This is a genomic window from Streptomyces sp. NBC_00663 (assembly GCF_036226885.1).
In the GTDB taxonomy this organism is placed as follows: domain Bacteria; phylum Actinomycetota; class Actinomycetes; order Streptomycetales; family Streptomycetaceae; genus Streptomyces.
Genome location: NZ_CP109027.1, coordinates 9,580,770 through 9,638,440 on the forward strand (window position 1 = coordinate 9,580,770; position 57,671 = coordinate 9,638,440).

At 69.6% G+C, this 57,671-nt stretch carries 39 protein-coding genes and 2 pseudogenes (2 of these 41 cut by a window edge); 32 read left to right on the forward strand and 9 right to left on the reverse strand.

Features of this window, described 5'->3' with window-relative positions; all coding sequences use genetic code 11:
- A protein-coding gene (locus tag OG866_RS43355; RefSeq protein ID WP_329344566.1) for a permease crosses the window boundary here: on the forward strand, nt 1–273 show its end. It extends 618 nt beyond the left edge of the window; only the last 273 of its 891 coding nucleotides appear in the window; its start codon lies beyond the left edge, outside the window; it ends in the stop codon at nt 271–273.
- On the forward strand, nt 270–998 hold the full coding sequence (locus OG866_RS43360) for a TIGR03943 family putative permease subunit (RefSeq protein WP_329343469.1): 729 nt from the start codon (nt 270–272) through the stop codon (nt 996–998). The genes OG866_RS43355 and OG866_RS43360 overlap by 4 nt, the downstream gene beginning before the upstream one ends.
- 100 nt (nt 999–1,098) lie before the next feature.
- Here OG866_RS43360 and OG866_RS43365 read toward each other — a convergent pair whose 3' ends face one another.
- Nucleotides 1,099–2,037, reverse strand: coding sequence for a L,D-transpeptidase (locus OG866_RS43365; protein ID WP_329344568.1), 939 nt, complete (start codon nt 2,035–2,037; stop codon nt 1,099–1,101).
- Nucleotides 2,038–2,490: 453 nt separating this feature from the next.
- Between OG866_RS43365 and OG866_RS43370 the strand changes: the two genes are divergently transcribed.
- The 12 genes and pseudogenes from OG866_RS43370 to OG866_RS43430 all read left to right on the forward strand — a co-directional run bounded on the left by OG866_RS43370 (nt 2,491) and on the right by OG866_RS43430 (nt 23,870).
- On the forward strand, nt 2,491–2,670 hold the full coding sequence (locus tag OG866_RS43370; protein WP_329343471.1) for a hypothetical protein: 180 nt from the start codon (nt 2,491–2,493) through the stop codon (nt 2,668–2,670).
- Between the two features lie 1,358 nt (nt 2,671–4,028).
- Nucleotides 4,029–5,618, forward strand: coding sequence for an arabinofuranosidase catalytic domain-containing protein (locus OG866_RS43380; protein ID WP_329343473.1), 1,590 nt, complete (start codon nt 4,029–4,031; stop codon nt 5,616–5,618).
- Nucleotides 5,619–5,791: 173 nt separating this feature from the next.
- Nucleotides 5,792–8,224, forward strand: a complete 2,433-nt coding sequence (locus OG866_RS43385) for an RICIN domain-containing protein (RefSeq protein WP_329343475.1) — start codon at nt 5,792–5,794, stop codon at nt 8,222–8,224.
- An 83-nt stretch (nt 8,225–8,307) separates the two neighbouring features.
- Nucleotides 8,308–9,441 carry a ricin-type beta-trefoil lectin domain protein gene (locus tag OG866_RS43390; protein ID WP_329343477.1) on the forward strand — a complete coding sequence of 378 codons (1,134 nt, stop codon included), beginning with the start codon at nt 8,308–8,310 and terminating at the stop codon, nt 9,439–9,441.
- A gap of 84 nt (nt 9,442–9,525) precedes the next feature.
- Nucleotides 9,526–10,998, forward strand: a pseudogene (locus OG866_RS43395) (endo-1,4-beta-xylanase); the annotation flags it as partial.
- Nucleotides 10,999–11,412: 414 nt separating this feature from the next.
- Entirely contained in the window at nt 11,413–12,855 is a 1,443-nt protein-coding gene (locus OG866_RS43400) for an arabinofuranosidase catalytic domain-containing protein (protein ID WP_329344569.1), read from the forward strand.
- A gap of 59 nt (nt 12,856–12,914) precedes the next feature.
- Nucleotides 12,915–14,552 carry a glycoside hydrolase family 27 protein gene (locus OG866_RS43405; protein WP_329343479.1) on the forward strand — a complete coding sequence of 546 codons (1,638 nt, stop codon included), beginning with the start codon at nt 12,915–12,917 and terminating at the stop codon, nt 14,550–14,552.
- 30 nt (nt 14,553–14,582) lie between these two features.
- The gene (locus tag OG866_RS43410) at nt 14,583–16,112 is read left to right on the forward strand and encodes an arabinofuranosidase catalytic domain-containing protein (protein ID WP_329343481.1); all 1,530 of its coding nucleotides are present in this window, start codon (nt 14,583–14,585) and stop codon (nt 16,110–16,112) included.
- Between the two features lie 28 nt (nt 16,113–16,140).
- The gene (locus tag OG866_RS43415; RefSeq protein WP_329343483.1) at nt 16,141–17,973 is read left to right on the forward strand and encodes an RICIN domain-containing protein; all 1,833 of its coding nucleotides are present in this window, start codon (nt 16,141–16,143) and stop codon (nt 17,971–17,973) included.
- A gap of 56 nt (nt 17,974–18,029) precedes the next feature.
- Nucleotides 18,030–20,438: a ricin-type beta-trefoil lectin domain protein gene (locus OG866_RS43420; protein WP_329343486.1), complete on the forward strand. Its 2,409-nt coding sequence runs from the start codon at nt 18,030–18,032 to the stop codon at nt 20,436–20,438.
- Nucleotides 20,439–20,495: 57 nt separating this feature from the next.
- Complete coding sequence (locus tag OG866_RS43425; protein WP_329343488.1) at nt 20,496–22,478, forward strand: alpha-L-fucosidase; 1,983 nt, start codon at nt 20,496–20,498, stop codon at nt 22,476–22,478.
- A 78-nt stretch (nt 22,479–22,556) separates the two neighbouring features.
- A complete protein-coding gene (locus OG866_RS43430; RefSeq protein ID WP_329344570.1) occupies nt 22,557–23,870 on the forward strand; it encodes an RICIN domain-containing protein in 1,314 nt (437 codons plus the stop codon).
- Nucleotides 23,871–24,756: 886 nt separating this feature from the next.
- On the opposite strand, the gene OG866_RS43435 is transcribed toward OG866_RS43430, so the two are convergent.
- Nucleotides 24,757–26,442 carry a PucR family transcriptional regulator gene (locus tag OG866_RS43435; RefSeq protein WP_443063625.1) on the reverse strand — a complete coding sequence of 562 codons (1,686 nt, stop codon included), beginning with the start codon at nt 26,440–26,442 and terminating at the stop codon, nt 24,757–24,759.
- A 225-nt stretch (nt 26,443–26,667) separates the two neighbouring features.
- On the opposite strand from OG866_RS43435, the gene OG866_RS43440 reads away from it, so the two are divergent.
- The 4 genes and pseudogenes from OG866_RS43440 to OG866_RS43455 all read left to right on the forward strand — a co-directional run.
- Nucleotides 26,668–27,936 carry an aspartate aminotransferase family protein gene (locus OG866_RS43440; protein WP_329343490.1) on the forward strand — a complete coding sequence of 423 codons (1,269 nt, stop codon included), beginning with the start codon at nt 26,668–26,670 and terminating at the stop codon, nt 27,934–27,936.
- On the forward strand, nt 27,933–30,809 hold the full coding sequence (locus OG866_RS43445; protein ID WP_329343492.1) for an FAD-binding and (Fe-S)-binding domain-containing protein: 2,877 nt from the start codon (nt 27,933–27,935) through the stop codon (nt 30,807–30,809). The genes OG866_RS43440 and OG866_RS43445 overlap by 4 nt, the downstream gene beginning before the upstream one ends.
- Nucleotides 30,806–32,245, forward strand: coding sequence for an NAD-dependent succinate-semialdehyde dehydrogenase (locus OG866_RS43450; protein ID WP_329343494.1), 1,440 nt, complete (start codon nt 30,806–30,808; stop codon nt 32,243–32,245). The genes OG866_RS43445 and OG866_RS43450 overlap by 4 nt, the downstream gene beginning before the upstream one ends.
- Before the next feature lie 140 nt (nt 32,246–32,385).
- Nucleotides 32,386–32,466, forward strand: a pseudogene (locus tag OG866_RS43455) (ABC transporter ATP-binding protein); the annotation flags it as partial.
- 97 nt (nt 32,467–32,563) lie between these two features.
- Here the strand turns inward: OG866_RS43455 and OG866_RS43460 are convergent.
- Both OG866_RS43460 and OG866_RS43465 read right to left on the reverse strand, forming a co-directional pair.
- Complete coding sequence (locus tag OG866_RS43460) at nt 32,564–33,307, reverse strand: IclR family transcriptional regulator (protein ID WP_329344574.1); 744 nt, start codon at nt 33,305–33,307, stop codon at nt 32,564–32,566.
- A gap of 256 nt (nt 33,308–33,563) precedes the next feature.
- Nucleotides 33,564–34,310, reverse strand: coding sequence for an IclR family transcriptional regulator (locus OG866_RS43465; protein ID WP_329344576.1), 747 nt, complete (start codon nt 34,308–34,310; stop codon nt 33,564–33,566).
- Between the two features lie 112 nt (nt 34,311–34,422).
- Here OG866_RS43465 and solA point away from each other — a divergent pair, with 112 nt between their 5' ends.
- From solA to OG866_RS43525, 12 genes are all read left to right on the forward strand, one after another.
- Nucleotides 34,423–35,730 (forward strand): N-methyl-L-tryptophan oxidase, encoded by a 1,308-nt coding sequence (gene solA / locus OG866_RS43470; protein WP_443063626.1) that lies wholly within the window; start codon nt 34,423–34,425, stop codon nt 35,728–35,730.
- Nucleotides 35,731–35,735: 5 nt separating this feature from the next.
- A complete protein-coding gene (locus OG866_RS43475) occupies nt 35,736–36,734 on the forward strand; it encodes a succinylglutamate desuccinylase/aspartoacylase family protein (RefSeq protein ID WP_329343498.1) in 999 nt (332 codons plus the stop codon).
- Nucleotides 36,735–36,840: 106 nt separating this feature from the next.
- Nucleotides 36,841–37,944, forward strand: coding sequence for an ABC transporter substrate-binding protein (locus OG866_RS43480; protein WP_329343500.1), 1,104 nt, complete (start codon nt 36,841–36,843; stop codon nt 37,942–37,944).
- Nucleotides 37,937–39,070 carry an ABC transporter ATP-binding protein gene (locus OG866_RS43485; RefSeq protein WP_329343502.1) on the forward strand — a complete coding sequence of 378 codons (1,134 nt, stop codon included), beginning with the start codon at nt 37,937–37,939 and terminating at the stop codon, nt 39,068–39,070. Before OG866_RS43480 ends, OG866_RS43485 begins: the two co-directional genes overlap by 8 nt.
- A 5-nt stretch (nt 39,071–39,075) precedes the next feature.
- Nucleotides 39,076–39,999 carry an ABC transporter permease gene (locus tag OG866_RS43490; protein ID WP_329343504.1) on the forward strand — a complete coding sequence of 308 codons (924 nt, stop codon included), beginning with the start codon at nt 39,076–39,078 and terminating at the stop codon, nt 39,997–39,999.
- Nucleotides 39,996–40,865, forward strand: coding sequence for an ABC transporter permease (locus OG866_RS43495; protein ID WP_329343506.1), 870 nt, complete (start codon nt 39,996–39,998; stop codon nt 40,863–40,865). The genes OG866_RS43490 and OG866_RS43495 overlap by 4 nt, the downstream gene beginning before the upstream one ends.
- Nucleotides 40,862–42,250 (forward strand): aminotransferase class III-fold pyridoxal phosphate-dependent enzyme, encoded by a 1,389-nt coding sequence (locus OG866_RS43500; protein ID WP_329343508.1) that lies wholly within the window; start codon nt 40,862–40,864, stop codon nt 42,248–42,250. The genes OG866_RS43495 and OG866_RS43500 overlap by 4 nt, the downstream gene beginning before the upstream one ends.
- 38 nt (nt 42,251–42,288) lie before the next feature.
- Nucleotides 42,289–43,242, forward strand: coding sequence for a succinylglutamate desuccinylase/aspartoacylase family protein (locus OG866_RS43505; protein ID WP_329343510.1), 954 nt, complete (start codon nt 42,289–42,291; stop codon nt 43,240–43,242).
- Nucleotides 43,239–44,693, forward strand: coding sequence for an aldehyde dehydrogenase family protein (locus OG866_RS43510; RefSeq protein ID WP_329343512.1), 1,455 nt, complete (start codon nt 43,239–43,241; stop codon nt 44,691–44,693). The genes OG866_RS43505 and OG866_RS43510 overlap by 4 nt, the downstream gene beginning before the upstream one ends.
- Nucleotides 44,690–45,628, forward strand: coding sequence for an aldo/keto reductase (locus tag OG866_RS43515; protein ID WP_329343514.1), 939 nt, complete (start codon nt 44,690–44,692; stop codon nt 45,626–45,628). Before OG866_RS43510 ends, OG866_RS43515 begins: the two co-directional genes overlap by 4 nt.
- A gap of 45 nt (nt 45,629–45,673) precedes the next feature.
- A complete protein-coding gene (locus OG866_RS43520; RefSeq protein ID WP_329343516.1) occupies nt 45,674–46,339 on the forward strand; it encodes a haloacid dehalogenase type II in 666 nt (221 codons plus the stop codon).
- Between the two features lie 49 nt (nt 46,340–46,388).
- Nucleotides 46,389–47,681 carry an NAD(P)/FAD-dependent oxidoreductase gene (locus OG866_RS43525; protein WP_329343518.1) on the forward strand — a complete coding sequence of 431 codons (1,293 nt, stop codon included), beginning with the start codon at nt 46,389–46,391 and terminating at the stop codon, nt 47,679–47,681.
- Between the two features lie 273 nt (nt 47,682–47,954).
- On the opposite strand, the gene OG866_RS43530 is transcribed toward OG866_RS43525, so the two are convergent.
- Nucleotides 47,955–49,415: a cellulase family glycosylhydrolase gene (locus OG866_RS43530; RefSeq protein WP_443063679.1), complete on the reverse strand. Its 1,461-nt coding sequence runs from the start codon at nt 49,413–49,415 to the stop codon at nt 47,955–47,957.
- Nucleotides 49,416–49,612: 197 nt separating this feature from the next.
- Here OG866_RS43530 and OG866_RS43535 point away from each other — a divergent pair, with 197 nt between their 5' ends.
- Entirely contained in the window at nt 49,613–50,866 is a 1,254-nt protein-coding gene (locus tag OG866_RS43535; RefSeq protein WP_329343522.1) for an ROK family transcriptional regulator, read from the forward strand.
- A gap of 147 nt (nt 50,867–51,013) precedes the next feature.
- Here the strand turns inward: OG866_RS43535 and OG866_RS43540 are convergent, their stop codons facing one another.
- Genes OG866_RS43540 through OG866_RS43555 form a run of 4 tightly spaced genes read right to left on the reverse strand, consistent with a single transcriptional unit; the run spans nt 51,014 to nt 55,083 of the window.
- The gene (locus OG866_RS43540) at nt 51,014–51,862 is read right to left on the reverse strand and encodes an ABC transporter ATP-binding protein (RefSeq protein ID WP_329343524.1); all 849 of its coding nucleotides are present in this window, start codon (nt 51,860–51,862) and stop codon (nt 51,014–51,016) included.
- Nucleotides 51,859–53,622, reverse strand: a complete 1,764-nt coding sequence (locus tag OG866_RS43545) for a dipeptide/oligopeptide/nickel ABC transporter permease/ATP-binding protein (protein ID WP_329343526.1) — start codon at nt 53,620–53,622, stop codon at nt 51,859–51,861. The genes OG866_RS43540 and OG866_RS43545 overlap by 4 nt, the downstream gene beginning before the upstream one ends.
- A gap of 12 nt (nt 53,623–53,634) precedes the next feature.
- On the reverse strand, nt 53,635–54,624 hold the full coding sequence (locus OG866_RS43550; protein WP_329343528.1) for an ABC transporter permease: 990 nt from the start codon (nt 54,622–54,624) through the stop codon (nt 53,635–53,637).
- A gap of 9 nt (nt 54,625–54,633) precedes the next feature.
- Entirely contained in the window at nt 54,634–55,083 is a 450-nt protein-coding gene (locus tag OG866_RS43555) for an ABC transporter substrate-binding protein (protein ID WP_329343530.1), read from the reverse strand.
- A gap of 227 nt (nt 55,084–55,310) precedes the next feature.
- Here OG866_RS43555 and OG866_RS43560 point away from each other — a divergent pair, with 227 nt between their 5' ends.
- Nucleotides 55,311–57,671 carry the 5' portion of a glycoside hydrolase family 2 protein gene (locus tag OG866_RS43560; protein WP_329343532.1) on the forward strand. It continues 90 nt past the right edge of the window, so only the first 2,361 of its 2,451 coding nucleotides appear in the window; it begins with the start codon at nt 55,311–55,313; its stop codon lies off the right edge, out of view.

Sequence of the window (57,671 nt, forward strand, 5' to 3'; positions counted from 1 at the left end):
TCCGGCTCGCCCTGGCTGTCAGTGCTCTTCCTCGCCGGGCTGGCCGTCGTCCTGGCGGTGTGCTCGGAGGCGGACGCTTTCGTCGCGGCCTCCCTCACCGGCTTCTCACCGACCGCCCGACTCGCGTTCATGGTGGTCGGCCCGATGGTCGACCTGAAACTGATCGCTCTTCAGGCGGGCACGTTCGGACGGGGGTTCGCCTGGCGCTTCTCCACCGCGACCACCGTTGTGGCGGTCGCCGTGAGCGTCCTGATCGGAGGCGCACTGCTGTGAGACGCCCTGTACAGGCAGTGCTGCTGTCCCTGACCGGGATCGGACTGCTGCACGCCGCCCTCTTCACGGACCTCTACCTGCGTTACGTCAAGGAGGGACTGCGCCCGCTGCTGATCGTCTCCGGGGTCACGCTGCTGCTTCTCGGCCTGGCGGGGGCGGTTCTGGGCCGGGGACATGCCTCCCTCACCGGTCATGCGCACGGACACGACCACGCAGGGGCGCCACGCATCGCCTGGCTGCTCTTCCTCCCCGCCCTGAGCCTGCTCCTCTACGCCCCGCCCGCCCTCGGCGCGTATACGGCAGCCCGCTCCAACAACAAGGCCGTCAAGGAACAGAAGGGATTCGACCCCCTGCCCGCGACTTCACCCCTGCCCATGACGCTCACGGACTTCACCACCCGCGTCCAGCAGGACCACGAGCTGGCCGTCAAAGGCCGCACCGTCCAGATGACCGGCTTCGTCACCCCGGCCGGTCAGGGCGGCGGTTGGTATCTGACCCGGATCATCTTCACGTGCTGCGCGGCCGACTCACAGTCCGTCAAGGTGCGCATGTACGGCACGGAAGTCCCGCCCGCCAACGCCTGGCTCGCGGTGACCGGTACGTGGCACCCCAAGGGCACGCTCGGCACGAAGACGGCCGAGGCCGCCCTCGACGTCCGCAGCAGCAAGCCCGTCGCCCCGCCGGTCAACGCCTATACGGACGACCTGCCCCTCACGCCTTCCTAGCCGGCATCGTCACCAGATGGCGTGCCCCCGGCGACGGCCAATCCAGGCGTGGCGCAGAGGCCGAGGACGCGCAGGACGCTCCCTCGCAGCTTGATCACGCTCAAAGGGTGGTGGTCGTCTGCTCGCCGGTTGCGCTGCCGGCGAGCCACTGGTCCCATCCCAGGTTGAAATCGGCGTAGCCGTTGTCGGCCGGGGCTTTGCCGCGGGGTGAGCCGGTGATGGTGATGGGGTCGCCCTGTTTGACCTGATCGTAGAACCACTTGGCGTCCGACAGGGACAGGTGCACGCAGCCGTGCGAGCCGCGGGCGCTGCCGCTGCCCGGGTTGGGGTCGCCGGTCGAGTAGTGGACGTAGGTGCCGGACTGGGTGAGGTGGATGTCCCAGGGCAGTGTCAGGTCGTAGTAGTTCGGGCTGCCCTTGTCACAGCTGATTCCGACGCTGCACGAGGTCATGTGGACCTTTTCCTGCTTGTCGATGACGGCCATCGTGCCGTCCCACGTCGGGTACTCGGCGCTGCCCGCGTTGATGGACAGGGTACGCACCGGGGCGCCGTTGCGGCTGACCTTCATGGTGTGGCCGGTCACCGAGACGTCCGCGCGCACGTCGTCACCCACCTTGAACGTGTGCGTGTAACTGTGTACGCCGTAGCGTCCGTTGCCGTTGCTGACGCCTGTCATGTCGGCGTCGATCTTCACCGTCGTGCCGGAGGGCCAGTACGTCTTCGGGCGCCAGTCGGCGCGTTTGTCGCCCATCCAGTGCCAGGCGCCGGCCACCGTCTGTGAGGCGCTCACCTTCATGTGCTTCTCCACGGCGGCTCGCGCCTTGGCCGCCACAGGGTTCGTGAAGATCACCGAGATGGGCATGGCCACGCCGACCGTCGTTCCCGTCTGGGGGGTGATGGTCTCCAGCAGCATCGGCGGGCCCGCAGGCTTCGTGGGCGACGGGGAGGTGCTCGCACTCGGCTTTCTCGACGCCTTTGCGTCGTCGCCGCTCGCCTTGTCACTGCCGCCCCCACCGCAGGCGCTCGCGCCCACCAGCATCACACCCGTGACGAATGCGACCCATATGCTGCCCTTGCGCCGTCCCACGAACCGCCCCGTCTTCTCGCTCTTCGGCCCTGACGGGCCCGTCTTCCTGTCAGACAGAGAGGGCGCGGGTTGCAGTTGCATGTGTCGCGTAAAACATGTCCCAAGACTCACCGGCCCCGTGGGGTGGGGGCGGTGGCGTGGCCTTCCACGCCGGGCTCGGTGACTTCGGCGGCTCGACCCACGCCGTCGCGGAGGCCCGGACACCGTCGCCGCCCCGGCTCCGTACCCGTCCGGTCAGCGCCCGGCGCGGACGGCGCCAGGCCGTGTACCGGTGCGCTCGTCGGCTGGGTCACCCGGCACGCGCGGCTGCGACCGTCGTGTCCGGTGGCCCCCGCGCGGCGTTGGCCCGCGGGTCATGGGAAGGCGCCTGGGGGGGGCGGGCGTGGTCGCCGGACCGACGGACCCATGGCCGCGGACGGTCCCGAGCGAACCGGTCGGCTCAGCCTGACGATCGGCCATGTCGGCAGCTACCTGGGTACCGACGGAGGGGGCAAGCGCCGCTTCTCCTCCATCCGCAAGGCGGTCAACGGCCCCACCACGTCCCACCTCGGCGGGGCTTCCGTGCTCGACGGCTTGGGGACGTAGGCCAGGACACCGCGCACCGTGCGACGTATCTGAACCAGGTGAGCAGCAGACGGCCACGGGGAACTGCTGGGCGTGAATCCCGGAGCAGGCGTAGTTGCCCTGGCCCGCACGTCCGAGGCGCGGCGAGGGGCGGATGGCTGAGCACTCCGCGGCGGCGCGGACGACGTCACCGCCAAGTCCTCCGGCCCGGCGGGCCACCGTGCCCAACTCGCCGGGGCCCGGACGGCGCTGGCCCGGACCTGCCCGTCCTGCTCCTGGCGCACCAGCTTGAGTTCACCGACCGGGCGGCGATCGTCCCGGCCCGGCAGCCCGCGTGGAAGAGAGCGTGCCGACCGTGCTGCCCGCGCTGGAGCCGCGGGCATCGACCTCCACCTCTCCGGCCACGCCCACGACGGCCGGATCTGGCCATTGTGCTGTGCCACCGCGTCCGCCTCGATCAGCCCGCCCTTGCCGACCTCAGCACTACGGACCCCGCGCCCTCCTCCGCGCCACGGCCGACGTGTCCGCTGGGAGCGGTCCACAGGTCGAAGGACCGCGCCATGAGACGAAGCCCAGGCTGATCCGTCTCGCACAGGGCGTGGTCCGGACGCCCTGACTCAGGCAGCTGGTACCGGCCGGCAACGAGCAGGCAGGACCGTCCGCTCCGGGTGTGGGCTCAGGGGCAGATGCGTGCTTCCTTGCGTCCCGGCACCGAAGTGCCGTACTGCCGCACTGAAGTGACGCAGAACCAGCACGGCCCGAGCACCAGGAGTACGCGGGAGCGGCGTCGGGCTGCCGGGCCCGTCACGCGTTCCGCGAGTCTCACGTTGCGGGAAGGCGGGAATCGAATCGGTTCCGCGCAAGCGCTTCGACGAGATGGTACGGCCGGCGAGGGGCGGGGGCAATCGCGTGCCGCACGCCGAAGAGGGCGCCCAGGTGCGGGTTGGGGACCGTCTCACCGGCCGGTGCGGTGCGCACCGTCCCCTCGTCAACCGCTGTTCGGCGGCTGCGTCCCAGGTCAGTGGCGTTGCAGGGAGTGTCCGAGCGATTGCTGCCCGGCCGCCGGTCCGACCCGCGCGACTCGCCGAGCAGAGTCGACAAGAGGGCCTGGCGCGCTGCTCGTCCACGGTCACGCCGGACCTGCTCGAGCGGGTCGGTCGGCGGGGATCCGGAGAGATCGGCGGTCGAACCGATTCGCTATTCAGGCCGGACGGGGGAGTCGGGGCCCTTGACAGCACTGCGGAATCGAGAGCACCGTCTCCCCCCGAAACCTCTCTGCAATCCCACTGAAAGATCGGCACCTCCAGGCGCTTTCGCATTCGTCAGCGCCACCAGCACAGAACGCGACTGGGTTCCGCCGGCACGGTAGGGGAGATCGGATGGGAACGACAGGTACGAGGCGCCACGTGCTCTTCTGGCGCGGTGGCGTCCAGGGGCTGCTTGCTGCGGTTCGGCGCCGCGGAAGGCCGGGAAATGAGTTGGGCCAGGCATCTGTGCGAGCGTGGGAGCGCTCCCGCAGCTCCCGGCCGAAAACAATCGCCCGGGCGGGGGCCGCGGCCGTGCTAGCCGTCGGCGCACTGGTCGGCACCACGACCGGGACGGCCCGGGCCGCCACGTCCGGACCATGCGATCTCTACGCGTCAGGAGGGACGCCCTGTGTGGCGGCCCACAGCACGACGCGGGCGTTGTACGCCTCGTACAACGGGCCGCTCTACCAGGTCCGGCGTGCCTCGGACAACGCCACCCGCGACGTCGGCGTCCTGAGTGCGGGCGGCTACGCCGACGCCGCCGCGCAGGACTCGTTCTGCGCGGGGACGACCTGCCTGATCTCGATCATCTACGACCAGTCAGGTCGCGCCAACCACCTCACCCAGGCGCCCGGCGGCGGTGCCGCGGGTGGTCCCGACAACCTCGCGAACGCGACGGCCGCGCCCACCATGGTGGGCGGTCACAAGGCCTACGGCGTCTTCGTGGCACCCGGAACGGGATACCGCAACAACCACACCAACGGCATCGCGACCGGGGACAACCCCGAGGGCATGTACGCGATCTTCGACGGTACGCACTACAACGGCGGCTGCTGCTTCGACTACGGCAATGCCGAGACGGACAGCAACGACGACGGCAACGGCACCATGGAGGCCATCTACTTCGGCAACATCAAGGTCTGGGGCTACGGCTCGGGCAACGGCCCCTGGATCATGGCCGACCTGGAGAACGGCCTGTTCTCCGGGGTGAACCAGCACTACAACGCGAACGACCCGACCATCAACCACCGGTACACGACCGCCATCGTCAAAGGCGGCCCGAACCACTGGGCGATCCGTGGCGCCAACGCGCAGTCGGGCGGCCTGTCCACGTTCTACGACGGCGTGCGCCCCAACGTCGCGGGCTACAACCCGATGCGGAAGCAGGGGGCCATCATCCTGGGCATCGGCGGTGACAACAGCAAGGGCGCCCAAGGCACCTTCTACGAGGGCGTGATGACCTCCGGCTACCCGTCGGACGCCACCGAGAACGCGGTCCAGGCCAACATCACAGCGGCCGGCTACAGCACTGCGACCGGCGGGACGGGCACCGGCGCGCTGCACGCGGTGGGCGCGGGCAAGTGCCTGGACGTGCCGAACTCGTCCACCACGGCCGGCACGCAGTTGCAGATCTGGGACTGTAGCGGCGGCGCCAACCAGAGCTGGACCCGCACCTCCTCCGACCAGTTGACCGTATACAGCGGCAGCAGCCAGCTGTGTCTGGACGCGTACAACAACCAGACGACCGCGGGCACCAAGGTGGTGACCTGGCCGTGCAACGGCGGCGCCAACCAGCGGTGGCGGCTGAACTCCGACGGCACGATCACCGGCATCCAGTCCGGACTCTGCCTCGACGTCACCGGCGCCTCCACGGCCAACGGCGCCCTGGCCGAACTGTGGACCTGCAACGGCGGTTCCAATCAGCGATGGAACCTCGGCTGAGGGAAGTGGCTCCAGCCCGTGGCCGGTCTCACCACGGCCACGGGCCGAGCAGGACCCGGAGCCGGGGCTTCGCCGCTGTGGTGCCCGATGTCCTGCGCACTTCCCGTGACCTTCCTACCGTCCGACCGGAACGCCACTGGGCGTCCTGCCACCGCCCCCACTGGAGGATGACGATGTCCCGAGCCAGAGTGCTCCGTGGCCTCCGGGCCGCCCCCCTGGCTCTGCTCGCCTTACTGGCCGGGAGCCTGCCGACGGCCGGGGCCGCGTTCGCCGTACCGGCCGAGCGCCAGGCGGCGGCCGCCGACCTGTACGTGGCCCCGGATGCGGCTCCCGGCGGGAACGGCACCGCCGAGCAGCCGTTCGCGACGATCGACCAGGCGCGGCAGCCCGCGCACCGGCTCTCGGCCGATACGGACGTCGTGGTCCACCTGGCCGGTGGCACCTACCGGCAGTCCAAGCCGCTGACCTTCGGCTCCGGCGACGGCGGCCAGAACGGCCACACGATCACCTACCAGGCCATGCCCGGGCAGCAGCCGGTCGTGAGTGGCGCCCAGCAGATATCTGGTTGGCAGGTGCATGATCAGAGCAGCAACGTCTGGTCGGTCCACGTCGGCACCGGCGTGAACACGCGTCAGTTGTACGTGAACGGCAGGCAGGCCCCACGCGCGGCGATCCAGGTGCCCCGCTCCGGCCTCACCTTCACCCGGACCGGCCTGACCGTCACCGACTCCTCCCTCGACTACCTGGCCGGTCTCTCGGACCAGAGCCACATGGAGGTCGAGAGCCTCAACTCCTTCACCGACCGCTACGCGCCGGTCCAGTCGATCAGCGGCAGGACCCTCACCATGCAGCAGCCCGCCTGGAACAACAACTCCTGGGGCTACGACACGATCAACGCGCCGTTCGCCGGCGGGACCCTGTACCTGGAGAACAACTACGCGTTCCTCAAGCAGGCCGGGCAGTGGTACCTCGACTCGTCCACCGGCGACCTGTACTACCGCGCCCAGGCGGGCCAGAACCCGAACAGTCTCGACGTCGAACTGCCCCGGTTGCAGAGCCTGTTGGGTATCAGCGGCAGCTACGGCTCACCCGCGACCGGCCTGGAATTTTCCGGCATACGGTTCACCGGGACCTCCTGGCTGGGCCCGAGCGGACCCGACGGCTACGCGGACCAGCAGAGCGGCGCGCACATCACCGGCGCCTACGCGATGCCCGCCAACTGGCCGAGCACCTGCAAGTCGGGGTGCACACAGTTCGAGGCCACCCGGAACCACTGGGTGCAGATGCCCGCGGCGGTCCAGGTCTCCGCCGCCTCCGGCATCACGTTCTCGGGTGACACGTTCTCCGAACTCGGGCAGGCCGCACTGGGCGTGGGCAACGACGGCGTCGCCACGGCCTCCGGCGCCGGACTCGGCGCGAACGGTGTCACCATCACCGGCAACACCTTCACCGACCTCGCCGGCAGCGGCATCCAGGTCGGCGGCATCCAGCCGGACGCGCACCATCCGAGCAACCCGCAGATGACCAACCAGAACATCACCATCAGCAACAACAAGGTCAGCGGGGTTGGCACCGACTACAAGGAGACCGCGGGAATCCTGTCCACCTACGTCACCAACGCGACGATCACCCACAACCAGTGCGACCACCTGCCCTACGACGGGATCGACATCGGCTGGGGCTGGGGGATGAACGACCCGGGCGGCAGCCAGGACTACGTCAACCGGGGCACGTACAACTACCAGCCGGTCTACAGCACTCCCACGACGCTGAAGAACAACACCGTCTCCCACAACCTGGTCTTCGACACCAAGAACGCGATGTTCGACGGCGGCAGCATCTACAGCCTGTCCGCGGCCCCCGGCTCGGTGATCTCCGACAACTACATCTACGACAACAACCGCACCACCGCGCTGTACCTCGACGAGGGCTCCCGGTATCTGAAGGTGTCGGCCAACGTGGTGCAGGACGCGGGCAACTGGGCGCTCACCAACGCCAACGCCAACAACCACACCGACGACAGCACGTTCTCCGGCAACTGGTACAACGGCGGCAACACATACGTGGCCACCGGCCCTCCGCACAACAACGTCCTGGTCAGCGGCACCAACTGGCCTCAGGGCGCCCGAGACGTCATCCAGCAGGCGGGCGTCCAGTCCTCGGGCGGCGGCGACTTCCCCACGGGCCACCACCAGTTGGTGATCGGCAGCAACAGCCTGTGCCTGGACGTGTACGGCAACTCCAGCAGCGCGGGCGCCGCGATCGACCAGTGGACCTGCAACGGGCAGGGCAACCAGCAGTTCGAGTTCGTGCCGGTCTCGGGCGGCTACGGGCAACTGCGCGCGCAGCACTCCGGACAGGTCGTGGCGGTGGCGGGCGGCTCCACGACCGCCGGTACGCCGAACATCGTGCAGCAGACCGCGGGCGGAGAGTCCAGCGCTCTGTGGCTGCCGGTACAGCAGTCCGACGGCTCGTATTCCTTCAAGAACCAGAACAGCGGTCTGTGCCTGGACGTCTACGGCGGCGGCAGCAACCTGGGCCAGCAACTGGACCAGTGGCCGTGCAAGAACGCACCCGGCACCAACCAGGACTTCACCCCCCGCTGACCTGCTCGCGCCTCCAAAGCGCCTGCACGGACCGGCGGTTCGTTCACCCCCACCCACTGTCCCGCACCCAGTGAGGAACATCGATGAAGAAGTACTGGGCACCTTTGGTCGCGGCGCTGGCGGCCACCCTCGGAATGGGCGCCGCATGGCCCGCCGCGGCCGCCGCTGCCGAGGCGCCGCCCTCCGCGACCCGGGCCGCCGCGCCCACGCCCCTGCGGCTGATGCCGTTGGGCGACTCGATCACCTGGGGCGTCGGCAGCCCGTCCGGGAACAGCTACCGGAGCTTTCTGGCGAACAAGCTGACGGCCGAGGGGCACACCCTGGACTTCGTCGGCTCGGGGCGCAACGGCACCATGTCCGACCCGGACAACGAAGGCCACTCCGGCTGGCGGATCGACCAGATCGCCGGCATCGCGGACTCCGTGCTGGCGCGCTACCGGCCGAACGTGGTCACCCTGGAGATCGGCACCAACGACCTGAACGGCAACTACCAGATCCCGACCGCGGCCGACCGGCTCCACGCGCTCATCGACCAGATCACCAGGGCCGCACCCGACGCGACCGTGCTCGTCGGCACCGTGATCATCTCCACCAGCGGTACCGAGGAGGCCAACCGGCCCGCCTTCAACGCCAAGTTGCCCGGGATCGTCCAGGCCGAGCAGGCTGCCGGCAAGCACGTACGCCTGGTGGACATGAGCGCCCTGACCGCCGCGGACCTGTCCGACGCCCTGCACCCCAACGACAGCGGCTTCGGCAAGATGGCGGACGCCTTCAACGCGGGGATCCAGGCCGCGGACGCGGCAGGCTGGATCAAGCCTCCGGATTCCGCGTCCGGGCAGGTGCGCTCCGGGATCGCGGGGAAGTGTCTGGGGGTCAACGGCGGCAACAGCGCCAACGGGACCGCCGCGGAGATCCGAACCTGTGACGGCTCGGCCGCGCAAACATGGTCCGCGCGCTCCGACGGCACCCTGCGGGCGCTCGGGAAGTGCCTTGACGTCACCGGCCGCGGTACTGCCAACGGCACCAAGATCGAGATCTGGGACTGCAACGGCGGCACCAACCAGCAATGGCAGACGTACAACGGCGGCTACCGCAACCCGGTCTCCGGCCGTTGCCTCGACGACCCCAACGCGTCCACCACCGACGGTACGCAACTGGTCCTGTGGGACTGCAACGGCGGAGCCCATCAGCAGTGGACCGCTCTGCCCGTGTCCTGAACTCGTGACCCCACTCCACCGCGGCATCGGCCCCTGGACGGTGTCCGCCCCTCTCACGCACCCGCACAAGGAGGTTGATCCTTCATGTCCTGGCTCAACGACGAGCCTCTGCTCCGCAGGGCCCTGGTCTCGGCCACCGGCCTGTTGGCCGGCACGGCACTGGCCCTGACCGGACCGGCGAGCCTCACCGCGCACGCGGCTTCCGGCACGCTGGGCGCGGCGGCGGCCGACAGCGGCCGCTATTTCGGTACGGCCGTGGCTGCCGGAAAACTCGGCAACTCGACGTACTCCACGATCCTCGACCGGGAATTCAACATGATCACCCCGGAGAACGAGATGAAGTGGGACACCACCGAACCGTCCCGCGGCAACTTCAACTTCGGCCCGGCCGACCAGATCGTCAGCCATGCCACCGCGCACGGGCAGCGGATGCGCGGCCACACCCTGGTGTGGCACTCGCAGTTGCCCGGCTGGGTCAGCTCCATCGGTGACGCCAACACCCTGCGCAGCGTGATGAACAACCACATCACCACCGAGATGAACCACTTCAAGGGCAAGATCTACGCCTGGGACGTGGTCAACGAGGCGTTCGCCGACGGCGGCAGCGGTCAGCACCGCAGCTCGGTCTTCCAGAACGTGCTCGGCAACGGCTTCATCGAGGAGGCCTTCCGCACCGCCCGGGCCGCCGATCCCTCGGCCAAGCTCTGCTACAACGACTACAACATCGAGAACTGGACCGACGCCAAGACGCAGGGCGTCTACAACATGGTCAGGGACTTCAAGGCGCGCGGTGTGCCCATCGACTGCGTCGGCCTCCAGAGCCACTTCGGCGCAGGCGGCCCGCCGTCGAGCTTCCAGACCACCCTGTCCAACTTCGCCGCCCTCGGCGTCGACGTCCAGATCACCGAACTCGACATCGCCCAGGCCTCGGCGACCGCGTACGGCAACACGGTCCAGGCCTGCATGAGCGTCGCGCGCTGCACCGGCATCACGGTGTGGGGGATCAGGGACAGCGACTCGTGGCGGACGGGGGAGAACCCGCTGCTGTTCGACAACAACGGCAACAAGAAGCCTGCCTACGACGCGGCCCTCTCCGCGCTCGGCGGAGGTACGGGGAATCCGGGCGGAGGCATCGTCTCGGGCCAGGTGTACTCGCTGACCGACGTGGCCGCGGGCCGGGTGCTGGACGTGCCGTCCGGACAGACGGCGAACGGCACGCCCGTGCAGGTCTGGGACGCCAACGGCACTGCTGCGAACCAGCAGTGGCGGGCGAGTCAGAACAGCGACGGCTCCTACACGCTGACGAACATCGCCAGCGGACGGGTCCTGGACGAGCCGGGAGGCCAGACGGGCAACGGCACCCGGATGGCGATCTGGGACGCCAACGGCGGTGCGAACCAGCACTGGCGGGCCGGCCGGAACGGAGACGGTTCCTACACCCTGATCAACGTCGCGTCGGGCCGGGCGCTGGAGATCCCCAGCGGCCAGACCGGCAACGGCGCCCCGGTCCAGATCTGGGACTCCAACGGAGGCGCCAACCAGCACTGGAACTTCAGGTGAGGTGACCCGGAACGAACACCCCGCGTCCGGCACGGCGGCCGTCGCCGGACGCGGGTTTCGGCATGCCCTGACAACGGACTGACCAGAGGCGATACATGGGATGGATCAGATTTCGATGGGAAGCTCCGAGCGTATTGACTCGATCGGAGACCTGTGGAATCACTAGAACATGGGATGTCTGAGTGGTTCCTGTGGGTGCTCTTGAGCACCCTCAACGGCCATGAGGCGCCCGGATCCCGCAGCCATGCCGGTGGCGGCGACGGTCCACGAACATCCCGTTCGGCCAGGCACGGCACTCTCTGTCCCCTTCCCCCCACATCCGTGAGGAACAGAATGCGGCCTTCACCCCTTTTCCGTCGGAGCCCCGCGGCTCGCAGACGACGCTCACCGGCGTTCGCCGTCACCGCCGTGATGGCGCTGCTGGCCATGATGTCGGCGACTTCGCAGGCGTGGTCCGCGCCGGCACCCGCCCCGGCATCGACGCCGGCGCCCTTGGTGAGTTCGGCGTCGGGCCGGTGTCTGGATGTCAAGGGCAACGTCGACACGCCGGGAACGGCGCTGGACATCCAGGACTGCGACAACCAGCCGAACCAGGCGTTCGAGTTCACCTCGGCGGGGGAGCTGAGGACGATGAGCGGCACCCGATGCGTGGACGCCTACGACAACCGGACCGCGCCGGGAACCCCGGTGATCATCTGGTCGTGCAACGGGCAGTCGAACCAGGCGTGGCGGCAGAACCCCGACGGGTCCGTCACCGGTGTCCAGTCCGGTCTGTGCCTTGACGTCGACGGGGCGGGCACGGCCAACGGCACCGCGGTCATCCTGTGGACCTGCAACGGTCAGAGCAACCAGAAGTGGACCACGTCGACACCTCCGCCCGCTCCCGGCGGGCCGGGCCCGTGCGACCTCTACTCCACAGGCGGTACGCCGTGCGTGGCCGCGCACAGCACCGTACGGGCGCTCTACGCGTCGTACAGCGGCAGCCTGTACCAGGTCAGGCGCGCCTCGGACAACGCGACCAGGAACATCGGGGTACGGGCGGCCGGAGGCTTCGCCGACGCGGCGGCGCAGGACTCGTTCTGCGGGGGCACCTCCTGTGTGATCACGGTCGTCTACGACCAGTCCGGACGCGGCAACGACCTGTGGTACCAGGGATCGGCCCAGGTTCCGGGATCGAGCCAGAGCAGTCCCGCCAAGGCGACCTCCGAGTCGCTGACCGCCGGGGGCACCAAGGCGTACTCGCTGTACATCAATCCCGGGAACAGCTACTGGCGAGACGGTCATCTCTCGGGAGTGCCGACCGGCAGCGCGCCCGAGGGGGCGTACATGGTGACCAGCGGCACCCACGTCAACAGCGGCTGCTGCTTCGACTACGGCAACAGCGAGACGACGCGGAAGGCCGACGCGGCCGGGGCGATGGACGCCATCAACTTCGGCACCCAGTGCTGGTTCGGCGGCTGCTCGGGAAGCGGTCCCTGGGTCCAGGCCGATCTCGAATGGGGCCTGTACTCCGGGGGCAGCCAGTCCTGGAACCCCGGTCAGCGGGCCTTCCCCGTCAAGTTCGTCACCGCGATGCTGAAGAACAACGGGACGTCGAGGTTCGCCCTCAAGGGCGGCAACGCGCAGTCCGGCAGCCTGACCACTCTGTGGGACGGCGCGCTGCCCGGCGGATACAGCCCGATGAAGAAGCAGGGCGCCATAGTTCTGGGCAGCGGCGGTGACTGCTGCAAGCCCGGTGGGGGTGCCAACCTGAGCGCCGGCACCTTCTACGAGGGGGCCATCGTCGCCGGCTACCCCTCCGACGCGACCGACAACGCGGTGCAGGCCAACATCACCGCGGCCGGATACCGCTGAGTCCTGCTGTCCCACGGCATGTTCTGCCGCAACCCGGCCCAGGAGTGAATGACATGCACATGATTATCAGGAGAGTCGTCCTGCCGCGGTTTCCGCGACCGTCCCTGCGCAGGACGCTGGCGTTCGCCTTCGCCATCGCACTGTTGTGCGTGGGCGTTCCCCTCGTATCCGTCGGTACGGCGCAGCCCGCCGCCGCGCTGGGCAACGGGCTGGCACTGACCCCGCAGATGGGCTTCAACGACTGGAACGCCTACGGCTGCAACGTCTCCGAGTCGCTGATCAAGTCCACCGCGCAGGCGATGCACACCAACGGCATGCAGGCGGCGGGCTACTCCTACGTCAACATCGACGACTGCTGGATGACCCACAACCGCGATTCCGGCGGCCACCTGGTGCCGGACCCGGCCAAGTTCCCGGACGGCATCAAGGGCACCGCCGACTACGTGCACTCGCTGGGACTGAAGCTGGGGATCTACGAGGACGCGGGCACCGCCACCTGCGCCGGGTATCCGGGCAGCCTGGGTCACGAGAGCACGGACGCCCAGTCGTTCGCGTCGTGGGGCGTGGACTACCTGAAGTACGACAACTGCAACAACAACGGGGTGTCTGCGCAGAGCCGGTACACCGCGATGCGAGACGCCCTGGCGGCCACCGGCCGGCCGATCCTGTACAGCCTGTGCAACTGGGGCCAGGACAACGTGTGGACCTGGGGCGCGGGCGTGGGCAACAGCTGGCGCACCACCGGGGACATCAGCGCCAACTTCGCCAGCATGCTGTCGATCTTCCACAGCAACGTGGGACTGGCCTCCTACGCGGGCCCCGGCCACTGGAACGACCCGGACATGCTGGAGGTCGGCAACGGCTCGATGACGGCCACCGAGAGCCGCAGCGAGTTCAGCCTGTGGGCAGAGATGGCCGCGCCGCTGATCGCGGGCACCAACATCCCCTCGGCCAGTGCGGAGACCTTGTCCACACTGACCAACTCCCGGGTGATCGCGGTCGACCAGGACCCCCTCGGCAAGCAGGGCACCATGGTTTCCTCCTCGGGCGGCCGGGACGTGCTGGCCAAGCCCTTGGCCAACGGGGATGTGTCGGTGGCCCTGTTCAACGAGACGGGCTCGACAGCGACCATCTCCACCACCGCGGCGGCGATCGGCAAGACCGGGGCGTCCGCCTACACCCTGACCGACCTGTGGTCGGGTGCGTCCTCCACCACCTCCGGCACGATCAGCGCCTCGGTACCGGCGCACGGCACCGTGATGTACCGGGTCGCGGGCGGCACCAGCGGCGGCGGCACCAGCGTGACCGGCGCGGTGCACGCCGTGGGTGCGGGCAAGTGCCTGGACGTACCGGGCTCGACCACGACCGCAGGCACCCAGGTGGAGATCTGGAGCTGTAACGGCGGCGCCAACCAGACATGGACGCACTCCGCGTCCAACCAGTTCACCGTCTACTCCGGCAGCGCCCAGATGTGCCTGGACGCCTACAACAACCAGACCACTCCGGGGACCAAGGTGGAGATCTGGTCGTGCAACGGCCAGAGCAATCAGCAGTGGACGCTGAACTCCAACGGCACGATCACCGGCGTCCAGTCGGGCCTGTGCCTGGACGTCGCCGGAGGGGCCACCGCCGACGGAACCCTCGCCGAGCTGCGGACCTGCAACGGCGGCAGCAGCCAGCGGTGGACGTTGGGATGACCCCGCATCCGAACCCCAGAGGAGGTCTCCATGCTCGAACCAGCCGGTGATCGCCGACTCAGGCGATCGAAAGCCGTGCTCCTTGTCGCCCTGGCGATGGTGGTGGCCGCGTTCGGCGCACCGGCGTTCGCCACATCCCCCGGGGCCGGTACGGCGGTCGTCGCCCGTCCGGCGGCCCACAGCGTGGCGGACGCGTCGCTCCCGTGCGACCTCTACGCCGCCGGCGGTACGCCGTGCGTGACGGCGCACGCCACGACCAGGGCGCTCTTCGCGTCGTACAACGGGCCGCTGTACCAGATTCAGCGGGCCTCCGACCACAGCTACCGCGACATCGGAGTGCTCAGTGCCGGTGGGTACGCGGACGGCGCGTCCCAGGTGTCGTTCTGCTCGGGCACGTCGTGCACGATCACGAAGATCTACGACCAGACCGCCAAGCACAACGACATGCCGATCTCCTGGGGCGGCTACTGGAAGGGGCCCGGGCCCAACGGGTCCGACGTCGGCGCGGACGCCATGGCCCTGCCGGTGACCGCGGCCGGCCACCAGGTCTTCGGCGTCAAGGTCACCCCCGGTGTCGGTTACCGGCTCGACCACGCCGCCGGGGTGCCCACCGGGGCCCAGCCCGAAGGCATCTACATGGTGACCTCGTCGAACTACACGAGCCAGTGGTGCTGCTTCGACTACGGCAGCGGTGAGAACTCCCACACCGACACCGGCAACGCCACCATGAACGCCATCTACTGGGGCACCGCCTGCTGGTTCGGGGGCTGCACCGGGAGCGGCCCGTGGGTCGAGGCCGACCTGGAGAACGGCATGTTCCACACCAACACCGGCTCCAACAAGGACCCGAACAACCCTGGCGTCCACTACCCGTTCGTCAGCGCGTGGCTGAAGAACAACGGCACCAGCAACTTCACTCTCAAATACGGCAACGGCGCGAGCGGCGGCCTGACCACCACCTTCTCCGGCCCCCTGCCGAACGGCTACTCACCGATGAAGGTCGACAGCTCGGTCCTGCTCGGCACCGGGGGAGACAACAGCCCCAACGGCGTGGGGGAGTTCTTCGAGGGCGCGATCACGGCGGGCTATCCCTCCGACGCCACCGAGAACGCCGTCCAGGCCGCCATCACCGCGGCCGGCTACGGCGCAGGGGGCGGTGGCGGTACGTCGACCGCGCTGCACGCGGTCGGTGCGGGCAAGTGCCTGGAGGTACCGGGCGCGTCCACGACCCCGGGCACGCAGACGCAGATCCGCGACTGCACCGGCGCGGCGAACCAGACCTGGTCCCGGACCGACTCCCGCGAGCTCACCGTGTACTCCGGCAGCAGCCGTCTGTGCCTGGACGCCTCCAACCAGGGCACCAGCCCCGGCACCAAGGTCATCACCTGGACCTGCAACGGCCAGGCCAACCAGCAGTGGAACGTCAACGCCAACGGCACGATCACCAGCGCCCAGTCCGGCCTGTGCCTGGACGTGACCGGCGCCGCCACCGCCAACGGCACCCCCGTCGAACTGTGGACCTGCAACGGCGGATCCAACCAGCAGTGGTCACTGAGCTGACCCCGTGACGCGTGACGCAGGAGGACGAATGACGACGCGAGCGAGACCTGGCCGTCTGGTACTGGCCGTCGGCATCGTCTTGGCGTTCGTGCTGCAACTGTCGGCGACGGCCGAGAGCCGGGCCGTCTCGGGCGAGGTGCTGAGCGTCAACCTGGCCTCGACGCGGGGCCCGTCGACCGGCGTGGGCGAGGGGTTCCTCTACGGTTTCACCCAGGACGGCAGCCAGCCGGCGGACCAGTTCGTCAAGCCACTGGGGATCAACGCGTTCCGCGGCGGCGGCTGGTTCTCCGGCGGCTGGATCAGGGACAACTACCAGTACGGATCGGCCACTCGGGCCGACATCGACTCGATCGTCGCTCAGGCGAAACGGCTCACCCAGCCGCCGTATCACGCGCAGTACCAGGTACTGGTCAGCGACATCTACGGCGCCAACGGCGGGCAGCCGTCCAACACGAGATATCCGTGCGACAACGGCGACTGTTCCAACTGGATCGCCTTCATCGACTCCACGGTGGGAGCACTACAGGCCACGGGACTGACGTTCGCCTACGACATCTGGAACGAGCCGGACATCTCCGTCTTCTGGACCCGGGGTGTCAACAGCGCCCAGTACTTCCAGATGTGGGACACCGCCTACCGGGAGATCCGGCGCATCGCCCCCGTGGCGCAGATCGTCGGGCCGTCCCTCGCCTTCACCCCGCAGAGCAACCCGGGGGAATGGCGGACCTGGCTCGCACACGTGAAGGCGGCCGGGACGGTACCCGACATGATCACCAACCATGACGAAGGGGATGTCGACGACCCGGTCACCGTCTCCCAGTCCCTCAACAGCGCCCTGACCACGGCGGGCATCGGCCCGCTGCCGCTGTCCGCGAACGAGTACCAGCCCGCCGACCGGCAGACCGCCGGGGTGACGGCCTGGTACCTGGCGCGGTTCGCGCAGTCCGGGTACACCAACGCGATGCGCGGCAACTGGGTCTGCTGCGTCACCCCCAACCTGACGGGAGTCCTCACCCAGAGCGGCGGCAGCTGGCAGCCGACCGGCAACTGGTGGGCACTTCGCGACTACGCCGACATGACCGGCACCCTCGTCGACACCTCAGGGCAGGTCGGCTCGACCGCGATCTCGGCCTCCGAGGACGCCACCAGTAAGCGCGCGGTGGCGATCATCGGCGACGCCAACGGCAACTCCGGTACCGCGTCCGTGACCTTCAACGGCCTGTCGTCCGTGCCCTGGCTGACGAACGCCGGCAGCGTGCACGTCACCGTGCACCACATCCCGGACCAGGCACCGCTCACCGCGCCCCAGACCGTCTACGACCAGAACCTGAGCGCCTCGGGCGGCTCGATCACCGTGCCGTTGACGTTCCAGGCAGTAAACGACGCGTTCGCCGTCTATCTGACCCCCGCCTCCTCCGGCGGCGAGGGCTTCCCGGCCGGCTTCCACCAACTCGTCGTCGCCCACGACAACTTGTGCCTGGACGTGTACGGCAACTCGGGCAGCGCGGGCGCCGCGATCGACCAGTGGACCTGCAACGGCCAGAGCAACCAGCAGTTCCAGTTCGTGCCGGCCTCGGGCGGCTACGGCGAACTGCGCGCCCAGAACTCCGGCCAGGACGTCGCGGTCGCGGGCAGCTCCACGACGCCAGGCACCCCGGACATCGTCCAACAGCCCCCCGGCACAGCGCCCAACGGCCTCTGGCTGCCCGTCCGCCAGTCCGACGGCTCCTACGCGTTCCAGAACCGAAACAGCGGTCTGTGCCTGGACGTCTACGGCGCCGGCGGCACCGCGGGACAGCAACTCGACCAGTGGCAGTGCAAGAACGCCCCCGGCACCAACCAGGACTTCTTCGTCCGCTGACCCGTCCGCCGACCGCACCGGCCGTGGACACCCCCCACCTGCGAAAGGAATCCACCGTGTCAGCAATCGCACGGCTGTTACGGCGCCTGCGTGTCCCGACGGCCGTGGTCGCGGGCCTCGTCCTGGCCGCCGGCGGCGTCGTGGGCACAGCCGCGGCCCCGGCCCGGGCCGCCACCTCCATCACCCTCAACGGCACCTCCGGGGGACGGACCTTCGACGGCGTCGGCGCGATCAGCGGCGGAGGCGGCAACAGCAGACTCCTGATCGACTACCCCGAGCCCCAACGCGGCCAGGTCCTCGACTACCTCTTCCGGCCCGGCTACGGCGCCTCCCTCCAGATGCTCAAGGCCGAGATCGGCGGGGACACCAACTCCACCTCGGGAGCCGAGCCCAGCCACCAGCACACCCGCTCCGACCTGAACTGCGACCGGGGTTACGAATGGTGGCTGATGGAGCAGGCCAGAGCCCGCAACCCGAACATCAAACTGTACGGGCTCGCCTGGGGCGCCCCGGGCTGGATCGGCAACGGGAACTTCTGGTCCACCGACATGGTCAACTACCTGGTCTCGTGGCTGGGCTGCGCCAAGCAGCACGGGTTGAGCGTCGACTACCTCGGCGGATGGAACGAGCGGGGCTACAACGTCTCCTGGTACCAGCAGCTGCGCAGCGCGCTCAACAGCAGCGGCTACGGCAGCGTCAAGATCGTCGCGGCCGACTCGGACTGGTCCGTGGCGAACGACGTCAACTCCAACCCGGCGTTCGCCTCCTCGGTGAGCGCCATCGGCACGCACTATCCCTGCGGCTACCGGTCCTCCCAGTCCACCTGCTCGGTGCCGGCGGCCGCCATGTCGTCCGGCAAGCCGCTGTGGGCGAGCGAGAACGGCTCGGACGACTACAACGGGGGAGCGCAGGCCATGGCCCGCGGCATCAACCGCGGATACATCGACGGGCGGATGACCGCGTACCTCAACTGGCCGGTGGTCGCCGCGCTCACCCCGAACCTGCCGTACCCGACCATGGGTCTGGCCCTGGCTTCACAGCCGTGGTCCGGGTCGTACGGGATCGGCAAGAACACCTGGGTGATGGCGCACACCAGCCAGTTCACCGCCCCGGGATGGCGCTACCTCGACGCCTCCAGCGGCTACATCGGCGGCAACCGCGCCAACGGAAGCTACGTCTCGCTCAAGTCCACGAACAACTCCGACTACTCCACGGTCATCGAGACCATGGACGCCGGCAGCGCGCAGACGCTGAACTTCAACGTCACCGGGGGACTGTCCGCCGGAACCGTCCACGTCTGGTCCACGGACGTCGGGTCCGCCAACCCGGCCGACCAGTTCGTGCACACCGCGGACATCACCCCGTCCGGCGGCGGTTTCAGCCTGACCGTGCAGCCCGGCTACCTGTACACCCTGACCACCACGACCGGACAGGGCAAGGGCACCGCCACCGGTCCCGCCCGGAGCGCGCTGAAGCTGCCGTACAGCGACTCCTTCGACGGCTACACCACCGGCACCGAGGCGAAGTACCTCATGGACTGGCAGGGTGCCTTCGAGGCGGTGGGCTGCGGCGGCGGCCGCAGCGGAAAGTGCGTGCGCCAGATGAGCCCACAGAAGCCGATCACCTGGGACACGCTGACCGATCCGCACACCCTGCTCGGTGACGTGAGCTGGGGCAATTACACGGTCTCGTCGGACGTGCTGCTCGAACAGCCCGGATACGCCGAACTGATCGGACGTGCGGGCACGCACGACTACGACCGCACCGGAGGGCAGAACGCCTACCGTCTGCGGGTGAGCGACACCGGGGCCTGGTCGATTCTGAACTCGAACACCAACGGCACCGTCTCCACCCTGGCCCGCGGCACGAACGCGGCGCTCGGCACCAACCGGTGGCACAGCCTCGCGCTCACCTTCTCCGGCACCACGATCAGCGCCGCCATCGACGGCGCCACGGTCGGTTCCGTGAACGACGGCACCTGGGCCGCCGGGCAGATCGGCTACGCCACCAGCCAGGGCGAGACGGCACAGTTCGACAACCTGTCCATCACGCCCGGCAGCGGCGGGAACGACGGCGGCACGACCGGCACGATCGTCGGGGCCGGCTCCGGCCGGTGCGTGGACGTACCGAGCCAGTCACACACGGCCGGCACCCAGGTGGAGCTGTGGGACTGCAACGGCGGCAGCAACCAGCAGTGGACGACCACCTCCGCCGGTGAACTACGGGTCTACGGCAGCGACTGCCTCGACGCCGCGGGCCAGGGCACCAGCCCCGGCACCAAGGTGGACATCTGGGACTGCACCGGCGGCGCCAACCAGAAGTGGACGATCCACGCCGACGGCACGATCACCGGCGACCAGTCCGGCCTGTGCCTGGACGCCACCGGCGCCGGAACGGCCAACGGCACCCTGCTTCAGCTGTGGACCTGCAACGGCAGCAGCAACCAGAAGTGGACGCGCGACTGATCCCGTGACTGGCGGCCGGACTTCCTGAGCCTCCCCGATCCCTCTGAAAGGCCCCACATGACTTCCTCGTCCCTGCCGTTCAGCCGGCGCCGACTGCTGGCGGCGGCCGGCGCGTCGACGGCCTTCGGCCTGCTGCGGTTCGCTCCCGAGGCCGCCGCGACCGACGGCCCCGGCAGCTACACCGCGAGCTGGTCCTCCGTGGACCAGCACCCCCCGGCCCCGGCCTGGTTCCAGGACGCCAAGTTCGGCATCTACTACCACTGGGGCGTCTTCAGCGTTCCCGCGTTCGGCAACGAGTGGTACCCGCGCAACATGTACATCGGCGGCTCCGCCGAGAACAACCACCACAAGGCCACCTACGGCGACCCCGCGGCCTGGCCGTACAACAACTTCATCGACGGTGCCCGTGACAAGGCGGGCAACTTCGTTCAGTTCGCCCCCAAACCGGTCTCGCAGGGCGGCAAGTGGGACCCGGACGCCTGGGCCCGGCTGTTCAAGGCCGCGGGTGCCCGGTTCGCCGGCCCGGTCGCCGAGCACCACGACGGCTTCTCCATGTGGAACAGCCGCGCCAACCCGTGGAACTCGGTCCAGCACGGCCCCAAGCTCGACCTGGTGGGACTGCACGCGCAGGCCATCCGTGGGCAGGGACTGAAGTTCATGGCCTCGCTGCACCACGCCTACCACTTCAACGGCTTCTACGACCACGTGCCGAACCAGTCGGACCCGACGCTCCGCGTCCTCTACGGCCAGCAGGGCTCGGCCACGGAGAACAAGCTCTGGTACGACAAGCTGGTCGAGGTCATCGACGGCTACCAACCGGACCTGGTCTGGCAGGACTTCGCCCTGAACCAGGTGCAGGAGTCCTACCGGCTCCAGTTCCTCGCGCACTACTACAACCAGGCCGTCGCCTGGAACAAGGACGTGGTCGCGACCTACAAGGACGGCCTCAACAACAAGGGTGAGGTCTTCGACTTCGAGCGCGGCGGCCCGGCAGGTCTGCTCACCCCCTACTGGCTGACCGACGACAGCATCTCCTCCTCCAGCTGGTGCTACACGGTGGGGATCGGCTACTACTCGACGCAGGCGCTGCTCCACTCGCTGATCGACCGGGTCAGCAAGGGCGGCAACATGCTGCTCAACATCGCCCCGATGGCCGACGGCACCATCCCCTCCGGGCAGCAGTCCATCCTGCTCGCGATGGGCGACTGGCTCGGCCGCTTCGGAGAGGCCGTCTATTCCACCCGCTCCTGGTCCAGTTACGGCGAGGGTCCCACAAAGATGGGCGGCGGCTCCTTCAGCGGGCCGGTGGCCGGCAAACCGCAGGACATCCGGTTCACCCGCAGCCGGGACAACAAGGTGCTCTACGCCACCGCCCTGGGCTGGCAGGGCGGCACCATGACGGTCACGACGCTGAACTCGAACCAGATCAACATCAGCAGCCTGACCGGCGCCCAACTGCTCAACAACACCGCCGGCACCTACATCAACCTGCCCGCACCGACCCAGGACGCGTCCGGCCTGCACCTCACCATGCCCTCGTCCAACCCGCCGTTCAGCGCCCTGGCGTACACGGTCAAGCTCACCTTCTCCGGCGAGATCCCCGTACTGGGTGCGCCGGGCGGCTCCACGACCTGGGTCAGGATCGCCAACGTGACCAGCGGACTGGTGCTCGACAGCGGGGGCAACGTGGCCTCCGGTTCCAACCTCAAGCAGTGGAACTACGACGGCAGCACCAACCTCCAGTGGCAGCTGATCGACCTCGGCAACGGCTACTACCGCCTCATGAACCGCACCAACGGCATGGCCGCCGACAGTTGGGGCAACGCCGCCAACGGCGCTCCGGCCCGCCAGGAGGCGTGGAACGGCGGCAACAACCAGCAGTGGTCGCTGGTCAGCCTCGGCAACAGCCGCTACCAGATCGTGAATCGGGGCACCGGCACCGCGCTTGACGGCAGCGGCAGCACCACGGCCGGCTCCACGACGGTGCTGTGGACGCCCAACTCCAGCACCAACAACGCGTGGACCATCACTGCCGTGTGAACCGGCGCTCCCCGTAGAACAGCAGAACTCGACGACGGACGACGGAAGAGGGAGAGCATGGAACGTAAACGGCTCTTAATGGCCATCGCGGCCGCACTGCTTCTCATCCTGACGACCGCGGGCACCTCGTTCAGCAGCGCCCTCGGGGCACCCGCGCCGGCCCCGAGGTCCGCCGCCGCGGCGAGCGCGGGCTGCGGCAAGGCTCCGACGCTGACCAGCGGCAACCACACGATTCAGAGCGGCGGCCAGAACCGCAGTTACATCCTGCGGGTCCCGGCCGGCTACGACAGCAACCACCCCTACCGGCTGGTCTTCGGTTTCCACTGGCGGGGCGGGACAGCCAATGACGTCGACTCGGGCGGCACGGACGGGTACAACTGGTCCTACTACGGCCTCCGGCGCCTGGCGGACAACGCGAACAACAGCACGATCTTCGTCGCCCCCCAGGGCAACGGCAACGGCTGGGCCAACCCCGGCGGCCAGGACGTGGCCTTCGTCGACGCCATGGTCAACCAGATCGAATCAGGCCTGTGCGTCGACACCACCCAGCTGTTCTCCGCCGGCTTCAGCTACGGCGGCGCGATGTCGTACGCCCTCGCCTGCTCCCGGGCGACGGTCTTCCGCGCGGTCGCGGTCTACTCCGGCGCGAACCTCAGCGGCTGCAACGGCGGCAACCAGCCCATCGCCTACATGGGACTGCACGGCCTCAGGGACAACGTGCTGCCCATCCAGTCGGGACGAGACCTGCGCGACACCTTCGTCCGGACGAACGGCTGCACCCCGCAGAACCCGCCCGAGCCGGCCAACGGAAGCCTGACGCACATCATCACCACCTACTCCGGATGCAGGTCCGGATACCCCGTCGTCTGGGCCGCGTTCGACGGAGCGGGCCACGACCCCGGTCCCATCGACGGCTCCACCGGTGACGGCTGGCGCACCTGGACGTCCGCGGCGGTGTGGCAGTTCTTCACCCAGTTCGGCTCGAACCAGCCGCCGCCGCAGTCCGGCAACCAGCAGATAGTGGGCCAGCAGTCGGGGCGCTGCCTCGACATCAACAACTCGACCACAGCGAACGGTACGCAGGCACAGCTGTGGGACTGCAACGGAGGCTCCAACCAGCGCTGGACCCACACCACCGGAAAGCAGCTGGTCGTCTACGGCAACAAGTGCCTGGGAGTCGGCCAGGGCGCGGGCAACGGCACCCCGGCGGCGATCTGGGACTGCAGTGGGCAGCCGGACCAGCAATGGAACCTCAACCCCGACGGCACGATCACAGCAGCGCAGTCGGGGCTCTGCCTGGACGCCAACGGCCAGGGAACAGCCAACGGGACGAAAATCCAGCTGTGGACTTGCTCCGGCGGCGCCAACCAGCACTGGCGCCTCCAGAACTGACGGACCGGGGCCAGGCCCGACACGGTACGGGCCTGGCACCCAGGTCCTGGCATCCAGGCAGATCTCGTGCAGCAGTGGAGCGAGGGGCGGCGATGCCGTCGGGAGTGGGCCGAGACTCGTCCAGGCCAGGTCATCGCGGCGACTACGGCGGGCTTGAGCCCGTTTCTGCACCCGCCCGGAAGCCCGTCGGCGTCGGCTTGACGGCCGCTCCGTCCTCGTCGTGGACACCGTGGCCCTACCAGGCGAGCGCCTCAGACCTCTGCCCCACCTGCCTGGGCTGGCCGCCCTGTGGCATCTGCCCTGGCCCCACACCTCGCCGCGCCCACCCGAACAGCGACGGCCGCTGCACCACCTGCGCCTCCGCCACGCACTACCAAGCCGATCCGGCACTGCTCCGCTGAAGGCACACGGCCCCATGACGCAGCCCCCGTCTGACGACCAGGTACGTACGCACACGGTGTATCTGCTCTTCGCACACGAGCACCCGGCGAGATCATCCAACTGTCCACCCTCACCCACGAACTGGACGGCGGCACCGCCTGGCCGACGGTCGGTGACTGGGAGCAGGTGACCACCGACCTGGTCCACCTCGTCCATTGCGGGGACTGTGACGCCCTCAGCCTCGGCCTGCCCGACCTCGCCCGCGCCCTCCTCTGCGCCGGCCCGCACAGCCGGGAATATCGACTCCGACGTTGCCACTCGCCCGGCGGGCCCTCCTTGAACGAGGTTCTTCAAGCGTTGTCCCACAACTGCCCGCTGGAGCGGTGGGCGGGCGTCCCGGCCCCCCTCAATGAGGGTGCTCCGCCACGTCGATGGAGCCATCTGGCCCGACAGCAGGGATTTCCTCAATGAGGATCTCGGTCGGCTACTCGTTGACGTGCTGTGTTCAGCGGATCCGCAGGACATCGAGTGCCGTCAGCGCCACGTGGAGTTCGGTGCGCTGTTCGCCGGACTCGAGGTCGCAGTCGAGTATCCGCTCGATGGTGCGCAGGCGTTGGTAGACGGTCTCCCGGGACAGGCCGCCGGAGCGGGCGGCGATCGTCTTGTTGCCGGCCGCGTCCAAGTAGTGGCGCAAGGTGGTCAGGAGGTCGGTGCCGTGGCGGGTGTCGTGGTCGACGAGGCGGCCGAGCTGTCGTTCGGCGTAGTCCTGGATGCGGGTGTCGTCGCGGAGTGCGAACAGCAGGCGGGCCAGGCCGATGTCGGACCGTTCGTGAAAGGAGCGGCCCGCGGGGAGGGGCTGGCCGGGCCGGGTGGCCTCGGTGACGCGGGCTGCCTCGCGGAAGGAGCGGGCGACGTGAGCGAGGTCCGTGGTCTCGGAGCCGACGCTCACGGTCGCTGCGGGGGCCAGGTCCAGCGCGGTGCGGCTCAGGTGCTCGACCGTGGGGCGCCAGGGCTGGGAGGGGCGCAGCGCCAGCAGGATGCCGAGCCGTGTCGGGGTGAGGTGGCCGACAAGCGCCTGGATTCCTGTCGTCCTCAGTTCTTCGGAGAGGCGGGTTTCGGTTTTCGCGGTGTCGTCTTCCGTCAGGGCGTCCGCGAGTACGGCGATGAAGGAGGTGTTCTCGGTGGGCAGGCCCAGTGCGGCGACACGGGCGCGGGCGTCCCCGGGGGAGCGGTGGCGTTGTTCGACGAGATCGCGCAGGGCGCCCCGGTGGGCGGTGCGTTCCCAGGGTGTGGGGTGGATGAGGCGGGCGATGGTGAGGGCCATCGCGGTCCGCTCTAGGACGGTGACGTCCTCGGGGCCGAAGGGGCTCTGAGGCGACGTGTCGGGTGCGGTCGGGAGCATGGTCACGCGGCCCCACCGTTCGCCCTGGTATTCCACGGGTGCCACGAGCCAGTCCTCGGGTCCGGACACAGTGGTGTGGTCGGCGGGGGGAGTGGCCCGGGAGCGCTGTTCCCAGTCGGTGAGTGCGGCTTGCGTGGTGCTGCCGGAGGATTCGCAGATCAGTGCCTGGTGGACCAGGTTCTCCAGCACGACCGTACGGCCGCTCATGTCCGCCGCGGCACGTACGACGTCCTCGGGGCCGGCGCCGCGCAGCGTGAGGGCGGTGAACGCCTCGTGGATGTGCTGGGTCCGGCGCATCGCCTCGGCCTGATTGCCGAGGATGAGCGCGTGGACGACCTGCGTGACCTCCAGGAAGTTGACGTCCTTCGCCAAGGCCACGAGGGGGAGGCCACGGGCCTGGCAGGCGTGGACGAGCGCGTCGGGCGGGCGGTGGTAGCGGCGGACCAGCTCGATGACCAGGGCCGCCGCGTCGACGGCCGCGAGTTCGTCGACGTACCGGCGCACGCCCGCCGCGTCCTCGGGCAGGGGCATTCCGGTGGTCAGGACGAGTTCGCCGCCCTTGAGGAAGGACGCGGGGTCGGTCAGCTCGGTGATGTGGACCCAGCGCACAGGGCGGTCGAGCCCGGCCGCGCCGGCGACGACCTGGGGTTGTCCTGCGGCGAGGACGGGAAGCGCCAGTACGTCCGCCACGGTGAGCGGACGGCCGACCGCGTCCATGTCCCGGCCCGACAGGGGGGCGTCAAGACCGTCGGTGCCGGGCTCCGGGGCCGCGTGGTGATTCTCGCTCACGGTGCCTCCCTGCCCGCCCAGTCACTCTGACAAGCGTCGCTGACCTGCGCAAGAGGGAGTGGGCCGACGGTCATGGGGGTCACAGGGCGCGCAGGAGAGCGGCGCGGTTGACACAACGTCCGGATACCGCGTCCCGGCTGGACAGATCGCGCGTTGGCTCCCTGCCGGCCGGCGGAGATGCTCGGGGGACCGCACCCGTCCGACGACCCACGCCGGGAGACGAACATGACCGCACTGTCGCCGCACCTTCGCCAGGCCACACCCGTGGTGGCGGCCCGGGGCGAGGGCGTCCACCTCTACGGCGAGGACGGCCGCCGCTACCTCGACTTCACCGCCGGGATCGGCGTCACCAGCACCGGGCACTGCCACCCCAGGGTCGTGGCGGCGGCGCAGGAGCAGGTGGGCACGCTCGTCCACGGCCAGTACACGACGGTCATGCACCGGCCCCTGCGGCAACTGGTCGAGAAGCTCGGCGAGGTGCTGCCGGCCGGCCTGGACAGCCTGTTCTTCACCAACTCCGGCAGCGAAGCCGTCGAGTCCGCGCTGCGCCTGGCCCGCCAGGCCACCGGCCGGCCCAACGTCATCGTCTGCCACGGCGGCTTCCACGGCCGTACCGTGGCCGCCGCCTCCATGACCACCTCCGGCACCCGCTTCCGCTCCGGCTTCTCCCCGCTGATGAGCGGCGTGGTCGTCACCCCGTTCCCGACTGCCTTCCGCTACGGCTGGGACGAGGAGACCGCCACCCGCTTCGCCCTCCAGGAGCTCGACTACACGCTCCAGACGATCTCCTCGCCCGCCGACACGGCGGCGATCATCGTGGAACCGGTGCTGGGTGAGGGCGGCTACGTCCCCGCGAACCGCGCCTTCATGGAGGGCCTGCGGGAGCGCGCGGACCGCCACGGCTTCCTGCTGATCCTCGACGAGGTGCAGACCGGCGTCGGCCGCACCGGCCGCTTCTGGGGCCATGACCACTTCGGCATCACGCCCGACATCCTGGTCACCGCGAAGGGCCTGGCCAGCGGCTTCCCGCTGTCCGGCATCGCGGCCTCCGAGGAGCTGATGGCGAAGGCATGGCCCGGCTCGCAGGGCGGCACGTACGGCGCCAACGCCGTCGCGTGCGCGGCGGCCTGCGCCACCCTGGACGTCGTACGCGAGGAGAAGCTCGTCGAGAACGCCGAGGCGATGGGCGCGCGGCTGCGCCAGGGCCTGGAGGCGGTGGCCGACCGCACGCCCGGTATCGGTGACGTGCGTGGCCTCGGGCTGATGCTGGCCACCGAGTTCGTCACCGAGGACGGCAGCCCCGACCCCGAGGCCGCCTCCCGTGTGCAGCGCGCCGCCATCGACGAGGGGCTGCTTCTGCTGTTGTGCGGGGCCTGGAACCAGGTCGTACGCATGATCCCGGCGCTGGTGATCGACGAGACGGCCATCGACGAGGGCCTCCAGGCGTGGGCGGCCGCGGTGGAGGCCGGCACATCGGGAGCGACGGCACGATGAGCGACGCCCTCGTGCGGCTGACCGCCCGGCTCGCCGAGACCGCTCCCGGCCTGCGGGTGGAGACCGGACCCGGCACCGGCCCCTACGCCTACGACGCCTCCAACTACCGCGTTCCGCCGCAGGCCGTGGCCTTCCCCCGCGATGCCGACGACGTGGTCGCGGTGCTGCGGGCCTGCCGGGAGACGGGCGTGCCGGTCACCGCGCGCGGCGGCGGCACCAGCATGGCGGGCAACGCCGTCGGGCCGGGTGTCGTCCTGGACTTCTCCCGGTACATGAACCGGATCCTGGACGTCGACCCGGCCGCCGGAACGGCGCGTGTCGAGGCCGGTGTGGTCCTCGACGCGTTGCAGAGCGCGACCGCCCAGCACGGCCTCGCCTTCGGCCCCGACCCCTCCTCGCACAGCCGCTGCACCCTTGGCGGCATGATCGGCAACGACGCGTGCGGGAACCGGTCGGTGCGGCACGGGCGGACCAGCAGCCATGTCGAGGCCCTTGAGATCGTCACGGCGGACGGCGTGCGAGCCGTCGCCGACCGCGTCGGGCTGCACCCCGTGGACCCCACCGATGCGGAGCGCGTCGCCCGCCTCGAAGCGGACGTACGGAGTCTCATCGGCGACAACCTGGCGCCGATCCGCACCGAGCTGGGCCGCATCGCCCGCCAGGTCTCCGGCTACCAACTGCACCACCTGCTGCCGGAGAACGGGTTCGACATGGCCCGCGCCCTGGTCGGCACCGAGGGCTCCTGCGCGGTCGTCACCGCCGCGACGGTCCGCCTGGTGGCGACCGCACCGGCTTCGGCACTGCTCACCCTCGGCTACGACGACGTCGTCGACGCCGCCGAGGACGTGCCGGAGATCCTGCACTGGAACCCCACCGCCGTGGAGGGCATGGACGAGGCGATCGTCGCCACCATGCGCGCCCGCCGCGGCCCGGACTCCGTCACCGGACTGCCCGAAGGCCGTGCGTGGCTGTACGTCGAGCTCGACGGCGACGACGAGGCCACGGTGAACGCCCGCGCGGCCGAACTCCTCGACGTGCTCAAGGCGCGGGGCCGGATGACCGGCGGCCGGGTCGTGGCGAGCGCGGCCGAGCGACGGTCGCTGTGGCGGGTCCGTGAGGACGGGGCCGGCCTGGCCGCCCGCCTCGTCGACGGCGGAGAATCGTGGCCCGGCTGGGAGGACTCGGCGGTAGCGCCCGAGAACCTGGCCGGCTACCTGCGGGACTTCCGCAAACTGCTTGCCTCCCACGCACTCACCGGCGTGATGTACGGGCACTTCGGCGCGGGCTGCGTCCACGTACGCATCGACTTCGACCTCGCCACGGACCCCGGCCGCGCCGCTGCCCGTCGCTTCCTCCAAGAGGCCGCCGCCCTGGTCGTCGCGCACGGCGGCACGCTGTCCGGCGAGCACGGTGACGGGCGGGCGCGCGGTGAGCTGCTGGAGGTCATGTACAGCCACCGGATGATCGGGGCGTTCGCTGCCTTCAAGAAGGTCTTCGACCCCGAGGGACTGCTGAATCCGGGCGTCATCGTGGCCCCGGCTCCGCTGGACGCCGACCTCGCACTGCATCAAATCCAGCCCCTGGCAACCGAGTTCACCTTCCCGCACGACGAGGACGGCTTCGCGGGCGCGGCCCGCCGCTGCGTCGGCGTCGGCCGCTGCCGCAGCGACGCGGGCGGCGTGATGTGTCCCAGCTACCGGGCCACCGGGGAGGAGAACGACTCCACGCGGGGCCGGGCCCGCCTGCTCCAGGAGATGGTGCGCGGCGAGACGGTGAAGGACGGCTGGCGCTCGACCGAGGTCAAGGACGCCCTCGACCTGTGCCTGTCCTGCAAGGCGTGTTCCAGCGACTGCCCGGTCGGCGTCGACATGGCCACGTACAAGGCGGAGTTCCTGCACCAGCACTACAAGGGCCGCGTGCGACCCCGTTCGCACTACTCCCTGGGCTGGCTGCCCCTGACCTCCGCGCTCGCCGGATGGGCAGCCCGCCCGGTCAACGCCCTCCTGCGCGGACCGGTCGGCACCCTGCTCGCCCGCCTCGGCGGCGTCACCACGAAGCGCAGGATCCCGGCCTTCGCTTCCCGGCGCACCTTCCGCAAGGTCCTGCGCCAGGCGAAGAACGGCGAACCGGCGAAGGCCCTGCTCTTCGTCGACAGCTTCACCCGCGCCTTCCGGCCCGAGGTCGCGGGCGCCGCGAGCCGGGTACTCGCCGACTCCGGAATCCCCTGCACGGCCGAAGACGGCCTGTGCTGCGGTCTGACGTGGGTGAGCACCGGCCAGCTGTCGGTCGCGCGCCGCATCATGACCCGTACGGTCGCCCACCTCGACAACGGCGACGAGCGGCCGATCATCGTGGCCGAGCCCAGCTGCGCCGCCGCCCTCAAGCGGGACGTGCCCGAACTCCTCGGTACCGACGCCGCCCAGCGCGTCGCGGACCGGGTCCACACCTTCACCGGCGCGCTGACCGACCTCGCCGACCCCGGCTGGACCCCGCCCCCCGTGCCGACGAGCGTCGTCCTGCAGACCCACTGCCACGAGTACGCCACCTTCAAGGGCCGCCGTCCCGCTGACCTGCTGCGCCGGCTCGGCGTGGACAAGGTCGACGAGGCCGAGGGCTGCTGCGGACTGGCCGGGAACTTCGGCTTCGAGGAGCAGCATTACGACACCTCGATGGCCGTCGCCGACCTGGCACTGAAGCCCCGCCTCGACGCCATCGACCAGGCCGCACCGGCCGTCGTCGTGGCCGACGGCTTCAGCTGCGCCACCCAGATCGACCATCTCGCCGGTGACCGGGACATCCGCGCCCTGCACCTGGCCGAACTGCTCGACCCCGCCGCCGACCGAACTGTCGACCGACCAGGAGTGACCCGATGACCGACACACCCACGCAGTTGTTCATCGGCGGGACCTGGGTGGACGCCGCGGACGGCGCCACCATGCCCGTCGACGACCCCGCCACCGGCGAGATCCTCTGCCACGTCGCCGACGCCGGCGCCAAGGACACCCGGCTCGCCGAGGACGCGGCCGTCCAGGCGCAGGAGGAGTGGGCCCGTACCGCGCCCCGGGCACGCAGCGAGATCCTGCGCCGTGCCTACGAGATCATCCTCGACCGCGTCGACGAGCTCGCCCACCTCATGACGTCCGAGATGGGCAAGCCGCTGCCCGAGGCGAGGGGAGAGGTCGCGTACGCGGCGGAGTTCTTCCGCTGGTTCTCCGAGGAGGCCGTACGGATCGACGGCGGCGCAGGCATCCTGCCCGACGGCCGCAACCGCATGCTGCTCTCCCGCCGCCCGGTCGGCCCCTGTCTGCTGATCACCCCGTGGAACTTCCCGCTGGCCATGGGCACCCGCAAGATCGGCCCCGCCATCGCCGCGGGCTGCACGATGATCCTCAAGCCGGCCCCCCAGACCCCGCTCTCCAGCCTGGCCCTCGCCGCGATCCTCAAGGAGGCCGGGCTGCCCGACGGCGTCCTGAACGTCGTCACCACCTCCCGTGCGGGGGAGGTGTGTGAACCGCTCCTGCGCGGCGGGCGGATTCGCAAACTGTCCTTCACCGGCTCCACGCAGGTCGGACGGATTCTCCTGGCCCAGAGCGCGGACGCGGTCGTACGGACCTCGATGGAGCTGGGCGGCAACGCGCCGTTCCTCGTCTTCGACGACGCCGACCTCGACGTGGCCGTGGACGGCGCCATGCTCGCCAAGATGCGCAACATGGGCGAGGCGTGCACCGCCGCGAACCGGTTCTTCGTCCACAGCTCGGTGGCCGAGGAGTTCGGGCGGCGCCTGGCCGAACGCATGGGCGCCCTCGTGGTCGGCCCCGGCACCCGGGACGGTGTCGATGTCGGCCCGCTGATCGACGCCACCGGTCGCGCCAAGGTCGAGGAACTGGTCGCCGACGCGGTGGAGCGCGGCGCCGAGGTGCTTGTCGGCGGCCGTACGCCGGAAGGGCCGGGCTGCTTCTATCCGCCGACCGTGCTCGCGGGAGTCGACCCCGAAAGCCGCCTGATGGACACGGAGATCTTCGGCCCGGTCGCCGCGATCGTCACCTTCGACGACGAGGACGAGGTCGTCCGCCGCGCCAACGACACCCCCTGGGGCCTGGTCGGCTACGTCTTCACCGAGGGCCTCGACCGCGCCCTGCGCGTCAGCGAACGCCTGGAGGTGGGCATGGTCGGCCTCAACACCGGCCTCGTCTCCAACCCGGCCGCTCCCTTCGGCGGCGTCAAGCAGTCCGGGCTCGGCCGCGAGGGCGGGCGGGTCGGGATCGAGGAGTTCCTGGAGTACCAGTACCTCGCGGTGCCCGTGCGATGACGGCGGTCATGCCCTGACACACGCCCCATCGAGCACCGCGCGGGCCGCCCCGTGCCCGGCCGCCCTGGCCGGGCACGGGGCACACCTGTGTGGCGTTGCTGCGGGGGAGTGGGCGTACGCGGTCGATGTCCGACGGTCCGCGCTCCGGCGCCGAGGTGCTGGGCTTTCTCCGCAACTCCGTAAGGGAGTTGGGGCAGACGGTCGTCATGGTGACCCACGACTCGGGTGCCCGTCGACCGCCTGGGCCGGTGAGGCGGACCCACAGCCGCTTTCCCGCAGTGCGGCCCTCTCGGCGGTGGGACGTGCTCGGCGCTGTCCTCAGCCCAGGTGGCGGGCGGTGATTTCCGCCGCGGTGTCGGTCACCCGCCGCCCCAGCTCGGCGAGCCGGTCGGGATCGAAGCGGGAGTCGGGCATGGAGATGCCCACGGCGGCCAGCGGCACGCCGTCACCGTCCAGGACGGGTGCCGCGATGGCGCAGACACCCTGGATGTACTGGTTGTGGTTGACGGCGTATCCGCGCTCTCTGACCCGGCGTATCTCCGCGCGTAGAGCGACCGGGTCGGTGATGGTCTCCTCGCCGTAGCCCTCCAGCGTGCCCGCTGTGAGCTGGTCGACCTCGGACTTCGGCAGATGGGCGAGGACGGCGCGCCCGGTGGCCGTGGCGTGCAGGGGTGAAGTGTCTCCGATGGCGTGGAAGGTCCGTACGGCGTGGTCGCAGTCGACGCGGTCCACCACGACCATGCAGTGCAGGGCGTCCGGAACGGTCAGGTGGATGGTCTCGTTCAGCGCGTCACGGAGCCGCACCATCGGTTCGCGGGCGGCGGCGTACAGGCTGGAGCCCTGGAGGGCGGCGGGGCGTACGGCGAGCACGCGTGCGCCGATCTCCCAGCGGGTGGTGTCTGTCCGGTTGGCCCGCAGCCAGCCCGCCTCATTGAGCGTGATCAGGGTGCGCTGCACGGTCGATTTCGGGAGACCGAAGAGCTTCGTCAGCTCCCCGACGGTCAACGGCTGATGCTGTGCCACGGCCTCCAGCATGCGCAGTGACCTGGTCACACTCTTCATTTCCATACCGGGCCCCCGGGGGTTCTGCGGACTTCGTCGGACTCACCTCTTTGACTCGCTCCCGGAGCCGCAGGCATGATCGTGCCGGACTCTAGCATGGCGTCCCACAATGTGGCACGCATTGAGTTGCTGCGTGAGGCGGCGACCCCTGCGCCCGGCGATCTCCCCCAGGGCCTGCCGCGAAGTGCGCCGAGGGCCGACTCCCAGGCATGGGAACCGGCCCTCGTTGCTGCGGGGCCGAGGTGCCGCTTCTTGCTCAGGCTCCCAGGCGGCGCCCCGTGATCTCCGCGGCCGTGTCGGCGACGAGACGGCCCCACTCGGGCAGCTTGTCCTCGGCGTACCGGGAATCGGGCATGGACATGGCTACGGTGGCCAGCGGTGTGCCGTCCTCGTCGAGGACGGGCGCGGCGATGGCGCAGACGCCCGGCCGGTACTGGTTGATGTTGACCGCGTAACCGTCCGTGCTGATCCGGCGCAGCTCGGCGCGGAGGTCCGCGGGGTCCGCCGGTGTCGTCTCGCTGTAACGCTCCAGCCCCTGGCTGATGAACTCCTCGACCTCCGACTTCGCCAGATGGGCGAGGACGGCGCGCCCGGTGGCGGTCGCGTGCAGGGGTGAGGTGTCGCCGATGGTGTGGAAGGTCCGTACGGGGTGGTCGCAGTCCACACGGTCCACCACGACCATGCAGTGCAGGGCGTCCGGGACCGACAGGTGAATGGTCTCGTTCACCTTGTCCCTCAGCCGCACCATCGGCTCGCGGGCGGCGGCGAACAGGCTGGAGCCCTGGAGGGCGGCGGGGCGTACGGCGAGCACGCGTGCGCCGATCTCCCAGCGGGTGGTGTCCCTGCGGTTCGCCCGCAACCACCCCGCCTCGTTCAGGGTGACCAGGGTGCGCTGCACGGTCGACTTCGGGAGACCGAAGAGCTTCGTCAGCTCCCCGACGGTCACCGGCTGATGCTGGGCGACCGCCTCCAGGATGCGCAGTGATCTGGTGACGCTCTTCATTTCCATCCGATTTCCCCCTGTTAATCCTCGGAATCCTTGGTGGACACCCTCTTGACTCCCCTTCGTGCCCCTGCCATCGTCTGTGCCAGATTCTAGCACAGCGTTCCACAATGTGGCACGGCCTCGGGAGGGATCCCCGCCGAAACGAGTCGGACTCCGAGATGCGGGCGATAGCGAGCTGTTGGGCCGCGGAGAAGCCCCAGCCCTCGTCCCAACCACCAGGAATCGAACAGCCCCACGTCGGGGCCAGCATGCGCCCCCGGCGAAACGAAAGGAAAGTCCCGTGTCAGCTGCCAGGAAGCGCGTCGCCGTCGTCGGCGTCGGAACGATGGGCAGCCAGGCCGCCTGGCGCCTGGCGGCCCGTGGTGCCGAGGTGGTCGGCTACGACCGCTTCGCCCCGGGCCACGACCGAAGCGCCGCCGGCGGCGAGACCCGCATCTTCCGCAGCGCCCACTTCGAGGACTCCCGGTACGTCCCGCTCCTCCAGCACGCCGACGCCCTCTGGGAGCAGCTCCAGCAGGAGACCGGCCGCGAACTGCGCAGCCTCACCGGATGCCTCCTGATGGGGCCCACCGAGCACCACCAGATGGCCACCGTCCTCCAGTCCATCGCCGAGCACGGCCTGGACCACGAGGTGCTCGACGTGGACGCCCTCGCCAAGCGCTTCCCGCAGTTCCGTATCGAGGACGGTGACGCGGCCGTACTCGACCGCAGGGCCGGCTTCATCCGCCCGGAACTGACCATCCAGACCGCCGCCCGCCGCGCCGAGGAACTGGGCGCCCGCATCCACCGCTACACCACGGTCCGCGAGATCGTCCCCGTCGCGAACGGCGTCGCGATCCGCACCGACGCCGGCAGCGAGCACTTCGACGCGGCCGTGGTCAGCCCCGGTCCGTGGGTCAACGACCTGATGCCGGACCTGCCGTGGGAGGTGGACATCCGTCGGCTGATCAATGCCTGGTACGTGCCCACCACGGACGCCTGGTTCGGCGAGGAGCGTCCGGCCTTCATCCGTACGGCGCCCACGCACCTGTACGGCCTGCCCTCCCCGGACGGCGTCTCCGTCAAGCTCGGCCTCTCCCGCGCCCTGCACCGCCCCGCCGGCGACCCGAACCAGCTGGACCGGACCGTCGAGCCCGAGGAGCTGGAGATCTTCACTGAGCTGATCGGCCGTCACATGCCGGACCTGAACCCCGACCCGACCCGCCTCTCCGTCTATATGGAGGGCTACACCGAGAGCAGCCGCCCGCTCGTCGGGCCCCTGCCCGGCGCCGAGAACGTCGTCCTGCTCGCCGGCTTCTCCGGCCACGGTTTCAAGCTCTCGCCCGCCTTCGGAGACATCGCGGCCGACCTGGCGCTGGACGGCAACTCGGCGCAGCCCATCGACTTCCTGTCCACCCTCGACCGAACGGAGGCGTGACGACCATGACCTCGACGAAGAGCTCCCTGTCCGTCGGCGCCCTGAGCGCCGAGCCCGGCACCAAGGTCCGCGGCACTGTCTCCGCCGACCTGGGCACGCTCACTGTGGACATCCCGCTGACCCTGGTCAACGGCGCCCACCCCGGCCCCCGCGTCCTCGTCACGGCAGGCGTGCACGGCGGCGAGTTCACCGGCATCGACGCGGCCACCCGGCTCGCGGCCCTGCTGGAACCCGGCGAGGTGCACGGCCAGGTCGTCCTGTGCCCGGTCGCCAACCCGCCGGCCGTGTACCAGGGGCGGCTCGGCGTCTCCCCGCTCGACGGTGTCAACATCAACCGCGTCTTCCCCGGCGACCCGGACGGCGGCCCCACCGAGCGGCTGGCCGCCTGGCTCTTCGCTCACCTCGTCGAAGGCGCCGACGCCTACGTCGACCTGCACTCCGGCGGCATCGACGAGGTCCTCAAGGACTTCGTCGGCTACCGCCTCACCGGCGACCCCGAACTCGACGGCAGGACGGCCGACACGGCCGGCGCCCTCGGCATCGACGACGTCATCTTCGGCATGAACACCGACGGCGGCAACAGCCACGCGGCCGCCGCCCGACAGGGCATCCCGGCGATCCTCGTCGAGACCGGCCAGCTGGGCGAGCGCGACCCGGAGGCCGCCCGGCGGCTCGTCGGCGGCCTGTACGGGGTACTGAACCGGCTCGGAGTCCTCGACACACGGCCCCAGGGCCCCGGGTCGCCGGTCCGCGAGTGGGTCTGGGCCGCGGGCGTCACCGCCGAGAACAGCGGCCTCTGGTACCCGGAGTTCACCGCCGGCGACGACGTGACGTCCGGCCAGGTCATCGGCCACGTCATCGACCCGGCCGACGGCCAGGAATACAAGGTCCACACCCCCGCCACCGGACGCATCTTCTACGGAATGCGCGGCCTCACCGTCGCCCCCGGCGCCGAACTGGCAGCCATCGCCGCTCCGGCTCCCCGGATCTCCGGCGACCACTGAACCCACCCCCTGCAAAGCCCCCGCACGACCAGAACGAGAAACCGCTCCAGCCCGCACCCCCCACACGCATCCCCTCCCCTCGTAACGCACCACCAGGAGGCACCCGGTGAAGGACTTTCGGATCGACCGCAGAGTGTTTCTGCGCGGAGCAGGCGGCGTTGCCGCAGGCATCGCCGCCGCCACGTCCCTCAGCGCCTGCGGCACCGGCACCAGCCGGTCCGGCAGCAGCGGCGGCAAGGGCTCCAAGACGCTCGTCGTGCGCAACAGCGGCGGCTCCTACGGCGACGCCAACCAGCAGGCGATCTACGAGCCGTTCACCAAGGAGACCGGCATCCAGGTCAAGGTGGTGAACATCGAGTACGCCCAGATGCTCGCCCAGATCAAGCAGGGCCGCCCTCAGTTCGACGTCATCGACGACTCGATGGCCGACTTCGTCCTCTTCAAGCAGCAGGACGCGACCGAGGACCTCGACTTCGACCGGCTGAAGAACTTCAAGAGCGCGGGCATCGCCAAGACCCTGGTCACCTCCAACGCTGTCGGCAAGAACTACTGGGCCAGCGTGATGGCCTACCGCACCGACTCCTTCGGCAAGCAGAAACCTTCCTCCTGGGCCGACTTCTGGGACACCAAGGCGTTCCCCGGCAACCGCGCCCTCCAGGCCCTGGACGCCGATCTGCCCGAGCTGGAGTTCGCCCTCCTCGCCGACGGCGTGGCCCTGGACAAGCTCTACCCCCTCGACGTGGACCGCGCCTTCAAGGTCCTGAGCGAGATCAAGCCCCACGTCCGCAAGTTCTGGGACACCGGCGCCCTGCCCGGAGTGCTCCTGGGCCGCAAGGAGGTCGACGCCTCCAGCGTCTGGCACGGCCGCCTGGACGCCCTGATCAAGGGCGGCGCCCCGCTCGCCTATCAGTGGAACGGCGCCCGCCGGCAGAGCAACGCCCTCGGCATCCCCAAGGGCGCCGCGAACGTCGACGCCGCCTACCAGCTCATCGACTTCGCGCTGCGCCCCGAGGTGCAGGCCGCCTACGCCGAGATCTATCCGATGGCCCCGTCGGTGCCCGGCGCCTACAAGAAGCTCTCCACCACCACCGCCGCGAATCTGGGCAGTTCCCCGAAGCACCTGGAGACCGGCTTCGACCTGGACGTCGAATGGTGGATCAAGAACCAGGACGCCGTGTCCAAGCGCTGGCAGGAGTGGACGCATGCCTGAGATCGACGTGATGCCCTCGCTCACTCGGCCGGAGACCCTGGCCGGTAGCGGAAAACCCTTGTCCATAACACGACTTCGCAAGACCTACGGGGGCGTCACCGCAGTCGACGAGGTCTCCATGGAGATCGCTGCGGGTGAGTTCGTCACCTTCCTCGGCTCCTCCGGCTCCGGCAAGACCACCACCCTCATGATGATCGCCGGGTTCTGCGAGCCCGATTCCGGCAGCATCGTCGTCGGTGGCAACGACGTCACCCGCCTCGCCCCGCAGAAGCGCGGCCTGGGCTTCGTCTTCCAGCAGTACCTGCTCTTCCCGCACATGACGGTGTGGGAGAACGTGGCCTTCCCGCTGCAACTGCGCGGCGTGCCGAAGGCGGAGCTGCGCCGCCGGGTCGGCGAGACCCTGGAGATGGCCGGACTGTCCGCCATGGCCCGGCGCCGCCCGCGCGAACTGTCCGGCGGCCAGCAGCAACGCGTCGCCCTGTGCCGGGCCCTGGTCTACCGCCCGCCGGTCATCCTCATGGACGAGCCCCTCGGCGCCCTCGACAAGAAGCTGCGCGACCAGCTCCAGACCGAGATCAAGCGCATCCAGCAGGAACTCGGCCTGACCGTCATCTATGTGACGCACGATCAGGAGGAAGCCCTGGTCCTGTCCGACCGGATCGCGGTGATGCGGGACGGCCTGATCGACCAGTTCGACACCCCGCAGGAACTGTTTGAGCGGCCCCGCACTCCGTTCGTCGCCGACTTCCTCGGCGCGGCCAACTTCCTCCCGGGCCGCGTGGAGCAGCAGACCTCCGCCCACACCCTCGTCCGGCTCGACAGCGGCGGCGCGCTGAAGGCGCGTCCGCAGGTCGGTTCCGAGGGGGTTCGGGTCCGCGCGGCGGTCCAGCCCGGCCGGCTCGCCCTGTGTCCGCCGGGCGACGGGTTCTGTACGGGGACCGTCGAGACGGTCACCTACGTCGGCACCCTGGTCCGCGTCACCGTCCGCCCCCTCGGCGGCACGGACACCGCACTCATACGACTCGAACTGCCCGCCGGCCGCGCCCCCGCCCTCGGCGAGCGGGTCGACCTGGCCGCGGACCCCGCCAACGTCAGCGTCTTTCCCGACGCGGAAGACGAGAGGTGAGGACAGTGGCCGTACTCGCTCCGGTATCGGGCTCCGCCACTCCGGCGCCCCAGAAGAAACGACGGGGCCGCGTCTCACTGTCCGACCGCCGCACCCGCTTCGGCCTGATCAACGCGACCCCCGTCGTCGTCTACCTGCTGATCCTCTTCGTCTATCCCATCTTCAGCACCCTGATGCTGAGCCTGAAGGGCGACAACGGCGGTCTGACCCTCCACTGGTACGCGGACGCGTTCCAGGGCGCCAACCTGGAGATCCTGCTCACCACCCTGCGGATCTCCGCCGAGACCTCCCTGCTCGCCCTGGTCATCGGCTTCCTGCTGGCCTCCGCGATCTCCCGGCTCAAGCCCCTGTGGGCGGGCCTGGCGATGATCGTGGTGGTCGTCCCCCACTTCATCAGCGCCCTGGTGCGCACCTACGGCTGGATCATCCTGCTCGGCGACAACGGCGTGGTGAACAACGTCCTGACGGACATCCACTTCCCGGGCGCGCCCTTCCAGTTGCTCTACAACGAGATCGGCGTCGTCATCGGCACCACCGCCGTGATGCTGCCGTACACCGTGCTGCTGCTGTACGCGGTGATGAAGGGCATCGACAGGCGGCTGCTGGCCGCCGCGGCGAGCATGGGCGCCGGACGGATCACCATCTTCCGCCGGGTCTACGTCCCCCTGGTGGCCCCCGGCCTGGTCAACGCCGGCGTGTTGTCCTTCATCCTCTGCCTGGGCTACTACCTCACCCCCGCCCTCATGGGCGGCGAGAAGCAGACCATGGTCGCCTCCCTCATCGACGAACAGGTCATGAAGCAGAACCAGTGGAACGGCGCCTCGGCGCTCGGCATCATCCTGCTGCTCCTCACCTTCGCCGGACTGCTGCTGCTCAGGCTGCTGAAGTCGGCCGGCGAGGCCCTTCGGAACCGGGGGACGGCATCATGATCGAGCTCCGTTCCACCCTGGCCGGGCGCATCACGCTGGCTGTGTTCTCCACGCTCATCCTGCTGTTCCTGGCGATGCCGATCGTCGTCATCGTCGTCACCTCCTTCGGCAAGGACGCCTTCGGCTCCTTCCCGCCGGACTCCTGGACGCTCGGCTGGTACAAGCAGCTGTTCGCCGACGGCAGCAAGTGGCCCGCCGCGCTGTCGCTCAGCGCCCTGGTCGCGGCGATGACCACGGTCTTCTCGCTGGTCCTGGGCATGACCGCTGCGACGGCCCTGGTCCGCAGCGAACTGCCGCTGCGCTCGGCGGTCTACGGTCTGGTCCTGGCCCCTCTGGTGATTCCCCAAGTGGTCATCGCCCTCGGCCTGTTCCTGCTCTTCGAGCCCGCCTCGATGCTCGGCAGTCCGATCGCCATCGCCCTCGGACACACCGTGCTGGCCTCACCGATCGCCGTGATGATCCTCATGGCCACGCTGAAGGGCATCGACGAACGCCTGGAGGACGCGGCGGCCAGCATGGGCGCGAACCGCTTCACCATCGCCCGCCGCATCACCCTCCCGCTGGCCATGCCCGGCCTGGTCGCCGCCGGGATCTTTGCCTTCATCACCAGCTTCGACGAGTTCTTCATCTCGCAGTTCCTGTCCTCCGTGGACACCACGACCCTGCCGGTCCAGGTGTTCAACGTCCTTCAGTACAACGTCGACCCGTCGGTGACCGCCGTCAGCGCGATCCTCATCGCGGTCGCCGTCGTGGCCCTGGCAATGGTCGGCGTCGTGCGCAAGCTCAGCGGCTCCGGCAAGCAGGACGGCCTGCTGCCCACAGAACCCGGAGTGGGGCTCCCCGCCGGAAGTGAGACCGCATCATGACCACCACCAGCACCCCCGCCGACGAGTTGTCCGCCACCGCGGCCCGACACCTCCTGCTCAACATGACCCCCAACGGTTCGCTCGGGCAGGACGGCGAGAACCTCTTCGTCGTCCAGCGCGGGGAGGGCCCGTACATCGACGACGCGGACGGCAAGCGCTACATCGACGGCCTGTCCGGCCTCTACTGCTGCCAGATCGGCTACTCCTACGCCCCCGAGTTCGCCGAGGCCGCCGACAAGCAGCTGCGCGAACTGTGCTTCAGCCCGTTGTGGTCCGGGTCCGCGCACCCCACGGCGATCGAACTCGCCGAGCGGCTCTCACGGATCGCGCCCGTCGACATCGAGCACACCTTCTTCTCCGGCGGCGGCGCCGAGGCCGTCGAGACCGCCTGGAAGATCGCCCGCCGCTACCACGCCCTGTGCGGGGAACCGGGCCGGGTCAAGGCGATCTCCCGCCGTGGCGCCTACCACGGCCTGACCATCGGTGCCCTCTCCCTCACCGACGACCCCGGGCTGCGCGAGCCCTACGGCCCCGGCGCGATCGATACCCGTTTCGTGTCCAACACCAACCGCTTCGGACTCGCCCCCGAGTTCGCCGACGACGACGTGTACGCGACCCATCTGCTCGCCGAGCTGGAGGCCGCGATCCTGGCCGAGGGCCCGGAGACGATCGCCATGCTGATCGCCGAGCCGGTGCAGAACCGGGGCGGCTGCATCACCCCGCCCCGGGGCTACTGGCCGGGCCTGCGGGCGCTGGCCGACCGGTACGGCTTCCTCCTCGTCGCCGACGAGGTCATCACCGCGTTCGGGCGGCTGGGGGAGTGGTTCGGCGGCGACCTGTACGGCGCCCGCCCCGACATGGTCACCGTCGCCAAGGGCATCACCGCCGGCTACGCCCCCATGGGCGCCACCCTGGTCAGCAACCGGATCACCGAGGTCATCAACCGGCCCGGCACGGTCCTCAACCACGGCTACACCTTCGCCGGACACCCGCTCAGTGCCGCGATCGCCCTGCGCAGCCTGGAGATCATGGAGCGGGACCGGATCCTGGAGAACGTCCGCGGCCAGCAGGACCACCTGGCCCAGCGCATGGCCTCCCTCGCGGACCTGCCGATCGTCGGCGACGTCCGCGGTGCCGGATTCTTCTACGCCTGCGAACTCGTCGGTGACCTTGACGGCGGCGGCTTCAGCGACACCGTCCGGGCCGAGCTGATCGCCGACCTGATCCCGCGCCGCCTGCGCGAGGCCGGCCTGCTGGCCCGCGTCTACAACCGCGCCGCCCCCCTGGTGCAGATCGCGCCCCCGCTGATCAGCGACCGCCACCTGCTCGACCGTATCGCCGACATCCTCGCCCAGACCCTCCACGAGGCGTCCCACCGCCTCTGATCCACGCCCGTGAACCCGCTTTCGAAAGGAACCCCCTGATGTATTCCATCGGTCCGCTGACCGTCGCCCCCGGCGAGCGAGCCCAGGGCCTCATCCCGGTCGGCACCAGCAGCTACGGCGTGGAACTCGGCATCCCGCTGATCGTCGTCAACGGCGCCGAGCCCGGCCCGGTGCTCTGCGTGGACGCAGGCGTGCACGGCGACGAGTACGACGGCCAGGAGTCCATCCGCCGCGTCCTCGCCGAGATCGACCCGGCCACCCTGCGCGGCACCCTCGTCGGCATCCCCTGCATGAACACCCCCGCCTTCGAGGCGGCGGCCCGCACCAGCGGCCTGGACTACCTCAACCTCAACCGGATCTTCCCCGGTGACGCGGACGGCTCGTACTCCCTGCGCCTCGCGGCCACCTTCGTCGAGCAGGTCGTCCCGGCCATCGACGCCCTCGTCGACCTGCACACCGGCGGCACCTTCGGCGAGATCGCCCCGCTCGTCATCCTCCAGGGCGGCTACGAGGAACTCGCCACCGACCTCGCCCTCGCGGCCGGTCACGACCTGGTCTGGAAGGGCGGCAAGTGGGGCGGCACGGTCCGCCACCCCACCCTCGCGGCCGGCAAGCCCGCCATCACCATCGAGGCGGGCGGCGGCACCTACCGCGAGGCCAACGTCGAACTGCACATCAAGTCGATCCGCAACATCATGCGCCAACTCGGCATGACCGACGGCGAGGCCGAACTGCGCGACAGCTACACCACGGTCTCCGGCACCTTCGCCCGCTCCGACTCCGGCGGCTTCTTCCTCGGACACGCCGAGCCGGGCGAGACCTGCAAGGAAGGCGACCTGATCGCCCACATCGTCGACCACTACGGCAACATCCTTGAGGAGGTCCGCGCCCCGCAGGACGGCACCGTGCTCTGGGTCCGCCGGATCCGTACCGTGCGGCCGGGCGACGAGGTCGTCATCTTCGGCGAGGTGCTGGGGGAGATCCGGCCATGAGCGGTGACACGCAGTTGCTCCTCGTCGACGGCAAGCAGGTCCCGGCCGCCGACGGCCGCACCTTCACCGTCCTCGACCCTTCGGACGGCACGCCCCTCGCCCGGGTGGCGCTGGCCGGCCAGGCGGACGTGGACCAGGCGGTGGCGGCGGCCCGGGCGGCCTTCACCTCGCCCGAGTGGGCACGGATGCGCGCCGCCGACCGGGGCAGGATCCTGTACCGGATCGCCGAGGCGATCCGGTACCAGGGGGAGCGTCTGGCCCGCCTGGAGAGCCAGGACGTCGGCAAGCCGCTCCGCCAGGCCAAGGCCGACGTCGAGGGCGCCGCCCGCTACTTCGAGTTCTACGCCGGCATCGCCGACAAGCTCGGCGGCACGACCATCCCCCTCGGCCCCGGTCTGGTCGACTACACCGTCCGTGAGCCGATCGGCGTCTCCGGCCAGATCATCCCGTTCAACTACCCGTTGCAGAACACCGCGAGGGGTTCCGCCCCCGCGCTGGCGGCAGGCTGCACGGTGGTGCTCAAGCCCTCCCCGGAGGCACCGCTGACCCCGCTGGAGATCGGCAGGATCGCCCTCGAATGCGGTCTTCCGGCGGGTGTGCTGAACATCGTCCCCGGTGACGCGGAGACGGGTGCGGCCCTGGCCGGTCACCCGGACATCGACCAGGTCACCTTCACCGGTTCGGTGCCGACCGGCATCAAGGTCGCCCAGGCGGCCGCCGCCAACGTGGTGCCGTCCGTGACGGAGTTGGGGGGCAAGTCGCCGTTCGTCGTCTTCGCCGACGCCGACTTCGACCTGGCACTGAACGCCGTCCTCGGCTGGTCCTTCAGCAACGCCGGCCAGATGTGCTCGGCCGGCACGAGGCTGCTGCTCCAGCGCGGTGCCGAGGACTTCCTGGACCGGCTGGTCGAGAAGATCGCCACCCTGCGCATCGGTCCCGGTCTGACGGACCCGGACATCGGCCCGCTCGTCGCCGCCCGGCAACGCGACCGGGTTCTGGGCTACCTGGACCTGGCCCGGCAGGAGGGCGCCGTCGCACGGGTCGGTGGCGGCGCTCCCTCCGCCCCAGAGCTGGCCGACGGCTACTACATCGAGCCGACCGTCCTCACCGGCCTGACGAACCAGGCCCGTTGCGCCCGCGAGGAGATCTTCGGCCCCGTCGTCACCGTCATCGAGTTCGACGACGCCGACGAGGCCCTTCAGATCGCCAACGACAGCCCGTACGGCCTCGCTTCCTACGTCTGGACCCGCGACATCGACAAGGCGATGACCCTGGCCGGCGGTATCCGGGCCGGCCAGGTCTACGTCAACGTCACCGGCGCGGGGACCGGCATCGAACTCCCCTTCGGCGGCTACAAGCACAGCGGCTGGGGCCGGGAGAAGGGCCTGGAAGCCCTGGCCGGCTACACGCAGACCAAGAACGTCTGCATCGGATTCGGGGACCGGTCATGAGATACCGCACCCTCGGTGAGCGCGGACCGACCGTCTCCGTCGTCGGCGTCGGCGGCAACAACTTCGGCTCCCGCCTCGACGAGGAGGGCACGAAAGCCGTCGTGCACGCGGCCCTCGACGCCGGGATCACCCTGTTCGACACGGCTGACATGTACGGCGGCTTCGGCGAACAGGGCGGGACGCGCGGCGATGGGGAACGGCTCCTCGGAGCCGCCCTCAAGGGCCACCGCGACGAGGTCGTGCTGGCCACCAAGTTCGGCATGGAGATGGGTCCGGAGGCCGACCAGTACGGCAGGCGCGGTGCCCGTGCCTACATCCGGTACGCCGTGGAGGCGTCCCTGCGCCGCCTGGGCACCGACCGGATCGACCTGTTCCAGTACCACGAGCCGGACGGCGCCACGCCGCTGGACGAAACGATCGCCGCTCTGCGGGAACTGATGGACGAGGGGAAGATCGGCCACATCGGCTGCTCCGACCTCCCGCCCGAGGACCTGTCCGACGCCTTCGTGTCGACCCAGGCCCGCTACCACCTGCTCGACCGCAGCGTGGAAGCCGACCTGATCCCGGCCTGCCTGCACCACGGCATCGGCCTGCTCCCGTACTACCCGCTCGCCAACGGCCTGCTCAGCGGCAAGTACCGGCGCGGCGAGCAGCCACCCGCCGGCAGCCGCCTGTCCTGGCGGCAGGGCTGGCTCACCGACGCAGCCCTCGACCGAGTCGAAGCCCTCACCGCGTACGGCGCCGAACGCGGCCTGACGCTCCTTCAGGTCGCCGTCGGCGGCCTGGCCGCCCTCCCCGCCGTCGGCTCCGTGATCTGCGGCGCCATGACCCCCGAACAGGTCACCGCCAACGCGGCGGCGGCCGACTGGATCCCCGACGCGGCCGACCTGGCCGCCCTGGACGCGATCGTCACTCCGGGCGAGCGGATCGTCTGATGTGCCCCGCCCCCCTGTAAGAACCGGAAACCGAGGTTGAACCCCATGCGAGAGATCGTCACCTTCGACGCCTACGCCACCCTCATCAACTTTCAGCTCGGCCCCACCACCCTGAAGGTCCTGGAAGACCGGCTGGACCTGGACAACCTGGACGTCGACGAGTTCCTCGACGACTTCCGCGTTATGCGCTTCCAGGCCGTCCTGGAGGCCTACCGCCCCTACCACGAGGTCCTGCACTCCAGCCTGCGCAACGCCATGCGTCTGCACGGCCTGGAGTACCGCACGTCCGACGGCGACGCCCTCGTCGACGCCGTCCCCACCTTCGGCCCCTTCCCGGAGGTCCCGGACGCCCTGCGCGCGTTGAAGTCGCGCTACGAGATCGCGATCATCTCCAACACGGACGACAACATGATCGCGCGGAACGTCGAGAACATCGGCGTCGAGTTCGACTACGTCATCACCGCCCAGCAGGCCGGCGCCTACAAGCCCGACCGCCAGACCTTCGAGCACGCCTTCAAGACCATGGGCGTCGAGCCCTCGCAGGTGATCCACACGGCCCAGGGCTGGGAGTACGACCACATCCCCACCCGTGACCTCGGCCTGAAGCGCCGGGTGTGGATCAACCGCTACGGCCGCAAGGGCAGCGCCGACTACCAGCCCTACGACGAGCTGCCCGACCTGTCGGGCCTGCCGAAGCTGCTCGGCTGCTGACCGGCCGGGACCCCCAGCACACAGAGACAGAACACAGAGGACGCACCTCATGAAGCAGATCCCCTACTGGCTCGACACCGCCCCCGCCCTGCCCGACCGTTCCGGCAAGGCGCTGCCCGACGAGGCGGACGTGGTGGTCATCGGCGGCGGCCTCACCGGTCTGTCCACCGCCTACCACGCCGCCCGCAAGGGCGCCCGGGTCGTCCTCGTCGAGAAGGACAAGGTCGGCTCGGGCGCCTCGGGGCGCAACGGCAGCATGTGCACCCAGGGCATCACCATCGGCACGGGCGAGGCCCGAAAGCGCTTCGGGCAGGAGCGCGCCCGTGAGTTGTACGGCGCGTTCCGCGAGGCGGTCGACGTCGTCGAGGAGCTGACCCACACCGAGAAGATCGACTGCGACTTCCACCGTGCCGGCCGTCTCGGTGTGGCGTACAAGCCGCAGCACTTCGAGTCGATGAAGGCCACCCAGCGCGACCTGGCCGACAACTTCGGCCACGAGACCCAGCTCCTGAGCCGCAGTGAGCTGAAGTCGGAACTGGGCTCGGACTACTACCACGGCGCCCTGCTCGACCCGCTGAGTGCCGCCCTGCATGTGGGCAAGTACGTCCACGGTCTGGCGGAGGCCGCCGAACGCGCCGGCGCCGAGATCCACGAACGCAACGCCGCCACCGGCCTCACCCGCCTGCCGGGCGGCGGGTTCGACGTGGAGACCCTGCACGGCACGATCCGCGCCAAGCAGGTCATGGCCGCCACCGACGCCTACACCGACAAGGCGCTGCCCTGGTTCCGCAAGCGGCTGATCAACGTGGGCAGCTTCATCATCGTCACGGAGCCTCTCGGTGAGGCGCGGGCCCGCGAACTGATCCCCAATGGCCGCCTGGTGGTCGACTCCAAGAACATCGGCCACTACCTCCGCCTCACCCCGGACAACCGCCTCGCCTTCGGCGGCCGCGCCCGCTTCGCCCCCTCCAACCCGGCCTCCGACGTCAAGAGCGGCGACATCCTGAAGCGGGAGATGACGGAGATCTTCCCGCAGTTGGCGGGCGTCCGCGTCGACTACGTGTGGGGCGGCATGGTCGGCTTCTCCTGGGACCGCCTCCCGCACGCCGGCGAGGCAGAGGGGGCCAAGGGCCTGTACTACTCCATGGGGTACTGCGGCCACGGGGTCCAGATGGCCACGTACATGGGCCGCGCGGTCGCCGAGATGATGGACGGCAAGCCGGAGGCCAACCCCCTGCGCGGCCTCGGCTTCCCCAAGGTCCCCGTCCCCTTCTACAACGGCACCCCCTGGTTCCTGCCCTTCGGCGGCGCCTACTACAAGGCCAAGGACAAGCTGCACTGAGTCGCTGCCGAGCCGATGCCGGCGCGGTGACACTGCGGGGGCCTTCCGCGAAATGATCGTGGAGGGCTCCCGCAGGTGAGATCGGGTGGGACAAGCGGGCGGACTGCACCCAGTTCAAGCCGGCCTTGGAGAAGATCCGCATCCCCAAGACCGGTCAGCTACGACAAGCCCGCTACGACAAGCGCGGGTACGTCTTCCTCGGCACCGCCACCGTCCCATCGGGACATCCGGCCTGGGCGGCTTCGTCTGCGCCTCGGGCAACCGGGTGCTCGGTTACGGGGTTGCGTAGGGGTCTTGGCTCAGGAGGTGGGCCTTCAGTCCCTCGCCGACGCCAGGCTCCGGGGTACCGGCCCAGTCCTTGATGAGTACGGCGCCGGTGCTGCATCCCCACGGGTTCCAGGTCCAGGCGAGATAACCCATGCCGTGCGCGTCGGCCCAGTCGACCAACCGCTGCATGTAGTCGAAGCCGCAGCCCTCCTGGCCGAACTCGCCGATGACGATCGGCACCTTTTGCGCGAGAGGTGCGACCTGGCTGTCCCAGCAGGATTCGGTCGCGCAGGCGTTGTTGCTGTAGGAGTGCCAGGACGCGGCGAGGTTGTTCAGTGGGTCGGTCGGCTTGTACGTCAGCCATTCCCGCATGTCGTTGGCCCACTCCAGACCGCCCAGCATGAGGACGTTGGTCGCGCCGGTGGCCCGGACCGCGTCGACCAGGTCCTGCATGCCGGCGGTGTCATAGGGAAGGCCGGTGCAGGTGCCGCCGTCTCGCCAGCACGTCCAGCCGAGGGTCTTGTCCCAGTTGGCGGCGATCTCCGGGTACGGCTCGTTGAACAGATCGAACACGACGGCGTCGTTGCCCTTGAACGCGCCTGCGACGCCGGTCCAGAACTGGGGGGCGTACTGCGCGTCCGGCATCGGTTTCTGGCACGTCGCGGTGGCGTCCTTGCAGTGCCAGTCCGGCCCGTTGGTGTAGGCGCCCCGGGTCCAGTGCAGATCGAGGATCGGGGTGATGCCGTTGGCCACCAGCAGGTTGATGTAGTCCTTGACGCCCTGCTGGTAGGTGGCTCCACTGGGCGAGCCGTTGATGCCGAGCCAGCATTCCTCGTTCAGCGGCACGCGTACGGCGTGGATGTTCCAGGTCTTCATCGCGTCGACGGATGCCTGGTCGACCGGGCCGCTGTCCCACAGCCCCTTGCCCTGCACACAAGCGTATTCACCGCTGGAGCGGTCCACACCCAGCAGCCGGTACTGCTTCCCGTCCGAGGTGACGATCTTGTTGCCGGAGACCTTCAGTTTCGGGGCCGGGCCGCCGGGGGGAGTGGGGGTGGGGGTGGGGGATGGCACCGAGCCGGTGCAGGTCACGCCATTGAGCGCGAATGACGCCGGTTCCGGATTGGCGTCCTTCCACGCACCGGTGAACCCGATGGAGGTGGACTTGCCGGTGTCCAGTGACTGGTTCCAATCCAGACTGGCGGCGGACACCTCGGTCCCGGACTGTTTCCAGGTGGCGCTCCAGCCGTTGGTGACCTTCTGGTCAGCGTTCGGGAATCCGAACGTCAGGGTCCACCCCCGCACGGCGGGGCCGAGATTGGTGATGGCCACGTCCGCGCTGAACCCGCCCGGCCATTGGCTCTGCACCTTGTACGTGACCGAGCAGCCGGTGGCGGCTGCCGATGCGGGCAGGGCGGCGCCTGCAAGGCCACCCAGGATGAGCGCACCGGCGGCGCCGGTGGCCATTAAGGCGTGTCTGCGTTTCACCTGATCTCCTCGTTGCCGTGAGGGACTGATGGGAGCTATGCACATCGTTATTTCGGCAACTTATGGAAGTCAAGGCGCCTGCAACCGGCTTCTGGAGCGGGAAGGCGGGCCGGAGCGAAAGGCCCTGCCCGGCCTAAGTAAACTAAGGTGACAAAGCCCGGAACGAAGGAGAACACGTGGCGACCAGTCCCCTCTGGGCAAGCCGGCTGAAGACGCGCGGTTTGGTCCTCGATGTGATCAGGTCGGCGCGCGCGACCAGCCGGGTGGAGCTCGCGGCGGCGACGGGTCTGACCGGTGCGACGATCTCCGCGGTCGTGCGGGAGCTCATCGCCGACGGCCTGGTCGTCGAAACCGGCCGCGGCGCGCCGACGGGCGGCAAGCCGCGCACGCTTCTCCAGCTCAACCCACAAGCCCGGTACAGCGTCGGAGTTCAACTCGAACGCAACACGTGCGTGATCGTGGTGGTCGATCTGGCCGGCCGACAGGTGGCCCGGACCTCGTTCCAGGGCACTGCGGAGATGCCGCCGGAGCGGGCGCTGCCGCTGGTGGCGTCCCAGGTGGAGGCGCTGCTGGCCACCGCGGCGGTCGACCGCGAGAAGGTGCTGGGCGTGGGCCTGGTCGGCTACGGTCCGCAGGATCGACGCGCGGGTGTGCTGTTGACCCCGCAGCCCACCGAGGAGTGGCTGGGCTGCCCGGTCGCGCCGAGGCTCGCGGAGAGCCTCGGACTTCCCGTCCTGCTCGACAACGACGCCGCCGCGGCCGCGATCGGCGAGTACTGGCTGGGAGCGGTCGCCCCGCACAGCACGTATGGCTGCATCTACATGGCCACCGGCATCGGTGGCGGGGTCGTGGTGGCCGGCGAGGTGTACCGCGGCAGCTCCTCGAACAGCGTGGAGATCGGACACATCTCCATCGATGTCAACGGTGAGGAGTGCCCGTGCGGCAACGTCGGCTGCCTGGAGAACTACGCCGGCCCCTCCGCCCTGGTCCGGCAGGCCATGGCGACGCCGGGGTTGGCCCAGCGGCTGGCGCTCGGCCCGACCGACGACGGCTTCCTCACCGAGTTCGCGCGGATCGCGGCCGCCGCGAACGCGGGTGACCTGGAGGCCCGGAGCCTCGTCGAGCGGTCGGCTCGCCATCTGGGGTATGCCGCCGTCACCATGGCCACCCTGTTCGACGTCGACACGATCGTGCTGGCGGGGCCGAGCTTCGCCGTGGCGGGCTCGATCTACCAGGCGGTGATCCAGCAGGAGGTGGACCGGCGCACGTTCGCGCGCCGGGTGCATCCGGTGCGGGTCGTGCCGTCGGTCAACGGCTCGGACGCGGCCGCGATCGGCGGCGCGGTCCTCGTCCTGCAGAGCGAGCTGACCCTCGCCCACCCCCAGGACGGGGCCCGGCCCCTGCTCGCCGGCACGGGCGAGACTCCCTGACCCCTCGACCACCTCGCTAAGCGGGTCGGGTGAAGCCCGCTGCGGTTCGGCAGCGCCCTGAAGGGGCGCGGGGCGGTATTGAATCTGCGGCTCCGCCGCTCGCGCGGGCGCGACCAGCGGCCCACTGCGGTGCTTCCAGCGGAGCGCCTAGCGGTGCTCGTACGGCGGCATGCTGCCTGCCTTGATCACCTCCGCGGGGTCGATGTTCACGAACCGGCCCCGTGCCGCCGGATCGGGTGACGCCGCGGCCAACAGCTTCGTGTAGGGGTGTTGCGGCGTGCGGATCACCTTGTCCGCGGGGCCTCGCTCGACGACTCGTCCCCGGTACAGGACCAGGATGTCGTCGGCGAAGTGCCGCGCGGTCGCCAGGTCGTGGGTGATGTAGAGGACGGCGAGGTTCTCTTCCCGTTGCAGCCGGGCCAGCAGGTTGAGCACGTCCAGCCGGATCGAGACGTCCAGCATGGAGACCGGCTCGTCGGCCACCAGGACGGTCGCACCGGGCGCGAGTGCGCGGGCGATGGCCACGCGCTGGCGCTGACCGCCGGAGAGTTCGTGCGGCCGACGGTGCGCAAGGGTGTCGGCCGGCAGGCTGACCCGCTCCAGCAGTTCCGCTGTCGCGGACCAGGTCTGCGTACGGGTGCGGGCGCGACCGTGCAGGCGCAGCGGGCGCGCCAGGTGGTGCGCGATGGTGTGGAACGGGTTCAGCGAGGCGAACGGGTCCTGGAACACCATCTGTACGTGGTGGCGGTAGTCGCGATCCGGGACGGGCGTGCCGTCGGCTCCGGTGAGGGCGACCCGGCCGCCGGTGGGCTGTTCGAGCCGGGCGATGATCCGGGCGATCGTGGACTTGCCCGATCCGGATTCACCGACCAGTGCCACCGTGCGGCCCGGGGTGAGGGTGAACGAGACCTGGTCGACGGCCCGCAGTCGGGTGGGGCGAAGGCCACCGCGGACCCGGAAGTCCTTGATCAGATCGGCCACTTCCAGCACGGTCATGACGCGCCTCCGGATCGCACGAACGACCCGCGCTCGCCGGTGAGGCTGGGGAAGGAGTCCAGCAGGCGGCGCGTGTACGGGTGTTGTGGCCGGTCCAGGATGTTCTCGGCCGACGTGTTCTCGACGATCCGGCCGTCGAGCATGACGGCGATCCGGTCCGCGACCTCCAGGAGAAGGGGAAGGTCGTGGGTGATGAACAGGACGGCGAAGCCGCTCTGGTCGCGGAGCCGCATGATCTCCTGAAGGATGCCCCGCTGCACGACCACGTCGAGCGCGGTGGTCGGTTCGTCCAGGATGACGACCTGCGGTTCGAGCAGCATCGCCATGGCGATCAGCACCCGTTGCCGCATCCCTCCGGAGAGCTCGTGCGGGTAGGAGCGCAGGCGCTGGGGATCGATGCCGACCGTCGTGAGCAGCTCGGCGCAGCGGGCCCGCCGGGCCGCGCGGGACATCGTCGGCCGGTGGGTGGTGAGCACGTCCTCCATCTGTGCCCGGATGGTCAGGACGGGGTTGAGCGCGTTCATGGCGCCCTGGAAGACCATGGACAGCTTCGACCACCGGAAGGCGCGCAGCTCGCCCGGGGACAGGGCGAGCACGTCGAGCGCGCCGCCGTCACGGTCGTGGAAGGTCACGGAGCCGCCGGTGACCTCGGCGGGTGGCAGATGCAGCCGGTTGACCGCGTACGCGAGGGTGGTCTTGCCGCAGCCCGACTCTCCGGCCAGGCCGAGGATCTCGCCCCGGCGCAGCGTGAGTGACACGTCCCGCACGGCCTGCACCGGCTGTTCGCCCTGGTAGGTCACGGACAGGTCGGTGATGCTGAGCACCACGTCGTCCTCGGGGGGCGGATCGAGGACAGGCGCAGGGCGGGCCGTACGTCCTGCCCGCCGCGGACGGTTGCGCAGCGTCGGGTTGATGATCTCGTCGAGGGTGAAGTTCACCAGGGCGAGACCGCAGCCGAACAGGGCGATGATCAGCCCTGGCGGCACGAACCACCACCAGGCGCCGAGCTGGAGGGCGAAGCCGTTCTGCGCGTAGTAGAGCATCGTGCCGAGGGTCGACGAGGAGGACGCGCCCAGGCCCAGGAAGGACAGGCCTGCCTCGCTGAGTATCGCGGCGATCACCGAGAACACGAACTGGGAGGCCAGCAGCGGCAGCAGGTTCGGCAGGACTTCGACGCCGATGACCCGCCCGGGTCCCTCCCCGGCGACACGGGCGGCCAGTACGTAGTCCCGGTTGCGCAGGGACAGGGTCTGGGCGCGCAGGACGCGGGCCGACCCTGCCCAGCCGGTGATCGCCAGCACCAGCGCGATCGTCCACCAGCCGCGCTGTTCCGGTGGGACGAACGCGGAGATCACGATGATCAGGGGAAGGCCGGGGATCACCAGCATCACGTTGGAGAACAGCGAGAACGCCTCGTCGACCACGCCACCGAGGTAGGCCCCGACGATCCCGAACAGCGCTGCGAGGACGGTGGCCAGGATGCCGACCAGGACGCCTATGGAGAGTGAGCCCCGGGTGGCGTAGGCGAGTTGGGCGAGTACGTCCTGACCGGTCTGGGTGGTGCCGAGCAGGTGCTCGCTGCCCGGCGAGGTCAGACCGATGTTGTCGATCCGGTCCGGGTCGCCGACCAGCAGCGGGCCGACGAGAGCGAACAGGGTGGTCGCGAGAATCAGGGCGCATCCGACGGCCAGCTTGGGTGACCGGAGCACGCGCCCGCCGTTGCGGGGGCGCGGCTGGACGTCGGGGTTGATGTTCGTCATCTGATTGCCGCCTCAGCCGCTGGTCCGGGTGCGTGGGTCGATGAGGCCGTAGAGCAGGTCGACGGCGAGGTTGGCGGCGAGCACCGTGACCGTGATGACCAGGAAGATGGCCTGCATGAGCGCGTAGTCGTTGTTCTGTACCGCCTGCAACAGCTTCGACCCGATGCCGGGGTAGGCGAAGACCTGCTCGGTGACGATCGAGCCGGCGACGACGAAGCCGAGGGAGATCGCGAATCCGGCGACGGACGGCAGGATCGCGTTCCGCGCCGCGTACCGGATCATGACGCGTCGCTCGCTCAGGCCTTTCGCCTTGGCGGTGAGCACGAAGTCCTCGGCCATCGCCGAGACCATCATGTTCCGCGTCGCCAGCACCCAGCCTCCGACCGACGAGATCACGATCGTGGCCGCGGGCAGAACGCCGTGGTAGAGCGCGGAGCCGATGAAGTCGTTGTACGGGCCGGGGGTGAGGGCGACGTCGTAGCCGCCCAGAAGGGGAAACCAGCCCAGCCACGAGCTGAGGACGGCGACCAGGATGAGCGCCAGCCAGAAGTACGGCACCGCGGACAGTACGGTCGTCGCCGGCACCAGTGAGTCCAGCCAGGTGCCGCGCCGCCACCCCACGAACACGCCCAGCACGATCCCGGACACGACCGCCAGAACCGTCGCGATCCCGACCAGAGCGATGGTCCAGGGCAGCGAGGTGGCGATGACCGTCGAGACCGGGGTCGGGAAGTCGCTCACCGAGATCCCGAAGTCACCTTGCAGCAAGTTGCCGAGATAGGCGACGTACTGACTGAGCAGCGACTCGTCCGTGTGGGCACCGAGCAGAAGCTCGTACGCCCGGCGCGCGGAGGGGTCGACTCCGCCGCCGTGCTGTTGCAGCTTCGCCATGAGGATGTCCGCCGGGTCGCCCGGCATCATCCGCGGGATGAAGAAGTTCAGCGTCACCGCCGCCCACAGGGCGACCAGATAGAAAGCGAGCTTGCGCAGGTAGTACCGCATGGGTCGCTCTCACTTCCCGGCGGGCTTGAGACGCAGGTAGACCTCCGCGCTGTCGGGGCTCTGCCAGACGGCCGGGAAGGCATCGAGGGTGAACACGACGTCGGCGGCGGTGAACCGCTGGCCGTCGGACCACTTCACCCCGTCCCGGAGGGTGATCGACAGTTTGGTGCCGTCCTTGTTCCAGGAGAACTCCTTGCCCAGCCACGGCACCGGGGCGTCCTTGCGGACGATGTTGTAGAAGAACAGCGTCTGGAAGATCGTCCCGGTCCCGCCGATAGCGGTCGGCGCGAACGGGTTGAAGTTGATCTGATAGTCGCTGGCCTGCCCGGTGTACGCGATCAGCGTCGGGGTCTTGCCCTGGGCCGGCGTGCCTGACGCCTGGCATCCCGCTGCGGCGAGCGTCATGGCGGCCAGGATCACCACGGCACGTGTTCTGGCGCCGCGTTCTGTCGACAACATGGCGAAGTCCTCTCGTCGTGGCGCTCGGGGGTGCAGCGACGTGGGAGCACGCCTGACATTATTAAGTTCGCTAAGAAAGCGGTCAATACTGGTGACGTGATGTTGTGAGGCCTGCCCCAAAGGCCGACAAGTTCAGTGTTTTCCCTGGCCGTTGACTTAATTAGATTGACTACGTAAGCATGGTGATCGTCTCGAAGTCGTGCCGACGACCAACGAGGAGAGCACGGATGATCAGGATGACGTTGCACGACGACTGGAGCTTGCGGGCCGTGGGAGGGCAGGTGCCGGACGCCCTCGCGAATTGGAAGGTACCGGCTCAGGTGCCGGGAAGCACCCACCTCGATCTGCTGGCGGCAGGTCTCATCCCGGATCCCTACCTGGACCGCAACGAGGCGGCGCTGACCTGGATGCATCGCGTCGACTGGCAGTACACGACCACGTTCCGGGCCACCGGGCCGCGCCCCGGCGAGCGGACAGATCTCGTCTTCGAGGGCATCGACACGATCGCCACCGTCGAGCTGAACGGTGACGTGCTCGGGCACACCGCCAACATGCACCGCAGCTACCGGTTCGACGCCCGCGGGTCGCTGCGCGAGGGTGTCAACGAGTTGACGGTGTCGCTGCGATCAGCGCTCACCCACGCCGAAGAGGCGGAGGCCCAGCTCGGCTGGCGCCAGCGCGCCTATCCCCACCCGTACAACGCCCTCCGGAAGATGGCGTGTTCCTTCGGCTGGGACTGGGGACCGGACCTGCAGACCGCCGGCATCTGGAAACCCGTACGGCTGGAGCGGTGGGAGGCCGGGCGCCTGGCCCAGGTGCGCCCGCTCGTCACCGTCGACCCCGACGGCACCGGCCGCGTCGACGTACACACGGACATCGACAGCGCCGACGACCGCGCGTACACGGTGGCCGTCACAATCGGCGACGACCAGGTAAGGACAGCGGTCCAGCACACCAGCGCGCGTGCCACCCTCCTCGTGCCGGACGTGCGGCTGTGGTGGCCGCTCGGCTACGGCGACCAGCCGCTGTACGACCTCACCGTCACGCTCCTGGCCGACGGGCAGCCCGTCGACTCGGTCCGGCACCGGATCGGGTTCCGCACCGTCACCGTGGACACCGAGCCGGACGAGATCGGTACGCCGTTCACCTTCGTCGTCAACGGAAAACGGGTCTTCGCCAAGGGCGCCAACTGGATCCCGGACGACCACTTCCTCACCCGCGTCACCGCGCAGCGCACGGCACGCCGCATCGACCAGGCCGTCGACGCGCACATGAACATGCTGCGGGTCTGGGGCGGCGGCATCTACGAGAGCGACGACTTCTACGACGCCTGCGACGAACGCGGTGTGCTGGTCTGGCAGGACTTCCCCTTCTCCTGCGCCTTCTACGCCGAGGAGGAACCCCTGCGCCACGAGGTCGAGGCGGAGGCCCGGGAGAACGTCACCCGGCTCCTGCCCCACCCCTCGCTCGTCCTGTGGAACGGCAACAACGAGAACCTGCCCGCCTACACCGACTGGAACTGGCGGGACAGCCTGAAGGGGCGCAGCTGGGGCCTCGGCTACTACACCGAGCTGCTGCCCGGGCTCGTCGCCGAACTGGACCCCACCCGCCCCTACGCACCCGGCAGCCCCTACAGTCCCGGCGACCTGCCGCCGAACGACGCCCATCACGGCACCCGCCACGAGTGGGACGTGTGGAACGCGGTCGACTACACCCACTACCGCGACCATGTGCCGCGGTTCTGCGCCGAGTTCGGCTTCCAGGGCCCGCCCACCTGGACCACTCTGCACCGCTGGATCCACGACGAGCCGATGACACCCGCCTCACCCGCGCTCCTGCTCCACCAGAAGGCCGAGGACGGCAACGGCAAGCTGCACCGCGGTCTGGAGCCCCACCTGCCGGTCCCCACCGACCTCGAACGCTGGCACTGGGCGACCCAGCTCAACCAGGCCCGCGCCGTCAGGTTCGGCCTCGAACACTTCCGCTCGTGGTGGCCACGCACCGCCGGGGCACTCGTCTGGCAGCTCAACGACTGCTGGCCCGCCATCTCCTGGTCCGCGGTGGACAGCGACGAACGACCCAAACCCCTCTACTACGCGATCAGGCAGGCGTTCACGCCGCGGCTGCTCACCGTGCAACCCCGCGAGGGCAGGACCACACTGGTCGCGGTGAACGACCACGACCAGCCGTGGACGGGAACCGTGCTCGCGACGCGGCAGACCTTCGCCGGTGAGGTGCTGGCCACCGCCGAATTGCCACTCGACGTGCCACCCAGGTCCACCGCCCAGCTGGACCTGGCCGACGACCTGCTCAAACCCGTCGACCCGCGCAGCGAAGTGCTGGTCGCAGCGGCAGGCGATGCCCGCGCCCATCACCTCTTCGGCGAGGACCGCGACCTCGACTACGACCCGGCGCCGTTCACCGCCCGCGTCCTGCCCGTGGACGAGGGCTACCGGATCGACGTACGAGCCACCTCCTACGTGCGCGATCTCGCCCTGCTGGCCGACAAGGTCGCGCCCGACGCGGTCGTGGACGACATGCTCGTCTCCTTGCCTGCGGGAGAGTCCCGGAGTTTCCTCGTACGCACC

Excerpts from the sequence above, each read along its gene's own strand:
- OG866_RS43520 (WP_329343516.1), top strand. The coding sequence starts at position 45,674 with ATGCGAGAGATCGTCACCTTCGACGCCTACGCCACCCTCATCAACTTT.
- OG866_RS43475 (WP_329343498.1), top strand. The coding sequence starts at position 35,736 with ATGACCTCGACGAAGAGCTCCCTGTCCGTCGGCGCCCTGAGCGCCGAG.
- OG866_RS43380 (WP_329343473.1), top strand. The coding sequence starts at position 4,029 with ATGGGAACGACAGGTACGAGGCGCCACGTGCTCTTCTGGCGCGGTGGC.
- OG866_RS43510 (WP_329343512.1), top strand. The coding sequence starts at position 43,239 with ATGAGCGGTGACACGCAGTTGCTCCTCGTCGACGGCAAGCAGGTCCCG.
- OG866_RS43385 (WP_329343475.1), top strand. The coding sequence starts at position 5,792 with ATGTCCCGAGCCAGAGTGCTCCGTGGCCTCCGGGCCGCCCCCCTGGCT.
- OG866_RS43555 (WP_329343530.1), bottom strand. The coding sequence starts at position 55,083 with ATGTTGTCGACAGAACGCGGCGCCAGAACACGTGCCGTGGTGATCCTG.
- OG866_RS43410 (WP_329343481.1), top strand. The coding sequence starts at position 14,583 with ATGCTCGAACCAGCCGGTGATCGCCGACTCAGGCGATCGAAAGCCGTG.
- OG866_RS43485 (WP_329343502.1), top strand. The coding sequence starts at position 37,937 with ATGCCTGAGATCGACGTGATGCCCTCGCTCACTCGGCCGGAGACCCTG.
- OG866_RS43425 (WP_329343488.1), top strand. The coding sequence starts at position 20,496 with ATGACTTCCTCGTCCCTGCCGTTCAGCCGGCGCCGACTGCTGGCGGCG.
- OG866_RS43525 (WP_329343518.1), top strand. The coding sequence starts at position 46,389 with ATGAAGCAGATCCCCTACTGGCTCGACACCGCCCCCGCCCTGCCCGAC.
- OG866_RS43465 (WP_329344576.1), bottom strand. The coding sequence starts at position 34,310 with ATGAAGAGCGTCACCAGATCACTGCGCATCCTGGAGGCGGTCGCCCAG.
- OG866_RS43550 (WP_329343528.1), bottom strand. The coding sequence starts at position 54,624 with ATGCGGTACTACCTGCGCAAGCTCGCTTTCTATCTGGTCGCCCTGTGG.
- OG866_RS43530 (WP_443063679.1), bottom strand. The coding sequence starts at position 49,415 with ATGGCCACCGGCGCCGCCGGTGCGCTCATCCTGGGTGGCCTTGCAGGC.
- OG866_RS43390 (WP_329343477.1), top strand. The coding sequence starts at position 8,308 with ATGAAGAAGTACTGGGCACCTTTGGTCGCGGCGCTGGCGGCCACCCTC.
- OG866_RS43430 (WP_329344570.1), top strand. The coding sequence starts at position 22,557 with ATGGCCATCGCGGCCGCACTGCTTCTCATCCTGACGACCGCGGGCACC.
- OG866_RS43440 (WP_329343490.1), top strand. The coding sequence starts at position 26,668 with ATGACCGCACTGTCGCCGCACCTTCGCCAGGCCACACCCGTGGTGGCG.
- OG866_RS43415 (WP_329343483.1), top strand. The coding sequence starts at position 16,141 with ATGACGACGCGAGCGAGACCTGGCCGTCTGGTACTGGCCGTCGGCATC.
- OG866_RS43515 (WP_329343514.1), top strand. The coding sequence starts at position 44,690 with ATGAGATACCGCACCCTCGGTGAGCGCGGACCGACCGTCTCCGTCGTC.
- OG866_RS43545 (WP_329343526.1), bottom strand. The coding sequence starts at position 53,622 with ATGACGAACATCAACCCCGACGTCCAGCCGCGCCCCCGCAACGGCGGG.
- OG866_RS43450 (WP_329343494.1), top strand. The coding sequence starts at position 30,806 with ATGACCGACACACCCACGCAGTTGTTCATCGGCGGGACCTGGGTGGAC.
- OG866_RS43445 (WP_329343492.1), top strand. The coding sequence starts at position 27,933 with ATGAGCGACGCCCTCGTGCGGCTGACCGCCCGGCTCGCCGAGACCGCT.
- OG866_RS43460 (WP_329344574.1), bottom strand. The coding sequence starts at position 33,307 with ATGAAGAGTGTGACCAGGTCACTGCGCATGCTGGAGGCCGTGGCACAG.
- OG866_RS43505 (WP_329343510.1), top strand. The coding sequence starts at position 42,289 with ATGTATTCCATCGGTCCGCTGACCGTCGCCCCCGGCGAGCGAGCCCAG.
- OG866_RS43495 (WP_329343506.1), top strand. The coding sequence starts at position 39,996 with ATGATCGAGCTCCGTTCCACCCTGGCCGGGCGCATCACGCTGGCTGTG.
- OG866_RS43540 (WP_329343524.1), bottom strand. The coding sequence starts at position 51,862 with ATGACCGTGCTGGAAGTGGCCGATCTGATCAAGGACTTCCGGGTCCGC.
- OG866_RS43365 (WP_329344568.1), bottom strand. The coding sequence starts at position 2,037 with ATGCTGGTGGGCGCGAGCGCCTGCGGTGGGGGCGGCAGTGACAAGGCG.
- OG866_RS43370 (WP_329343471.1), top strand. The coding sequence starts at position 2,491 with ATGGCCGCGGACGGTCCCGAGCGAACCGGTCGGCTCAGCCTGACGATC.
- OG866_RS43500 (WP_329343508.1), top strand. The coding sequence starts at position 40,862 with ATGACCACCACCAGCACCCCCGCCGACGAGTTGTCCGCCACCGCGGCC.
- OG866_RS43400 (WP_329344569.1), top strand. The coding sequence starts at position 11,413 with ATGGCGCTGCTGGCCATGATGTCGGCGACTTCGCAGGCGTGGTCCGCG.
- OG866_RS43405 (WP_329343479.1), top strand. The coding sequence starts at position 12,915 with ATGATTATCAGGAGAGTCGTCCTGCCGCGGTTTCCGCGACCGTCCCTG.